The following is a 45,899-nucleotide window of genomic DNA, read 5'->3' as shown; positions in this document are numbered from 1 at the left end:
GCGCGCACTGACCACCTACTGCCATTTCCCCAGCTGGTCAGCCATGATTGAGTTCATGATCCTGGGCCTGACCGAGGGGCCACAGCCCCCGCCTGCCCCTCCCTGAGTCCAAATTGAGAATTGCTGCTCACTGGCCCTTGAGCTTGACGTACTTGCCGTTGCGGATCTCGGTGAAGAAGATCTTGCGTCGGGTGTCGCCGTTGGCGTCGAAGCTGATGGTCTGTTGCAGCCCCTGGTACGGATTGTTGCGCAAGGCGGCCTGCTTGAGGGATTCGCCGCTGCTGCGGTTCTTCAGTGCCTTCAGCACCACCGTCGCGGCATCGTAGGCGGCGACCGTGCTGTAGCCCGGCTGGCGCTGGAAGCGCTTGTAGTAGGCGTCGGCGAACTCCCGGTAGTGCTCGGAGCTGTCATCGCGGTCGTAGTTCTGCAGGATCAGCAGGCCTTCGACGACCTCTCCGCCGAGCTCGGTCAACTGCTCGGTGGCGGCCCATTCGACCGCCGCGATCGGCAGCCTGGGCGCCTGCTTGCGGGCCTGCTGGGCCAGCCGGGCCACGTCCAGCGCCCCGGAGACGAAGATCAGGCTGTCGGGCTTGCTGGTCAGCATCTGGCTCACCACGGCCGCGAAGTCGGCCTGGTCGCCGGACTCGTAGGGAATCTCGGCGGCCAGGCTGCGGCCGGAAGCCTTGACCGCGTTGCGGAACTCTTCGAGCCAGGAGCTGCTGAAGCTGAGGTTGCGGGTGTCGAAGGCCAGCGCGGTGCGCACCTGGCCCAGGCTCCGCATGACCTTGGCGTAGTCGCTGGCGTTGTCCCGGGTGGTGCGGTTGATGCGGAACAGGTTGTCGTCCTTGCCGTAGAAGTCCATCGAGGTGATGGTCGGACTGATCTGCAGGATGCCGGCCTGGCCGGTGATGGGGACAATGACCGAGGCCATGCTGCTGGTGAACGGGCCGATCACGGCCTCGACGCGGGCCTCCACCAGCTCACGGGCCGAGCGCGCGGCGGTTGTCGGGTCCTGGGCGTCATCCTTGGCCAGCAGCTCCACCAGTTGCCCGTTCAGGCCGCCGCTGCGGTTGAACTGTTCGACCGCCAGGGTGACGCCATTGAGGCCGGCCTGGCCGTTGTCGGAGTTCCGGTTGGTCAGGCCACCGATGAATCCAATCTTGACGGCTTCCTTGGGACTGCAGCCGGTCAAGGCTGCGCCAAAAAATAACGCCAATAGAATCAATTTTTTATTCATTTTTTGATTCTATCCACCACGATGACGGCAGCAAGCGCACCCCCAGAGGCGACCCCCGCTCGCCTGCCTTCCTGGCTTGGCCGGCTGCATGGTCTGCTGGCGGGGGGGCGGCGGTCCTGGCGCGATTCGTTGCGCACGCGCATGCTGCTGCTGGGCCTGATGCCGCTGCTGGTGGCATTCCCGATCGTGATCGGGATCCTGGCGGTCGGCGGCGGCGAGCGGACCAACCGCCTGTTGCACGCCACCCTGCGCAGCAACCTGGCCGGCGCACACAACTATCTGGACCAGCTCAAGACCCAGAACAGCAAGCGGATGGAGCAGCTCGTGCGCTCGGAGCCGCTGCAGGAGGCGACCCGCCAGGCGATGGGGCGCCGGCCTGACGAGCAAGCCCTCGACCGGACGCTGAAGGCAGCGGCCGAGGGCAGCGGGCTCGATTACCTGCTGGTGGCCACGGTGGACGGCCAGGTGGTGGGCAGCAGCATGGGGGTGCTGCCCGGCAGTCGTCTGCCCGACTCCTATGTGATCCGCCAGGCACGCATCGGCGTCACGAGCTCCGCCTATGAGCAATACACGGTGGAGCAGTTGCGGGTCCTGTCGCCGCATTTCCCCGATCAGCTGCTCTCGTCGCGCCGCAGCGACGGGGTGGTCGGGCCGATGGCCGAGCACGGGCTGCTCATCAACGCGGCCGCGCATTTCCCGCTGTCGGTCGAGATGCCCGACGCGGTGCTGGTCGGCGGCGTCCTGCTGAACCACAACTATGCGCTCATCGAGCATATGCGCGAGCTGATCTATCCGATCGGCACCCTGCTCGACAACGTCGAGGGCCTGACCGCCATCTACCACGACGGCGTCAGCATCGCGGCGAGCTCGCAGCGCCTGGAGGGCCAGCGCCCGGTTGGCAAGGCTGCCGCGCCCGAAGTCATCGAGACCGTGATGGGGGCTGGTCAGACCTGGCTGGGCCTGCTGCAAGAGGACGGCGAGAGCCATGTCGCGGGCTTCGAGGCATTGATCGATGGCGACGGCAGGCGGGTGGGGATGATGGGCGTTGGCTTCCCCCGCGCGCCTTACCAGCGTGATTCGTTCCTGATGCTGGCAGGCGTTTCCCTGTTGCTGGCGCTGACGATGCTGATCATCTCGGTGCTGTTCCTGCGTTCCGGCCGGGCCTTGACCTGGCGGCTCGAGCGCATCGGCGACACGATGAAGGCGGTGCACCGCGGTGAGCGCGACGCGCGGGTGGTCTTGCCCGGCGGATCGGACGAACTCGCTCAGCTCGGGCAGGACTTCAACGAGCTGCTCGACACCATTGCCGGACAGGATGAGCTGCAGCGCCGCAGCCAGGAAGCGATTGCCAGCGAGGCCGCGCGCCGGCGGGCCTTGTTCCAGCATGCGCGCGACGGCATCGTCATCTGCGACGCGCAGGGCCGGGTGGTGGAGTGCAACTCCAAGGCAGCCGAGATGCTGGGTTACGGTCACGACGAGATGGCGGGCCGCCATCTGCACGAATGGGACGTCCGTCACGGTGAGCAGGAGGTCGGTCGCCTGCTCGCACAGGTGGATGCCGAGGGCAGCTTTTACGAGACGCAGCACCAGCGCCGGGACGGCAGCCGCTATTGCGCCGAGGTCTCGCTGAGCCGGGCGCAATGGGAGGGGCAGACCTTCGTGCTGGTCGTGCAGCGCGACATCTCCGAGCGCAAGGCGGTGGATGCCGAGCTGGAGCGCTACCGCCAGAGCCTGGAAGCGCGCACGGCCGAACTCGCCGCTGCCAACGACGCCAAGAGCGAGTTCCTGGCCAACATGAGCCACGAGCTTCGTACCCCCATGGGCATGGTCATAGGGTTGACCAATCTGCTGCTCGATACCGAGCTCGGTGCCCAGCAGCGCGACTACCTGGCCAAGATACATACCGCCAGCACCGCGCTGCTAGGGGTGCTCAACGACATCCTCGACTACTCCAAGATCGAGGCCCGCTTGCTGCAGCTCGAATCCATACCGCTGCGGGTCGAGGAGATCCTGCGCAAGAGCGCCACCCTGTTCGAGTTCCAGGCCCAGCGCAAGCAGCTGACCTTGCTGTTCGAGCCCGACCCGGAGCTGCCCGAGGTGCTGCAGGGCGACCCCCTGCGCCTGCTGCAGGTGCTCAACAACCTGCTGGGCAACGCGCTGAAGTTCACCCAGCGGGGCTCGATACGGGTGACGGTCGCTTGCCTGGAACAGACGCCCGCCCACGCGCTGTTGCGCTTTGCCGTGACGGATACCGGTGTCGGCATCGAGCCAGACCGCATCGGGGGGCTGTTCATGCCTTTCCAGCAGGCCGATGCCTCGATCACGCGCCAATACGGCGGTACCGGCCTGGGCCTGAGCATCAGCCGGCACCTGGTCGAACTGATGGGCGGCGAGATCGGCGTCAGCAGTCGTGAAGGCGAGGGCAGCAGCTTCTGGTTCACGGTCAGGCTGGGCCAGCTGTGGCATGGTGCCGGGGCCATGCCCGAGGCCATGGGCTTGCCGCCGGCCCATGAGCCGGCCAGCTGGTCCGAGCTGGCCAGCCGGGCGGCGCCGATCCGGGGCGCCCGGGTGCTGGTGGTCGACGACAACCCCACCAACCTGCTGGTGGCCAGCGGCTATCTGGGCAAGATGGGCTTGCAGGTCGAGACCGCGGACAGCGGGCAGCGCGCGATCGAGCTGGCCAGCGGCAGCCGCTTCGATGCGATCCTGATGGACCTGCAGATGCCAGGAATGGATGGGCTGACCGCCTCGCGTGCCATCCGCGCGACCGAGTCTGGCCCTCGGGTGCCGATCATCGCATTGACGGCGGCGGCGCGCATGGTCGATCGACGCGCCACCCAGGCCGCCGGCATGGACGATCACATCACCAAGCCGATCGATCCCGTCCTGTTGGCCGACACGCTGCTGCAATGGATCGCGCCTGCCGCGCCACGCCAGCCGGACGCTGACGGGGCAGGGTGCCCGGTGGCCAGCCAGGCGGCCGGGCCTGCCCGGGCGGTGCTGGACATCGACGCTGCCGTGCAGGCGCTGGCTGGAGACATGGACTTGCTGCGCCAGGTGCTGGCCAGCTTTTCGGAGCAGTTCGGGTCGGCGCGCGCCCAGCTCGAACAGGCCTTGGCGTTGCAGCAGTTCGATGTCGCGGCGCGCCTGGTGCACACCATCAAGGGCCTGGCACCGACCTTGGGAGCCGATCGCCTGCGGCAGCTGGCCATGTCGTTCGAGGCCGCGCTGCAACAGCGTGACGCGGGTTTGCTGGCGGATTTCTGCCAGGCCCTCGACGCGGTGCTGGCGGCGATCGACGTCTGGCTGCGGGCGGCTGATGCGGGCAGGCCGCTCGGCCCTCCCTCAGCGGACGCTGGCGAGCGCTGACCTGATGGCCTCGACCTGTGTCTGCAGTCGCGCCAGGGTCTGCCCGAAGGCGTCCCAGTCGCCGGCGCCGGCTTCGCGCTCCAGCGCGCGGGTCAGCGCGACCGCCTCTTCGGCGCCCACGCTGCCCAGCGCGCCACGCAGGGCGTGGGCCTGCTCCTGGCTCTGGCGGGCATCGGTCGCCTGCCTGGCGGCGTGCAGCCGCGGCAGGCGCAGGCTCAGCTCGATCTGCATCGCCTCGATGAACTCGGTCAGCAGTTCCTCGTCGTGGCCCAGGTTCTCGCGCAGGCGCTCCAGGTCCATGGCCCAGCCCGGCGCCGCCTCGGACAGCGCTGCCTGGGGCGGGGCGGCGGCCGCGGTGGATGCGGCCAGGCGCAGCGCCTCGCGCATGGCGGCGGCCAGGGTTTCAAGGGTGGTGGGCTTGACGGTATGGGTGTCCATGCCCGCGGCCAGGCAGGAGTCGCGATCCTGCGGCGAGGCGCCGGCCGTCAGCGCGACGATCGGCGTGCGAGCCGAGCCGGCGGGCTCCAGTGCGCGGATGCGCGCGGTGGCCTCCAGGCCGTCGAGCACGGGCATCTTCACATCCATCAGGATCAGGTCGAAGCGGCCCTGTTGCCAGCGCTCGACGGCCTGTTGGCCGTCCTCGACCCGCTCCATGGTGCAGCCCAGCATCCCCAGCCACTTGCCGACGATCATGGCACTGATGACCTGATCGTCGGCCAGCAGCACATGCCGCTGGCGCAGGTCCGGGTCGGTGTCGGGCGGGAATTGGGTGGCAGGCGTGCTCATGGGGGGATTTTCTCACTGGCCGCTGATGGTGATGAGCAGGCTGTCGCGGTACTCTCCGGCCAGGACCTGCTGCATCGACCCGATCTCCACTTCGATGTCGTGGCTCTGGCGGCCGGGACGATTGGCCGACAGGCCGGCGATCGGCTGGTTCAGGGCGACCGGTCTGCCGTCCAGCCGCAGCTGATAGGCCACCCGCCCCTGGGCCAGGCTGTTGTGGACCAGCCTGCCGCCGTTCGCGCTGCTCAGTGTGATCGTGTAGCCCGTGTTGGCCTGTACCGCCAGCGCGGCGCTGCGCCGCGCGCCCTGCCTCAGTTCGCCGAAATCCAGTCGGGTCGAGTTGAGGCCGGAAGCCGAATTCGACTGGCCGAACTGCGCGTGCACCACCGAGTGAATCATGGATTTGAATTCGACGTCGCGCCGATCCAGCGTCTGGCCTTGCTCGTCGAGCAGGGTCAGGCGCAGGCTGCCGCGGTAGAGGCCTGGGCTGATCCATTGTCCGGTGCCACGCGTGGCCCACAACACCATCGACGCCTGCCGGTCGAGATCGAGCTGGACCGAGGTCATGTCCTGCGGCGCCACGGGTATCGCTTGCCTGCCCGCGGCATCCTGCGACAGGGTGACGCGCAGGCCTGTCGGGTCGTTGCCCAGCGATAGCAGATTGCTGGTCTGGTCGGCGGTCTCCACTTGCAGCCTGGCTCGACAGCCGGTCTTGGGATTGCGGGACCTGACGGTCAGCTGCCAGCTCTCCGGAGTGGCTTGTGTGGCAGCGGGGTCGTAGCGGCCCAGCACCACCGTCGCGGGTATCTCCAGCATGCAGTCCGCCATGGCGGCGGGCGCATGGAGTGCACCGGCGCAGCACAGCCACCAGCGCGCCGCCAGGTGTTGCAGTGTCTTCAAGGCGAGTCTCCTTCGATTTGCAAGATGCCGATGTCCAGCCGGGCCTGGTCGTCGTCGTTCACCACGAAGCTGGCCAGCACGGTGTTTTCCTCGGGGCGTTGCAGGATGTAACGGCCCGGAGACAGTTGAGGACTGGTGAATTGTCCGCTGCGGTTGGTGAACAGGTCCATCGTCTGGCCCTGGGTGTTTCGCAGCAGCAGGGATTGCAGGGCCAGCGGCTGTCCGTTCTTCCCGATCAATCGGCCCTGGATCCGGGTCAGGGCGTTCGAGCCCACCGGAACGACCAGCACCGAACGGTAGGTCGGCAGCAGCACCGGGCGGTCCATGCCCATGCTGCGGCCCGAGGGCAGGTCTTCGAAATCCAGTTGCAGGGGTCTCGGCACGTAAGCCCCCAGGTTGGTCAGCGGAGGCATGCCGAAGCGGTCGCTCGTGAGCACCGCCCGATCGGCTTGCGGGTCGATCAGCAGCTTCAAGCCTTCGTAGCCCCGGTAGGGCTTGAACTGGGCGGCCGAATCCAGCACCGGCGCCGACCAGTTCCAGCCGCCTTCGCCCGAGCCCACGATCGCGGCGCCCACGGTCGTGTCGAGCACCCTGGTGGTGCCCATGCCGGTCACATGCTCGGACAGGAAGACGCTGCCTTCGGCACGCCCGTGCTGCGCGCGCCATTGCAGCGTACGGTCCTGGCCCGAGCGTGCATCGGCCAGGCCCGCGCCCAGCTGCCAGATGGCCTCGCTGTCGAGCCAGCTGCCTGATCCGCTCGCCAGACCGTCCCATTGCAGTCGGCGGTCCTCGCTCTGGACCGAGGCGCTGTTCTGCCAGAGCATGTCCCGGTCCGCGCCGCTGCTGTCAGCGACGCCGGTGTGGGTCAGCAGGAAGGCGATGTTGCGGTCCTGTTCCTGGTTCAGGCGGCGCCAGCCCAGCGTGAACTCGGCACTCCAGTGACGGTTGATGCGCCGACGCAGCGACAGGGAGCGGTCGCGGCTGTCGTCGCCCGTGCTGTCGTTGTGGCGGCGCAGCATGCCCGCCGAGCCACGCCAGCCGTCGGACCACAGCAGGCTCAGGCGCAGTCCGACATCGTGGCGCGCGGGTCCGGGCAGTTCCGAGCCGATTGGCGCGTAGCCCTCGCTTTGCCGACTGAGCTGGACCAGCGTTGCCACGCTGTAGGTTGCCTGCTGTTGCAGGGCGCTGTTCCAGCGCCATTGCAGGCTGCCGGCCTGGCCGCCGAACTGGCGGTGCTGGCTGCGCGCCAGCCAGCCGGCGAAGTCGCCGAGTCGGGTGGCGACGACGGCGTCCAGCCCCGCCAGCCTGGCCGAGCTGCTGGCGCCGCTGCGTGCCTGCAGGCTGATGCCGGCGCTGAGGCTTTCGCTCCAGCCGCGCCGCCACCAGCCGGTCAACACCCGCTGTCCGCTGTCGTACTGGCGGCCGTTGCCGCCGGATGTCATCGGATAGCCGAGCGCGAGGTCGTATTCGTTCACACCCTGACGCAGCAGGGATGAGCTGAAGAAGTAGTCGAAGCTGCGGTGGCTGACCTGGCCGTTCGGCTCCGTGATCATGAGATCGACCGCATTGGCACCCGCGAAGACCGGCAGATCGTTGAGCCGGTAGACACCGGGAGGCAGGCGCAGCGTGCTCGACGGCAGGCCGTTGACACTGACGTCCACCGTGGCGCCCCTGGGCAGGGCCAGCGTCGCCGTCGGCAGGGATTGCGTCGCCAGTGCGGGATTGAGGCTGAACAGGCGCGCCAGGCCCACTCCCATCAGCGCCTGGGCGCTGCCGCCGCCCTGGCCCATGGCCGTGATATCGCCCAGGCTCAGCCGCAGCGCCTGCGGTGCCCAGTCCCTGCTCAGCCTGAGGCTCTGGAGCGAGGCGGACGAGGGCGAGTGGATGCCGCCCACCGTGGCGCTGCTCTCCATGACCCATTCGTGCCAGCGTCCCGCGCTGTCGACAAACAGGCGCTGAGACTGGCTCTTGTCCTGTCCGCTGTCTTGCAGCGACAGGTTCCAGCGCAGGTTGCTGATCCAGCTCCAGGCTTGCGGCAGTATCTTCAGTCCGGCGTCGGCACCGCTGTCTTGCACGCGCGAACTCAGGCTCAGGGTCTGGACGGGGCGCAAGGCCAGCGGGACCTCGATGTCGAGCGTGACTCGATCCGCTGAATAGCTGGGCTCCAGGCCCAGTTGCGCCAGCTCTTCCAGCGCGATGCGGGGCGGGGCGTCCGGCGCCCGCAGCTGCTCAAGCAATCGGGCTTGCAGCAGCGGTTTCAGCAGCTCGGTCAGGCTCTTGCGCTGCAGCTCGACCTGAGCGCCCTTGATTTCGGCACCGACCAGGCCGAGCTCCTTTCCATCCACCGAGACCGGCAAGGCCAGCCGCTGTACCTTGGGCTGCTGGCGCTGACCGAAGGCGCGCTGGAAGATGGTCGTGCTGTCGGGGGCGGCGCTGCTCTGGGCCGCCACGCCTGCCGGCAGCAGCAGCCAGCTGCAGGCGCACAGCCACATGGCCGTGCGCCGTCGCCGTCGCTGTCGGCGGATCCGAGCCCAGGGACGCAGTCGCATCAATCCAGCACGAGTCGCAATGGCGTCTGGATCGTGGTCAGCTTGGCGGGGGCCTGGAGGCGGAAGACGCGCGTGGTCTGGGCCAGCAGGTTCTCGCCCTCCATGCCGTTGAGCGCCGAGCCGCTCAGGCTCAGCTCGCCGATGCGCAGGGTGGCATCCTTGAGGATCTTGCGGCTGCTGCCCTCGTTGCGGACCGTGACCTCCAGCCAGCGCTGACCATTGGCCTCCCGCAGGTTGGCCTCAGTCACCGTCAGGGACGGCTTGGCGTTGCGCGGCAGCACATAGACCGATGCGACGTACTTCACCAGCAGCCGCATGCGCCCGCCGGTCTGCGGGGCCTGCCCGACGTCCACCGGCAGCTGTTCCGCGATCAGGCGAAAGGCCTTTTCATGCTCGATGGCGGCCTCGCCGACATACTGCGCCCGCACGCTCTGCACCTGGCCGGGTTGCAGCACCACCTGGGTCGGAAAGATGCTGAACTGGTCATCCGCCTCGCCCAGGACATCCTCGCCGTTGCGGGCCATGGCGCGGGACTTGATCGAGATCTCGACCGCGGCGGCTTCGGCATCGTTGTTGACCAGCCGGAAGGTCTGGGTGGCGCCGCGACCGGAAGGACTGAAGTCCATTTCGATCGGGGTGAAGGTCAGCGCGGTGGCCGGGCCGCAGCAAGCCGCCAGGGCCAGGGCTGCCGCCAGCGGGCCGTGATGCGGCTGGCGCGGGGATCTGAACTTGAGGAAACGCATGTCGTGGAACTTTCAGCTGGCTGCGTCGCCGGCCTGCCCTTCCAGGGTCAGCCAGCTTGCCATTTTCCGGTAAATCGTGGAGGGGTTGACCTGCAGCGCCTTGGCGGCCCGGGTGATGTTGCCACCGAACGCGCGCAAGGCCATTTCGATCGCCTGTCGCTCCACCAAGGCCAGCGGCAGGATGCCGGCGGGGCCGGCAGGGGCCGCCTGATCCTTGACCACTGGCAGGGAGGCGGCGGGAAGGGCGATTAGGGCGGGTCCCAGCAGTGGCGGCGCCGGTGGTCGCTCGGCTTGCAACCGGCTGGTCAGCATGCCGGCCTCGACCCGTTCGCCGTCATGCATGGCCACCACCGCGCGGATGGTGTTGATCAGCTCGCGCACATTGCCCGGCCATGGATGCCCCAGCAGCAGGGCCTTGCTTTCCTCGGTGAAGCCCTTGAACTGCCGGTGGTCCTCGCGGGCATAGCGGTTCAGCACGGCATCGGCGATCAGCAGGATGTCCTTGCCGCGCTGGCGCAGCGGCGGCAGCTCCACCGGCACCACGTGCAGGCGGTAGTAGAGATCCTCGCGGAACTGTCCGGCCCTGACCATGGCGTAGAGGTCGCGGTGGGTGGCGCTGATCAGGCGCACATCGACCGTGCGCTGACGGGTCTCGCCCAGACGGCGGACCTCGCCGGTCTGCAAGACGCGCAGCAGCTTGGCTTGCACCTCGAGGTCGAGCTCGGCGACCTCGTCGAGGAACAGGGTGCCCTGGTCGGCCTCGATGAAGGCGCCGTTGCGGTCGGACGTGGCCCCGGTGAACGCGCCCTTGACATGTCCGAACAGTTCGCTCTCGATCAGGCCGGTGGGGATGCTGGCACAGTTGATCGGCACCAGGGCACGCTGGGCCCGGGGACTGCATTGGTGGATGGCCTCGGCCGCCAGCTCCTTGCCGGTGCCTGATTCGCCCTGGACAAAGACCGGCACCCGGCTGCTGGCCACCGTCTCTATGGTCTGGTAGACCACCCGCATGGCCGCGCTGTCACCGACGAAGCCGCAGAACTGGCCGCGCTTGCCGGGGGCCAGCTGGTCGACTTCGGCGTTCAGGGCCGCGGTCCGCAGGGCATTGCGCAGCGTGATGCGCAAGCGGTCGGGGTCGACCGGCTTCTCGATGAAGTCCAGCGCGCCGGCATCGGCCGCTCGCACCGCGGTCTCCTTCGAGTCCTCGGCGCTGATCACGATGACGGCACAGTCGGGCCAGCGTGCCTGCAGCCGCTCCATGACGTCGAAGCCGGTGCCATCGGGGAGCTTGATGTCGACCAGGGCGACATGCCAGGGCCCCTGTTCGATCTTGCCCGCGGCATCGGCGACGGAACGGGCCACCACGGTCTCGATGCCCAGCGGCTTGACGTAGGCCCGGTACTGGATGGCCAGCGGCAACACGTCCTCGACGATCAATGCGCGGTAGCCGGGGAAGGAAGGGCGGGACATGGGAAGCTGGCTCGGGGTAGGCTGACAGGCCGGGCGGCGCCCAGTCAAGATGATTTCACTGCAATCTGCAATGCCTTGAATGGTAGCGGCAGCCGGGTTGATGTACTTCGATCGAGGGTGGCTCGATGAAGTTCCCGGATTCTTGCGTTTTGCAATTTTTATCTTATTTTTTGCAAAATGCAACAGTTGCAAGAGTTCAGTGGGTTCTGTCTGCCGTTGCAAGCGCTTGATTTTCATCAAGCCTTCATGTTTTTCATGGTTGGCACGCGTCTTGCAATCAAGGATGGCATCAGCCAGTCAGGGCATTTCCGGCTGGGCACCACAGACTTCTCAAGGGATAAAGAAAATGAGCACTGCCAAGATGGTTATCGCGTTCGCCGCCACCGCCGCCAGCTTTTCCTCCAGCGCCCAGAGCACCACTGCTCAGCTGGATCTGCGTGGCACCGTGGCCTTGAACTGCACCATCTCGGTCAGCCCGACGGCCAAGGCCACCAGCCTGAACCTCCAGGTCGGCGAGCAGAACCAGACCATCGGCACGGTCACCGAGGACTGCAACTCCGGCACCGGCTACACCGTTTCCCTGACCTCGCAGAACGGCGGCCAGTTGCGCAGCGGCGATGCCAACGCACCGCTGACCAGCTACACCGCCAGCTACGACGACGCGACCGGCTCGATCGCCTCCGGCCTGACCGCCACCCGCAACGGCGCCTTCTTCGGCCGCACGGGCAATCTGCTGATCAACATTCCGGCCAATGCCCAGGCCATCGCCGGCAACTACTCGGACAGCATCAGCCTGGTGATCGCCGCCAAGTAAGATTCAGCCTACCGCATAGCCGCAGGCCATTCGCTCAAGCATCGTGAAATCCGTTCGACTCCTGACGACCTGGGTCGCCCTTGCCTGCGGCGCAGGCCAGGTTTTCGCGGCCTCCTCGCAGGCGAATCCCGCGCAGCCGGCCTACGATCATGCGAATCCGAATGCCGCGTTCCTGAGAGGCAGCACCGCTGGCACGACCGCCAATGCTTCCTCGATCCAACGAGCTACTGGTGGTGCGAGCCTGAATCTGGCGGGCCAGGTGAGCGTGAGCTGCACCGTCACCATCGCTGCGACCGCCAAGACCACCAGCCTGGACCTCAAGGCCGGCGAGCAGAACCAGAGCGTGGGCGTGATCACCGAGACCTGCAACTCCAGCAGCGGCTACACCGTCTCCATCAGCTCGCGGAACGGCGGCCAGTTGCGCAGCGGCGATGCCAGCGCACCACTGACCAGCTACACCGCCAGCTACGACGATGCGACCGGCTCGATCGCCTCCGGCCTCAGCGCCATCCGCAACGGCGCCTTCTTCGGTCGCACGGGCAATCTGCTGATCAACATTCCGGCCAATGCCCAGGCCATCGCCAGCAACTACTCGGACAGCATCAGCCTGGTGATCGCCGCCAAGTGAATCCGCGGCCGCATGCAATTCTGGTGCCGGTCGCGGCCCTGGTGGCTGCTAGAATCTAGAATGAACTAGGCGATACGCATCGCATGCTCCTGGTATTTCAGCGTAAAGTGGCTTCAATATGAACCGTGACCACCTCCCAAGACTGACGCTGCACATGGCAGTGGAAGCGGCCGTGCTGGCAACGTTGGTGGTCGCGACCCTGGCGATGGCTGACGAAAAGGCCTCGGCCAGCCTGGAGCTGCGTGGTTCGGTGCCGATCAACTGCACGGTCGATATCGCACCGACGGCCAAGTCCAGCAGCCTGGACCTGCGCGCTGGCGAGAAGGATGTCGTGGTGGGCATCGTGACCGAGAACTGCAACGCGCGCCATGGCTATACCGTGACGATCAGCACCGGCGGCTCGAACCAGTTGCGCAGCGCTACCGCGGGCGCCGCGGCGGCACCCTACACCTTGCGCTATGACGGGGTGGCGGCCAATGGCAGCGAGCAGCTGGTGGCCACCCGCGATCAAGCCTACTTCGGCCGCCAGGGCAACCTGCTGGTCTCCATTCCCGGCAGCGTGAACGCGACGGCGGGCGACTACTCCGCCAACCTGTCGCTGGTGATCGCGGCCAAGTGAGCCGCCTGATCGGCCGCTGGCCGATGTTTCCGCGCTTACCATAGTGGCCATGCACCACACCGCTCTCGTCCTGTTCTCGGGCGGGCAGGACTCCACCACCTGCCTGGCCCATGCCCTGCAGCGCTACCAGCGCGTCGAAACCATCGGCTTCCAGTACGGCCAGCGCCACGCGGTCGAGATGGACGCCCGCCTCAAGGTGCTGGGCGAACTGCGGCGCCAGTTTCCGGCCTGGGTCGAACGGCTGGGCGAGGACCATGTACTCGACGTCGGCGTGCTGGGCCAGGTCAGCGAGACCTCGCTCACGCGCGAGATGGCGTTCCAGATCGAGGCCAGCGGCCTGCCCAACACCTTCGTGCCGGGACGCAACCTGGTCTTCCTGACGCTGGCGGCGGCGCTGGCCTACCGTCGTGGCCTGCAGGTGATCGTCACCGGGGTCTGCGAAACCGACTTCTCGGGCTACCCCGACTGCCGCGACGACACCATGAAGGCGCTGCAGGTCGCGCTCTCGCTCGGCCTGGACCGCCGCCTGCTGATCGAGACGCCGCTGATGTGGATCGACAAGGCACAGACCTGGGCGCTGGCCGAGCAGCTCGGTGCTGCATCCGGTACCCCCGCTGGCGGCCAGACGCTGGTTGACCTGATCGTCGAGCACAGCCACACCTGTTACCTGGGCGACCGCGAACACCGCCACGACTGGGGCTGGGGCTGCGGCAGCTGCCCGGCCTGCGAGCTGCGCGCGCGCGGCTGGCAGCGCTGGCGGGTCGCCATGGCGGCAGACCCAGGCGCCTGAGGGCCGCTGCTGGCCCGCAGGGCCAATCGTCATGTCTTTGTCACAGGATGTTGCAATAATTCAATGAATATTGAATTATTTGCGTCACTCAAGGGCAAGACATGAAAGTGGGTATCAATGGCATGGGCCGCATCGGCCGTCTGGCGCTGCGCGCCGCCTTCGGCGCGGCCGAGCGTCAGTCCGACGATCCGCGCGCCGGCAACCGGCTTGAGGTCGTACACCTCAACGAGCTCAAGGGGGGCGCTGCCGCCACCGCCCATCTGCTGGCCTTCGACACGGTGCAGGGCCGGTGGCGCGCCGACATCGAGGCCGAGGGTGACGATGGCATCCGCATCGGCGACCAGAAGCTGTCCTTCAGCAGCCACGCCAATCCCGCCGACATTCCCTGGGGCGAGCTCGGGGTCGAGGTCGTGCTCGAATGCACCGGCAAGTTCCTCACGCCCGAGATCATTCGCGGCCACCTCGACCGTGGCGCCAAGCGCGTGATCGTCGCGGCCCCGGTCAAGACCGGCGGCGTGCTCAACATCGTGGTCGGCATCAACGAGGGCCAGTACGACCCGGCGCGCGACCGCATCGTCACCGCGGCTTCCTGCACCACCAACTGCCTGGCGCCGGTGGTCAAGGTGATCCACGAGAACATCGGCATCCGGCACGGCCAGATCACCACCATCCACGATCCGACCAATACCAACCTGGTGGTCGATGCGCCGCACAAGGACCTGCGCCGTGCCCGCAGCGCGATGATGAGCCTGGCTCCGACGACGACCGGCAGCGCCACCGCGATCGCGCTGATCTATCCCGAGCTCAAGGGCAAGCTCAACGGCTACGCGGTGCGCGCGCCGGTGCTCAATGCCTCGCTGACCGACTGCGTGTTCGAGCTCAAGCGCGAGACCAGCGCCGAGGAGGTCAACGCGCTGTTCAAGGCCGCCGCCGAGGGCGAGCTGGCCGGCATCCTGGGCTACGAGGAAAAGCCCTTGGTGAGCGCCGACTACGCGCGCGACACGCGCAGCTCGATCGTCGATGCGCTCTCGACCCTGGTGACCGACGGCACCCTGCTCAAGGTCTACGCCTGGTATGACAACGAGATGGGCTACGCCTGCCGCATGGTCGACCTGGCCTGTCACATGGAACAGGTCGGGATCTAAGTAATGAATGCCGCGCGCAACTACGCCATCGTCACCGCCGCTTACTGGGGCTTCACGCTGACCGACGGCGCCCTGCGGATGCTGGTGCTGCTGCACTTCTACCGCCTGGGCTATTCCTCGGTCACGCTGGCCTTCCTGTTCCTGCTCTATGAGGCGGCCGGCATCCTGGCCAACCTGATCGGCGGCTGGCTCGCGACGCGCTACGGCATCACCCGCATGCTGACGGTAGGCCTGGTGACGCAGATCGCGGGCTTCACGCTGTTGTCGCTGCTCGATCCGGGCTGGACCGCCGCCATGTCGGTGGCCTGGGTGGTGGCGTCGCAGGGCATCTGCGGCGTGGCCAAGGACCTGACCAAGACCTCTGCCAAGTCGGCGATCAAGGTCACGCAGGCGCAGGCCAAGGAGCAGGGCGCCGGCCAGCTGTTCAAGTGGGTGGCCTGGTTCACCGGCAGCAAGAACGCGATGAAGGGCATCGGCTTCTTCCTCGGCGGCCTGCTGCTGCAGACGCTGGGTTTTCAAGCTTCGCTGTGGGCGATGGCGGGGCTGCTCGCGCTGGTGCTGCTGGGTGTCACGACCTCGCTGCCGACGCTGATGGGCAAGAGCAAGGCGTCCAAGTCGGCCAAGGAGCTGTTCGCCAAGAACGCCGGCATCAATGCGCTGGCCGCCGCGCGGGTGGTACTGTTCGGCGCGCGCGATGTCTGGTTCGTGGTCGGCCTGCCGGTCTTCCTCTATTCGGTCGGCTGGAACTTCACCGGCGTCGGTACCTTCCTGGCGGCCTGGACCATAGGCTATGGCCTGGTGCAGGCTGCCGCGCCCGGCATCGTCAAGCGCAGCGCCGACGGCCTGAGCCGCGAGGTGCCGGCGGCGCGACTGTGGTCGGCCTTGCTGGCGCTGATGACGGTCGGGCTGGCCGCCGCCGTCGCGCTCGACCTGCCGAACCTCGAATGGGTCGTGGTCGGTGGCCTGGGCCTGTTCGGCTTCGCCTTCGCGGTCAATTCCTCGGTGCACTCCTACCTGATCCTGGCCTATGCCGGCTCCGAGAAGGCGGCCGAGGATGTCGGCTTCTACTACGCCGCCAACGCGCTGGGCCGCTTCATCGGCACGCTGCTGTCGGGCTTGCTCTACCAGTGGGGTGGGCTGCTGTATGCGCTGATCGGTTCGGCCGTGATGCTGGTCGTCTGCTGGCTGGTGACGCTCGGGTTGCCGACGACACGCGTCCAAGCGCCAGGAGTGGCAGCATGAACGACGCCGAAGTGGTCAAGGCGCTGGGTGCCCTGGCGCAGGAATCGCGCCTGCGCCTGTTCCGGCTGCTGGTGGTGGCCGGGCGCGAGGGCGCGACCCCGACCCGCATGGGCAAGGCGTTGGGCATCGCGCCGACCTTGATCTCCTTCCACATGAAGGAGCTGGTCAACGCCGGCCTGGTGAGCCAGGCGCGCGACGGCCGCCACATCATCTACCGCGCCCAGATCGATGCCATGAATGACTTGCTGGGTTTCCTGACCGCCAATTGCTGCGGCGGCGAACCTTGCCTGAATACCTCCCTCCCGCTGCAATGCAGCACCTATTGAAAGCTTGAGCATGTCCTCCCGTACCTTCAATGTCCTGTTTCTCTGCACCGGCAATTCGGCGCGCAGCATCATGGCCGAATCCATCCTGCGCCTGCAGGGCATGGGCCGCTTCGAGGTCTACAGCGCCGGCAGCCGGCCGGCTGGCGAGGTCCATCCCTATGCGATCGAGCTGCTGCAGCGCAACCACTATCCCGTGGAGAACCTGCGCAGCAAGAGCTGGAACGAGTTCGCCGCTGCCGATGCCCCCCGGATGGACTTCGTGCTGACCGTCTGCGACAACGCCAAGGCCGAGGCCTGCCCGGTCTGGCCGGGTCAGCCGATCTCGTCGCACTGGGGCATTCCCGATCCGGTGACCGTGCAAGGCGACGAGGCCAGCCAGAGCAAGGCTTTTGCTGATGCTTTCCTGGTGCTGAATCGCCGCATTTCGCTGTTCAACAACCTGTCCTTCGACAAGCTCAGCGGGCTGTCGCTGAATACCGAGCTGAACCGTATCGGTCAGGCCTGAGCCGCGACCCGTCGGGACCGCAAGGCCTGGGCTGTACCCTCAGCCCAGGTTTTTTGCTTTATCCCGTGCCAGAACTTCCATTTAACCTTGAGCCTGCCGTGAGCGAAATCACCAAAAAACTTTCCTTCCTGGACCGGTATCTGACCCTCTGGATCTTCGCCGCCATGGCGTTGGGCGTGGGTCTGGGTTACTTCGTGCCGGGCATCGAGGAATTCATCAACGGCTTCCAGTCAGGGACGACCAACATTCCGATCGCGCTCGGTTTGATCTTGATGATGTACCCCCCGTTCGCCAAGGTGCGCTATGAGGAACTGCCGGATGTCTTCCGCGACATCAAGGTGCTGGGGCTGTCCCTGTTCCTAAGCTGGGTGGTTGGGCCGTTGCTGATGTTTGCGCTGGCCGTCACTTTCATGCCCGACAACCCCGACTACATGGTGGGCCTGATCCTGATCGGCATCGCGCCCTGCGTCGCGATGGTGATCGTGTGGAATGATCTGGCCAAGGGTTCGACCGAGTACGCTGCCAGCCTGGTCGCTTTCAATTCGATTTTCCAGGTGCTGTTCTACAGCGTCTACGCCTGGTTCTTCGTCACGGTGCTGCCGCCGCATTTCGGCCTGTCGGGCTCTGAGATCAATATCTCGATCGGGCAGATCGCCAGCACCGTGCTGATCTATCTGGGCCTGCCCTGCATCGCCGGTTTCCTGACGCGTTTTGTCATGCTCAAGTTCGTCTCGAAGCAGTGGTACCACGAGCGTTTCGTCCCCAGGATAGCCCCCATCACCCTGGTCGCGCTGCTGTTCACCATCGTGGTGATGTTCAGCCTCAAGGGCAAGCTGATCGTCACGATTCCGATGGATGTGGTCAGGATCGCCATTCCGCTGCTGATCTACTTCGTGGTCATGTTCCTGCTGACTTTCTATGTCGCCAAGGGCGTTGGCATCCGCTACGACAAATGCGCGACCTGTTCGTTCACGGCCGCCAGCAACAACTTCGAGTTGGCCATCGCGGTGGCGATCGCGGTCTACGGCATCGACTCCGGAGCGGCATTCACCGCCGTCATCGGGCCGCTGGTGGAGGTGCCGATCATGATCGCGTTGGTCAACCTGTCGCTGTGGTTCAAGCGCCGGCATTTCTCCTCGGCGATGCAGTCCTGAGCAAGTAAGGAAAATCCCAATGTCCAGCATCACCATTTACCACAACCCCAGCTGCGGCACCTCGCGCAACACGCTAGCCATGATCCGCAACAGCGGCGTCGAGCCGAATGTGATCGAGTACCTCCAGACCCCGCCAAGCCGCGACGAGCTCAAGGTGCTGCTGCTGCGCATGGACATGACCGCGCGCGACCTGCTGCGCAAGAAGGGCACGCCTTATGAGGCGCTGGACCTTGGCAATCCGAAATGGACCGACGAGCAGTTGCTCGACTTCATCGGCCAGCACCCGATCCTGATCCAGCGCCCGATCGTGGTGACGCCGCTGGGTGTCAAGCTGTGCCGGCCGTCCGAGGCCGTGCTCGACATCCTGCCGAATCCGCAGCAGGGGCCGTTCACCAAGGAGGACGGCGAGGTCGTCATCGACGCGGAGGGCCGCCGGGTCCTGCCGGCTGCGCATCCCCTGGCGGATCTGCCGCAGCTGGCCGCCGAGCATTTCCGCGTGCCCGACCCGCAGCAGCTGCGCCCGCCGACATCGTCCACCCATGCGCCGCGTTTCCTGCTGCTCTACGGTTCGCTGCGCGAGCGCTCCTTCAGCCGGCTGCTGGTCGAGGAAGCCGCCCGCCTGCTGCAGGCCATGGGCGCCGAGACCCGGATCTTCAACCCGAGCGGGCTGCCCTTGCCCGACGACGCCCCCGAGACGCATCCCAAGGTCAGGGAGTTGCGCGAGCTGACCCAGTGGTGCGAGGGCATGGTCTGGTGCTCGCCCGAGCGTCATGGCGCCATGACCGGCATCATGAAGGCGCAGATCGACTGGATTCCCCTGAGCGTGGGCGCGATCCGGCCCACCCAGGGCAAGACGCTGGCGGTCATGCAGGTCTGCGGTGGCAGCCAGTCCTTCAACGCCGTCAACCAGATGCGGGTGCTGGGGCGCTGGATGCGCATGCTCACTATTCCCAACCAGTCCTCGGTCGCCAAGGCCTTCCTGGAGTTCGACCAGAACGACCGCATGAAGCCGTCGAGCTACCATGACCGGATCGTCGACGTGCTGGAGGAGCTGGTCAAGTTCACCCTGCTGACGCGCGATGTGGCACCCTATCTGGTCGACCGCTACAGCGAGCGCAAGGAAAGCGCCGAGATGCTGATGCAGCGCGTCAACCAGTCGGCCCTCTGAGGTCGGGCCGTTCACGAACCAGGGGGAACTTGATGTCACAGCCACCGATAGCGCCGGATGCCGAGCTGGCGCCTGCCGCTTGGAGCCAGCAGCCCAAGCCGCTGGCGGACCGGCTGGGCGTCGAGCCCGGGCGCGGGCTGGGCGAGGCCGAGGTCCGGCAGCGGCGCGAGCGCTTCGGCCCCAACGAGTTGCGGGTCGAGGCTGCGGTACCGGCCTGGCGCCATCTGCTGTCGCAGTTCCACGATCCCCTGGTCTATCTGCTGCTGGCGGCGGTCGGCATCACGCTGCTGCTCTGGGGGGTGGAGGGCGCGCGCGGCTGGCCGATCGACGCGCTGGTGATCCTGGTCATCGTGCTGCTCAACGCGCTGCTCGGCTTCCTGCAGGAAGTCCGCTCGCAGCGCGCCGCCGCCGCCCTGGCCTGGCTGACCGCCGTCACCTCGGCCGTGCTGCGCGACGGCATGCCGCTGCGGGTGCCGAGCGCCGAACTGGTGCCCGGCGATTTGCTGCGGCTGTCCGAGGGCGACCGCATCGGCGCCGACGCGCGGCTGCTGCAGGCCAACGCGCTGCGGGTGCAGGAGGCTTCGCTGACCGGCGAGAGCGAGGCCGTGCTCAAGGATGTTGCCCAGCTGCCGCAGGACACGCCCCTGGCCGAACGCGCCAACATGGTGTTCAAGGGCACGGCGGTGGTCCAGGGCACCGGCCTGGCGCTGGTCACCGCCACCGGCATGGCGACCGAGATGGGCCGCATCGCCCATCTGCTCGCCACCACGCCCGACGAGGCGACCCCGCTGCAGAAGGAGGTGCGCCAGATCGGCATCATGCTCGGGCGCGCCGTGCTGCTGATCGCCGTGGTGGTGGTGGGCACGGTGCTGCTGATGACCGAGATCCGCAGCCTGGCCGATGTCGAGGCCGTGCTGCTGCTGGGGGTGTCGCTGGCGGTGGCGGCCGTGCCCGAGGGCCTGCCCGCCATCCTGTCGCTGGTGCTCGCGATCGGGGTCCAGCGCATGGCGAGCCGGTCGGCCATCGTCAAGAAGCTGTCATCGGTCGAGACCCTGGGCTCGGCCTCGGTGATCTGCACCGACAAGACCGGCACCCTGACCCGCTCCGAGATGGCGATCGAGCGCGTCATGACGGCTTCCGGCTGCAGCTGTCCCGAGGGCGTGGGCTACGATCCGGTGGGCGATATCCGGCACCAGGGCCGGCTGATCGAGCCGGGTCCCCTGCACAGCGAACTGGTGCTGATGCTCAGCGGCGGCAGCCTGGCCGGCAATGCCGACCTGCGCCAGCAGGCCGATGGCAGCTGGGTGATCCAGGGCGACCCGACCGAAGCCGCCTTCCTGGTCGCCGAGCGCAAGCTGGGCGTGCATGAGCAGCGCCGCGAGCGCTTCGAGCGCATCGCCGAGATTCCGTTCACCTCCGAGCGCAAGCGGATGGCGGTGCTCGCGCTCGACCACGAGCACGAGCACGAGGACCAGCGCGTGATCATCGTCAAGGGCGCGCCCGATGTGCTGCTGCGGCTTTGCAGCGCCGCGCGGGTCGGCATGGATGTCGTGCCGATGAGCGAGGCCATCCGCGCCCGTGCCCTGGCCGACGTGGACGAGCTGTCGGATGCGGCGTTGCGCACCCTGTCGGTGGCCTACCGGCCGCTGGCACCGGGCGAAGACGAACAGGCCGGCGAGGCGCTGGAGCGGGAGCTGATCTTCGTCGGCACGGTCGGCATCATCGATCCGCCGCGCGCCGAAGCGGCCGCCGCGATCCAGGAGGCGCAGCGCGCCGGCATCCGCATCATCATGATCACGGGCGACCACCCGCGCACGGCCGCGCGCATCGCGTCCGATCTCGGCATCATCGAGGCCGGTGGCACCGCGCTCACCGGCGCCCAGCTCGACGCGCTCGACGAGGCCGGGCTGGCCGAGGCGGTGCGATCGACCTCGGTCTATGCCCGGGTCGATCCCTCGCACAAGCTGCGCATCGTCGATGCGCTGCAGGCGCAGGGCCATGTGGTCGCCATGACCGGCGACGGCGTCAATGACGCGCCGGCGCTCAAGTCGGCCGACATCGGCGTGGCGATGGGCATCACCGGCACCGAGGTCACCAAGGAGGCCGGCAAGATGATCCTGGCCGACGACAACTTCGCCACCATCGTCGCGGCGGTGCGCGAGGGGCGCTGCATCCTCGACAACATCCGCAAGTTCCTGCGCTACCTGCTGTCGTCGAACATGGGCGAGGTGCTGACGGTGTTCCTGGGCGTGCTCGGTGCCAGAGCGCTCGGGCTGATCGACGCCAGCGGCGCCGTCGTGCTGCCGCTGCTGGCGACGCAGATCCTGTGGATCAACCTGGTCACCGATTCCGGTCCGGCGCTGGCGATGGGGGTCGACCCGCATGGCGCCGACGTGATGGCGCGCCGGCCGCGCCGCCCGGACGAGCGCATCATCGACGCGCGCATGTGGTCGGGGGTGCTGCAGACAGGTCTGGTGATGGCGCTCGCCACCCTGCTCACGCTCGACCTGCTGCTGCCCGGCGGCTGGCTGGCCGGCGACCAGAGCCTGGAGCGCGCGCGCACGGCGGCCTTCACGGTGCTGGTGTTCGCGCAGCTGTTCAACACCTTAAATGCCCGCTCCGAGTCGGTCAGCGCGTTCCGGGGTCTGTTCGACAACCACCTGCTCTGGGCCGCCGTGGCGCTGGGCGCCGGCTTGCAGCTGGCGGTGGTGGAATGGCATTGGCTGAACCTGGCGTTCGGCACCGTGCCGTTGACGCTCGCGCAATGGGGCTTGTGCGTCGCCATGGGCAGCTCCGTGCTGTGGTTCAGCGAGCTGCGCAAGCTCTGGCTGCGGCGCCGGGATGCCGGGCGCGGCCGCTGAAACTGTCCGGATTGAGTCGATCCTGTCTAGAATGAAAACCTGACCCGGGGAGGGCCAAGATGGATCTCGTGCTGAAATTGCTCAATGGCGGCGCTGGCAGTCTGGCTGCCTATCTGGCCGCGCATGTGCTGCTGTGTCTGCTGCCTGCCTTCTTCATTGCCGGCGCGATGGCGGCGCTGATCCCCAAGGCCAGCATCACGCGCTGGCTCGGGCGCAGCACGCCGGCCCATGTCTCGTATCCGGCGGCCGCGGCCGCGGGCTCGCTGCTGGCGGTCTGCTCCTGCACCATCGTGCCGCTGTTTGCCGGCATCTACCGCAAGGGCGCCGGCATCGGGCCCGCCATCACCTTCCTGTTCTTCGCGCCGGCCGGCAACATCATGGCGCTGGCCTACACCGGCAGCATCCTGGGGCCGGAGTTCGCCGCCGCCCGGGTCCTGTTCTGCCTGCTGTTCGGCATCGGCATCGGGCTGCTGATGGCGCTGCTGTTCTGGCGGGATGACGCCCGCCACGACGCCCAGACCGACACCCTGTTCGCCGAGCAGGCCAGCATCGGCCCGGCGGCGACTCGGCTGCTGCTGTCGCTGGTCGCGGTGCTGATCGCCGGCACGCTCAAGCTCTGGCCGCTGACCGAGACCTTCGCCACCCTCAGCCTGCCGCTGTCCTGGGCTTCGGCCTGGCAGGCGACGCTGTTCGGCTGGGTGCCGTTCGACGCCGCCAAGGGCGAGGAGGGCGTGAGCTTCCAGGGCTCGGTGCTGATCGCGCTGTTGCTGCTGATCGCCGCCACCGCCTGGAAGGGCATGGAGAACATCATCGAGGGCCCGAACCGCTGGACCTGGGTCACGCTGGGACTGAGCGCGACCACGCTGCTGGTCGCCGCGCTGCGCCTGACGCCCGTGGCCGGCGGGCTGGAGCTCGGACTGACCGGCCGCCTGTTCGCGGTGGCGGCCTCGCTCTGGGCCTGCTGGCATTTCGCGCGGCAACTCGGCGCTGATGACCGCCAGGCCTGGCTGTGGGAGTCCTGGCGCTTCGTCAAGCAGATCTTCCTGCTGCTGGTGGTCGGCGTCTTCATCGTCGGCATGGTGCGTCAACTCATCAAGCCGGAATGGATCGAGTCGCTGGCTGGCAGCAATACCTTGCTGGCCAACGCGGTGGCGGTGTTCTTCGGCGTCTTCATGTATTTTCCGACCCTGGTCGAGGTGCCGGTGGCGCGCATGTTCCTCGACCTCGGCATGCACCCCGGCCCGCTGCTGGCCTACCTGATGGCCGACCCCGAGCTCAGCCTGCAGAGCATGCTGATGGTCGCGGCCGTGATCGGACGCCAGAAGACCGCCGCCTACGTCAGCCTGGTGGCCGTGTTCAGCCTCTGCGCCGGCCTGCTGTACGGCGCCTGGGTCGATGGCCTGGGCTGGCTGCCGCTGAGCCTGGCGCTGGGCCTGTTCATTGCCGTCCTGGGCGCCGGCCTGGCCTGGCTCAGGCAGCGTCAGCGCCGGTCCACTCCCGTTTAAAGCACCTTACCCATCGAAGGAAAGTACCATGCTGACTGTCAAGATTCTCGGTTCCGGCTGCGCCAACTGCAAGAAGCTCGAAGCCATCGCGCGCGACGCCGCCACCCAGGCCGGTGTCGCGGCCAATTTCGTCAAGGTCACCGACATGCAGGCGATCATGGCCTATGACCTGCTCTCGACGCCGGGTCTGGTGATCAACGACAAGCTGGTCAGCAGCGGTCGCATTCCGACCGTGGCCGAGGTCCAGGGCTGGCTGGCCAGCGCCTGAGCCTGAGCCCATAGCGCCGGGCTCAGTTGCGCTGGACTGGCGCCGAGAGTTGTCGCAGCCGCTCGACCCCGACCGGCTCCACGGCGCACAGGGGCACCACGGCATGGCGGCTGGCATGCCGGGCGATCACGCTGTCGATTTCGCGCAGCTCGTTGAGCGCCCGTTGACGCAGCAGCGCGGATTGCGCAGCGCTGGCCGCCAGGCTGTTGTTGATCACCCAGGCCCAGGGCTCGATGCCGGCTCGGCGCAGGTCGGCCTGCAGGTTGGCGGCTTCCAGTACCGGCGTGGTCTCGGCCAGCGTGACGAGCAGCACCTTGGTCTGCTGCGGGTCCTGCAGCTGCATCATCGGTGTCTTGAAGTGGACGCCGGTGTCGCCCATCTGGCGCGCGATATCGCGGTGATAGGCGCCGGTGGCATCAAGCAGCAGCAGGGTGTGTCCGGTCGGTGCGGTATCCATCACGACGAACTTGCGGCCCGCCTCGCGGATGATGCGCGAGAAGGCCTGGAACACCGCGATCTCCTCGGTGCAGGGGGAGCGCAGGTCCTCCTCCAGCATGGCACGGCCGGCGGCGTCGAGCTTGGCGCCCTTGGTTGCCAGAACCTGCTGGCGGTAGCGTTCGGTGACGGTATGCGGGTCGATCCGGCTCACCGTCAGCTGCGGCAGCGAGCCCTCCAGCGTTTCGGCCAGATGCCCGGCCGGGTCCGAGGTGGTCAGGTGCACTGGCAGGCCACGGCTGGCCAGTTCGACCGCTACCGCTGTCGCCAAGGTAGTCTTGCCCACGCCGCCCTTGCCCATCAGCATCACCAGGCCATGTCCGTCGGCGGCGATCTGGTCGACCAGTGTGGCCAGCGTGGCCAGAGCTGGCAGCGCCGCCATGCCTGACGGGATCGGCTCGACGGCGGTCGCTGCTGGTGTTGCCGGGCGGAACAGCTGCTGCAAGGCTTCCAGCCCGACCAGGTTGAACGGCTTGAGGGCAATCCGGTCCTGCGGCAAGGCCTGCAATCCGGCTGGCATCCCGGCCAGCGCCCGGGTCTCGCGGGCGACGATTGCGCCGGCCAGCGCGTCCTGTGCGGCCTCGCCGGCTGGCAGCACGCCGTTGACCACCAGGTGCTGCTGCGACAAGCCGATGGCCGCCAGCTCTTCATGGGTGCGTGCCGCTTCGCGCAAGGTCGCGGCTTGCGCCCTGGCGATCAGGATCAGCCGGGTGCGCTGCGGATCGGCCAGCGCCTGCACGGCAGCATGGTACTGCTCGCGCTGCTTTTCCAGGCCGGCCAGCGGGCCGAGGCAGGAGGCGTCGCCCTTGCCCGCTTCGAGGAAATCGCTCCAGGCGCCCGGCAGCTGCAGCAGTCGGATCGTGTGGCCGGTGGGGGCGGTATCGAAGATGATATGGTCGAACTCGCGCGTGCGCGCCGAGCCGACCAGCAGCTCGGTGAACTCGTCGAAGGCGGCGATCTCGGTCGTGCAGGCGCCCGAGAGCTGTTCCTCGATGCCCTTGAGCACCTGATCGGGCAATACGCCGCGCACCGGAGTCACGATGCGATCGCGGTAACGCTGGGCCGCTGCCTGGGGGTCGATTTCGAGTGCGGACAGGTTCGGCACGCTGGCAATCGGCAGGATCTGGTTGCCAATGCTGACGCCAAACACCTGGCCGACGTTCGAGGCCGGGTCGGTGCTGACCAGCAGCACCCGCTTGCCAGTGCTGGCCAGTTCGACGGCAGTCGCGCAGGCGATCGAGGTCTTGCCCACGCCTCCCTTGCCGGTGAAGAACAGAAAGCGCGGCGGATGCTGGAGGAATTGCATGCCGAATTTTCCGTCTTCTGCTTTAGCCAGTAAAGCGAGTTTTCAGGTGGCGCTTTCCGGTCCGCGCAAGGCGTGGCTCAGCTGGTCGACCAGTTCGGCCCAGTCCGAATCCTGTTGCAGGGCTTCCAGCAGGAACGTGGCCTGGGAAGGCGTCCAGAAGTTGGCATCCGGCAGCGCTATCTCTGGCGCCAGCGGGGTGTGACGGGTCAGGAAGGCCTGGATGCTGGCTGGGTCGCTGGGGAGCCCCAGCTGTGCAAACAGGTCGTGGAATCGGTTGATGGCGGCTTCCATGGCGATCTCCTTGAAGTCAGGTGGTTGTGGTTCAGTAGCAGCAGCCGCCGCTGCCGCAGCAGCTCGACGCCGTGCCGCTGCCGGCAGCGGCCTGGCTGGCAGGTTCCGGTTCCAGCAGTCGGATGCCGGCCTTGAGTCCGGCGCGTACCAGTAAATCCTCGGGGATCACCTCGTAGGACTGGCCTTCGAGCTCCAGCGTGCGGCAGTCCTGGTCGCCACATTCATCGCAGCAGCGGCTGGCGCCGGTCTGGCCCTCCAGCCAGGCTTCGAGCGGCTGCCCGCTGATCCAGATCCGGTTGGACTCCGAGGGCTGCTCCAGAAAGGCCTGCTGGTCGAGCTCGCGGCATTCGAGCACCGGCTGCACGCCCAATGGTTCGAGCACGGCCCTGAGCCGTTCGACCGCGCGCCGGACTGTCTCGCCGGTGCCCTGGCAGCGGGGACAGGTGTTGCCCTGGTCGTTGATCAGGCGTTGCCAGATGATGGGCAGGGTTTTCATGAGTCATCTCCTTGGATGCGAGGAGGAGGCTGCCTCCCTCGTGATTGACGAACGATAGCAGCCCGCGCGCTTGTCTGCCAGTCCCTGCTCAGCCTGTCAGCCTGTCAGCCGGCCCGAGGCCTCGACCGTCCATTGCCGTTGATGGAACGCGGCCACCGAGGGTCGGTGCGCGATCGACACCAGCGCGCCGCCATGCTGCCGGATCAAGCCGAGCAGTTTCTCGTAGACCTGCTGCTCGGCGGCGGCGTCGAGTGCGCTGGTGGCCTCGTCGGCGAACAGCCAGCGCGGTTGCTTCAGCAAGGCGCGTGCGATGGCGAGGCGCTGCTGCTCGCCGCCCGAGAGCTTCTGGCCCCAGGCATCCTCGGCGTCGAGCTTGTCGGCCAGTTGCGGCAGCAGCGCGTCGCACAGCGCCTGCTGCAGCTCGGCGTCGCTGTAGCGGTCAGCTTGAGCTGGGTAGGCCAGCGCGTCGCGCAGCTTGCCGTTGGGGAAATAGGGCCGCTGCGGCAGGAACATCGCGTCCTGCTCGAAGCCGGCCGGCAGCTCGACATGGCCGCGCGCATAGGGCCAGATCCCGGCCAGGGTGCGAAACAGCGAGGACTTGCCGCTGCCCGACGGACCCTGCAGCAGCACGCTGTCGCCCGGGCGCAGCGAAAGGCCCTGGCCCTGCAGCAGCACGCTGCCGTCCGGCAGCGACAGGGTCAGGTCCTTCAGGCGCAGTGTGTCGCCACTGCCGGCCGTCAGTGTGTCGTGGCTGTTGGCGGCCTTCAGGCTGTCCTCGAAGCCGGTCAGACGGTCGGTGGTGGCGCGCCAGCGCGCCAGCGCGTCGTAGTTGTCGACGAACCAGGACAGCGCATCCTGCACCCGGCCGAAGGCCGAGGCGATCTGCATCAGCTCGCCGAGCTGGATCGCACCGCTGAAGAAGCGCGGCGCCGCCACCACGAATGGAAACACCACCGCGGCTTGGCCGAAGCCGACCGTGAACCAGGTCAGGCGCTTCTGCGTCTTGATCAGCGCCAGGGTGTTCTGCAGCACGGCGCTGAAATGGCCGCCGAGCTGGCGTTGCTCGACCGGCTCGCCGCGATCGAGCGCGATCGCCTCGCTGTACTCGCGCACCCGCACCAGGTGATGGCGGAAATCGGCCTCGCGCTTTTGCTGCGCGAAGTTCAGGCTGATCAGCGGACGGCCGATGTAATGCGTCAACACGCTGCCGACCAGTGCGTAGGCGATCGCCATCCAGACCATGAAGCCGGGGATGTTCCAGTCGCTGCCGTTGAAGGCAAAGCCGAAGCTGCCCGACAGGCCCCACAGGATGCCGACGAAGCTCGCGAGCGTGACGCAGGCGTTGAGCAGGCCCATGCTCAGGCCCACGGCCGATGCGGTGAACATGCCGAGGTCTTCCTGGATGCGCTGGTCCGGGTTGTCGGGCAGGCTGGCGTCCTCGCGCGTGAAGCGCATCAGTTCGAGCCGGTAGAAGGCCTTGTGGCCGAGCCAGCGCGCCATCACATGCGCCGTCATCCAGGCGCGCCAGCGGATTTCGAGCAGCTGGGTCAGGTAGAAGCGGTAGACCGCGATCAGGATGTAGCCGAAGGCCAGCCCGGTGAAGCGAGCGAGCTGCTGCCAGAACACCTCGGCGTTCTTGTTCTGCAGCGCGTCGTAGAAGACCCGGTTCCACTCGTTGAGCAGCACCAGCATGTAGACCGCGCCGAGGTTCAGCGCCACGATGGCCGCGAGCAGGCCGCGCGCGCGCCATTTCTCGTCGGAGCCGAAGTAGGGGGCGGACAGCGCCCAGGCGCGGGAGGCGAAATGGCGGAACTGGTTCAGCTTGGTCAGCAGGCTCATGGAGGCATTCAGGGGTTGGCGACGCCGGACGCCACATGGCCGGATGGCACATGCAGCGCGGCCGATTCGATATGGCCGGTCTGGTCATCGAAGAAGAAGTCGGGCTCGAACTCGCGCAGGAACTCGCCCTTGGGCAGGCCGCCGAGGAACATGGCCTCGTCGATCGCGATGTCCCAGTCCATCAGGGTGCGGATGGCGCGCTCGTGCGCCGGCGCGCTGCGCGCCGTGACCAGCGCGGTGCGCAGGTGCATGCCGGCGCTGGCCGCGCTTTGCAGTTTTTGCAGCGCTTCCAGCAGCGGCTTGAACGGGCCGCCCGGCAGCGGCTGATCGGCACGGTCTTGCTCGTGCTGCTGGAAGGCGCCCAGGCCCCGGGCCTGGTAGACGCGCTCGGCCTCGTCCGAGAACAGCACCGCGTCGCCGTCGAAGGCGATGCGGACCTCGTGCGGGTGCGCGTCGCTGGCGTGCACCGATTGCGGGTAGACCTGTGCCGCCGGCACGCCGGCGGCGAGCGCGGCGCGCACGTCGCTCAGGTGGGTCGACAGGAACAGGTTGGCGCGCAGCGGACGCAGGTAGCGCCAGGGCGACTGGCCGCGCGTGAAGACGCCGCGCTCGATGCCCAGGCCGTAATGCTGGGCCGAGCGGAACACGCGCAGCCCCGAGACCGGGTCGTTGCGCGACAGGATCACGACCTCGACGCGCGGCTCGCCGGGCGAATTGAAGCTCAGCAGCTTGCGCACCAGCGAGAACGCGACGCCCGGCGGCGCCGGTTGTTCCAGTCGCGCGAGCTGCAGCTGCATGTAGGCGCGGTCGTCGCCCTGCTCGAAAACCTGGTTCTCCTGTTCGAAGTCGAACAGCGCGCGCGAGGAGATCGCGACGACGAGCTGGCCTTCCAAGGTGGCGGGCATGTGGACTCCTGTGGTGGCGGCCCGGCTAGCTTAACCGCGACCGGCCTCACTTCACCAGCTGGTTGAGCTGGATGATGGGCAACAGCACCGCGAGCACGATCAGCATCACCACCAGGCCCATCACGACGATCAGCAGCGGCTCCAATAGCGTGGCCAGGCGCAGCGCGCGGCGCTGGACCTCGGCGCTGAGCTGGGTCGCGGCGCGTTCGAGCATGGCCGGCAACTGGCCGGTCTGCTCGCCCAGGCGCGCGAACATCGAGATCAGCCCCGGAAAACGCTTCTTCGACGCCAGCGCACCGGCCAGCGGCGCCCCCTCGCGCACCAGCACCAGCGCGTCGAGCGCGTCGGCGCGCAGCGCGCGGTTGTGCAGCGTCTCGGCCGCGGTCTGCAGCGCGCGCAGGATCGGCACGCCGGCGCCGGCCAGCATCGCGAGCGTGGCGGCGAAGCGCGCCGCGTTGTAGCCGCGCGCGATGCGGCCCACCAGCGGCAGCTTGAGCCAGGCCGCATCCATGCGCTCGCGCAGGGGCTCGTTGCGGCGCGCCTGCGCCAGTGCGACTCCGCCGCCGGCCAGCAGCAGCGCCGCCAGCCAGCCCCATTGCCGCACCATCTGGCTGAGCCAGAGCATGATCACGGTCAGCACGGGCAGCGCGCGCTTGCTGCCAGCGAAGACATTGGCGACCTGGGGCACGACGTAGCTCATCAGGAAGACCACGATCACGATCGCGAACAGCGTCACGATGGCGGGGTAGAGCGCGGCCGAGATCAGCTTGTTGCGCAGCGCCTCGCGCTCCTCCAGGTCATCGGCCAGCCGTTCCAGCACGGTGCCGAGCTGGCCGCCCTGTTCGCCGGCGGCGATCACCGCGCGGTAGCTGGCGTCGAACTCGCGCGGATGCTGGCCCAGCGCGCGCGCGAAGCTGGAGCCGGCGTTGACCTCGGCGCGCAGGCTGGCGACCAGGCGCTGCTGCTCGGGCTGGTCGGCTTCGTCGGCCAGGGCGGCGAGACCGCGTTCGAGCTGCAGACCCGAACTCACCAGGCCGGCGAGCTGGCGTGTCCAGACCGCCAGCGCGACGGCGTTGAAGGTGCGCGCGCGCCAGAGCTGGCGGTTCCAGCCGCTGGCGGGCGCTTCCTCGCTGCCCATCGCCGGCAGTACTTCGAGCGGGATCAGGCCGCGCTGGCGCAGCAGGGTGCGGGCCGCGCGCGCGGTGTCGGCTTCCATCAGGCCCTGCTGCTGGCGGCCGTCGGCATCCAGCGCTTCGTAGCGGTAGGCGGGCATGGGGTTGCGGTATCAGGCCGGCTGGGCTTGACTGGCCGGGAAGGCCGTCGCCAGTGCCTGGGCGGCGATATCGAGTGAACGCAGCCGCAGCTCCGGGTCGAACACGTCGCTGACCAGCATCAGCTCGTCGGCGCCGGTCAGTTCGACCAGCCGGGTCAGGCCCGCGCGCACGGTCTCGGGGCCGCCGACCACGCCGGCCGCCAGGAAGTCGAGCACGGCGGCGCGGTGCTGCGCCGGCAGGTTTTCCAGGAAATGGGGCACCGGCGGTGGCAGCGCACGGCGCTGGTTGGTCAGGATGCCGAGCACACGCTGGTAATGGCTGCTGGCAAGGAATTCGGCTTCCTCGTCGGTCGGCGCGGCGACCAGCGGCACGCCGATGATGACGTAGGGCTGCTGCAGCTGGGCCGAGGGCCGGAAATGGCGCCGGTACAGGTCGAGCGCCTGCAGCAGCATGCGCGGCGCGAAATGCGAGGCGAAGGCGTAGGGCAGGCCGCGTTCGGCCGCCAGCCGGGCCGAATACAGGCTGGAGCCCAGCAGCCAGATCGGCACCTGGGTGCCGGCGCCCGGCAGCGCGATCAGGCGCTGGCCGGGCTGGGCCGGCGCCAGCAGGCGCTGCAGTTCGGCGACGTCGGCCGGGAAGTCGTCCTCGGTTTCGACCCGCTCGCGCCGCAGGGCGCGCATGGTCAGGCTGTTGGTGCCGGGCGCGCGGCCCAGTCCGAGGTCGATCCGGCCCGGGTAGAGCTCGGCCAGCGTGCCGAAGGCCTCGGCCACCACCAGCGGCGCGTGATTCGGCAGCATGATGCCGCCCGAGCCGACCCGGATGCGTTCGGTCGTGCCCGCGACATGGCCGACCAGCACGGCGGTGGCCGAGCTCGCGACGCCCGGCATGTTGTGGTGCTCGGCCAGCCAGTAGCGCGCAAAGCCCAGGCTTTCGGCGTGCCGGGCCGTGCGGCGCGCGATGGCCAGCGCGTCGGCGACGCTGCCGCCCTCGCGCACGGTGACCAGGTCGAGCATGGAGAGGCGGGGGGAGTGCGAGTCGGTGGTGGACATGCGGGCATTGTAGGGACAGCATCTGTCACTCGAATGCTTTGCAAGAACGAATGGATCAAAGTCTGCTGATCGCGAACGGGGCCGTCCCCGGTCTGGATTGGCGGGCTCAGGGGGGACTATGTCAGATGTGGATCAACCCGTGGCGCCAGCAGAGCTGGCTGCCGACGCCTGTCAGGCCGTCGATGCGATCCTGCGCTCGGCGCGCGGTTTCGAGCGGCTCGACGACTGGCGCGACCGCCTGCTCGACGGGCTGGCGGCTGCGCCAGCGCTGCCGTCGCGGCGGCGCGCGGCCCTGCTGCTGCGCCTCGGGCTCATCGCCCTGTTGCGTGATGGCGATTGCGCGACGGCCAGACTGACCTTCGGCGAGGCGATCACGCTCGTCGAGGACGAACGCCCCGGCAACTTGCTGCTGGCGCTGCGCGCGCTGGCCGGGGTGGTGGATTCCCTGGCGGGCCGTCTGGTGCGCGCCGACGTGCAGCTCTCGGATGCCGCATTCTGCTGCCTGGGCTCTGGCGGCAGCGCCCTCGCGCGTGGCTGGCTCGATGGCGCGCTGGCCCTGAACCGTCTGTTCAGGGGCGATGCGGCGGGGGCGCTGGAGATTCTTGCTGACTCCGAAGCCGCGCTGCCGCCGCAGGGACCAGCAGGTCTGCTGCCGCCGCTGCTGTGCCTGTACGCCGCCGCGCTGCAAGGATGCCGGGACCAGGTCACGGCGCTCTCGGGCCGCATCGCGCGTACGGCCATCCCCGAGCGCCTGACCCTGCTGCAGGCCGGCCGGCATTTCGTGCTCGGGGTCGCGGCCCTGAGGGGTGGCGAAGCCTTGCGCGCCCTGGTGCATGCCGAGGAATCTGCCAGCGCCGGCGCACGCGCGGGGGCTCGGCTCGCGGTGCAGCTGGCGGCCCTGCTGCAGGTCCAGGCCATGGCCGATCTGCAGCGGGTCGACGAGGCCAGGGCACGGCTGCTGCACAGCTGTCCCGATTGGACAGCGCTCGGTCTGGACCAGCTGGCGCTGGCTGGCCGGCTCGAACTGGCCCAGCTGGTGGCGGGATCGGGCGAGCTCGACCGGGCGCGCCAGGCGCTCGCTGAAGCCCGTGCCTTGCTGCCGCTCGGCGAGACCCTCAGGCCGCTGCACCGCGGCGCCGACTGGCTGCCCGGGCTGGAATTGAAGCTGGACGGCCATAGCCCGTCAACGTCGGGCGCTCCGCCGCATGTGCGCATCCACACCCAGGGCGAGTTCATCGTCGAGATCAAGGGCCGGCGCCTCTACGACCGCGACTGGAAGGGCCAGCGCACCAGGTCGCTGCTGCTGGCCTTGATCGGCGAAGGCGGCTACAAGGTGCCGGTCGAGCGCCTGTCCGACCTGCTCTGGCCCGATTCGGACGGCGATCAGGCGCTGCAGAACCTGAAGGTCGCGCTGCACCGCCTGCGGCGCCTGGGTTGCGCCCAGGACGAGGCGCAGGTGAACTGGGTTCACGTCAAGCACGGACGGGTCAGCCTCTCGCGCAGCCTGTGCTGGGTCGATGCCCATGAGTCTGTAACCGATTTGGAACCGCCGCGCTGAAATGCTGACGGGTGGGAGCCAGGCGTTTGCGCCTGGCAGGTTGGACTGCGTTGTCTGTCAGCGCAGGCCTGGTTTTACAGGGAGATCGACAAATGACGACGGAAAGCCTCAAGACCATACAGAACGCGATTGCCAAGGAGGGCCTGGACTGGCAGGCCGCCGCCACCAGCGTGTCGCAGCTGAGCGCCGAACAGCAGCAGGAGATGCTGGGCCTGCGCATCGACAAGGCCGAACTGGAAGCGACCGAGAAGGCCATCAAGGCCGCCACCGCATTGCGCGCGCTGCAGGCCGAGGCCGGCTTTCCGCTCGCGATCGACTGGCGCAACAACGGCGGCAACTGGGTCACCTCGATCAAGGACCAGGGCGGCTGCGGCTCCTGCGTCGCGCATGGCACGCTGGCCACCATCGAGGCGCGCGCCAATATCGTCTGCCAGAACCCCAATCTCGACCTCGACCTGTCGGAGTCCCACCTGTTCTATTGCGGCTGCGGCAACTGCTGCGGCAATGGCTGGAACTTCGCCCCCGCGCTCGACTTCTGCAAGAACACCGGGGTCGCCAGGGAGGCCGATTTCCCCTACGTCGACAGCAACCAGCCCTGCAAGCCGGGTGTCGCGCCGATCTTCAAGATCGACGGCTGGACCCAGGTGCTCGCGCTGGCCGACCGCAAGAACCTGCTGGCCGCGCGCGGTCCGATGGTCGCCGGCATGGCGGTCTACCAGGACTTCTTCAGCTATGCGGGCGGTGTCTACAAGCATGTCAGTGGCAGCCTGGCGGGCTACCACGCGATCTCGGTGGTCGGCTACAACGAGACTGGCAAATACTGGATCTGCAAGAACAGCTGGGGCACCGGCTGGGGCGAGCTCGGGCCCGATGGCTCGCGCGGCTGGTTCCGCATCGCCTATGGCGACAGCGGCCTCGATACCCAGTTCGCCTTCTACGATGTGCAGCTCAACCAATGTCCGGTGCCGGTGGAGGACCCCTGCCTCAAGCACCGGATCTACCTGACCAGCGTGCTGCGCGCCGCGCAGACCAACCGGACCCTGCGGGCCTGCCTGCTGTTCCATGTCTGTCGCGTCGGCCGCGCACCGCTGTGCTCGCGCGCCGTCATGGCCGTGGTCAGCCGCGTCCAGGCGGCCCTCAAGGTCTGCCCGCAGTTCAGGCTGGCGTTCTGCCGTGCCCTGCAGTCCATCTGAGGCGGCATGGCCCGCCCCGCCCCGAAACACCAGGAGGACAACATGAGTGGACGTGGATGTAGATGCGAATGTGGGTCGCAGCAGGTGGCCCAACAGCCGTTCGAGGCCGAGCCGGCCGGGGCTGAGCTCGACCACTGGTTCGGCCTGGCCGAAGCGCCGGCGGGCCAGTCGGGGGTCGAACTGTTCGAGGCGCTGACCGGCGCCGGCGCCGAGCCGTCCGCGGGCGCCGAGGCCGACGAGCTGGCCGAGGTCGCGCTCGAGGATGAACAGGCGGCGCAGCAGGAGCTCGACGAGGTGCTGGCCGAGGCGGATGACGAGGGTGGCGAGGCGGTCGAGCCTGGTCTGGACGAGCTGCTCGCGCTGCTCAAGAACCGGCCGGGTCTCAAGATCACGCTGTCGTACTGAGCCTGGCGCGCGGGGCCGGCACCGTCATCGGCAACGGTCCCGCGGCAGCGGCTGTATCTTCCCTGGATTGCATCAGCAAGGACGCAGATATGCCGAAGTCATACCAGCGGGAGCAGCCGCAGATCAGCGTCAGCAAGGGCGAGGCCTTCGTGATCGAGCTCGCCGCCAATCCGACCACCGGCTACGAGTGGCAGCCTGATTTCGATCCGGCCGTGCTCAAGCTGGCCGGGCGCGAGCTCGTCCGGCCGGGGTCGGCCGTGGGCGAAGGCGGCGTCGAGCATTTCCGTTTCGAGTCGTTGGCGGCGGGGGCGACGCGACTCTCGTTCGCCTACCGGCGCGGCTGGGAGCCCGCGGTCAAGGACCAGGCGGTGTTCGAAGTCACGGCGGATTGAACAATCCATCCGCCGGCCCTGAATCAGCTCAGTCGAGCTTGAGCTTGCGGCTGCTGACCACCTGCTGGTAGAGCTCGAACTCGGTCTTGATCTGCGCGGCGAACTGCTCGGGCGTGTTGGCGATGATCAGCGAGCCGGTGCTCTCGATGCGCTTGCGCACCGCCGGGTCTTCCAACGACTTGCGCACGCCGGCATTGACCTTGTCGACCACCTCCTTCGGCAGGCCCTTGGGGCCGATGAGGCCGAAGAAGGCCATGCGGTTGACCGGCTCCAGACCCACTTCCTTGAAGGTCGGCACATTGGGCAGCTGCTCCAGGCGCCTGGGCGCCGCGACCGCGATCGGAACCAGCTTGCCGGCCTGGATGAAGGGCAGCGCCGAGGGCAGGTTGTCGAAGATCATCTCGACCTGGCCGGCCACCGCGTCGTTGAGCGCCGGCCCCGAGCCGCGATAGGGGATATGGGTGATGAAGGTCTTGGTCTGTTCCTTGAACAGCTCCATCTGCAGGTGCAGGATGGTGCCGGTGCCCGACGAGGCGTGCGAGTATTTGCCCGGCGCCTTGCGGACCGCCTCGATGAAGGCCTTGTAGTCCTTGGCCGGGAAGCTCGGGTGCACCGCCAGCACGTTGGGCGTGGCGGCGATGTTGATGATGGGCGTGAAGTCCGCCACCGGGTTGTACGGGATCTTGGGATTGATCGCCGGGTTGGCGGCCATGCTCGAAACCGTCGCCAGGCCCAGGTTGTAGCCGTCTGGCGCCGCGCGCGCGGTCTCGGCCGCGCCGATGCTGCCGCCGCCACCGGCCTTGTTCTCGACGATGACGTTCTGGCCCAGCGCCTTGCCGAGCGGCTCGGCGATGATGCGCGCGACCACGTCGGTGGTGCCGCCGGGCGCGAACGGCACCTGCAGCTTGATCACCTTGCTCGGGTAGCTCTGGGCCAGGGCCAGGGTGCTGGCGCCCAGGGCGCAGGCGAAGGTCAATACTTGACGACGTTTCATCTCAAAACCTCTTGAACGGATGCCGGCAGGCCGACCGGATTTCTCAGGTCGGAAGTCAGACAAAAAGCATACCAGCCCCGGACGGGCTTGGGGTGGATGAAGCGTGCATCAGGCCTTGATCGCGGTCAGTCCCGCGTCACGCGCAGCAGTTCCTCGCGGCTGGTGACACCATCCCGCACCAGGCGCTCGCCGTCGTCGCGCATCAGCGTCATGCCGCCCGCCAGCGCATGGGCGCGGATCTCGGCCTCGGGCGCGCGGCGGTGGATCTGGGCGCGGATCGCGTCGTCGGCCACCAGCAGCTCGAAGATGCCGGTGCGGCCCTGGTAGCCGCTCTGGCCGCAGACGACGCAGCCAGCGCCGTGGCAGGCCGGGCAGCGCTTGCGCACCAGGCGCTGCGCGAGTACCCCGAGCAGCGAGGATGCCAGCAGGAAGGGCTCGATCCCCATGTCGGTCAGGCGGGTCACCGCGCTGGCCGCGTCGTTGGTGTGCAGCGTGGCCAGCACCAGGTGGCCGGTCAGCGAGGCCTGGATCGCGATCTGCGCGGTCTCGAAGTCGCGGATCTCTCCGATCATGATCACGTCCGGATCCTGGCGCAGGATAGCGCGCAGCGCCTTGGCGAAGGACAGCTCGATGCGGGCATTGACCTGGGTCTGGCCCACGCCGGGCAGCTCGTACTCGATCGGGTCCTCGACCGTCATGATGTTGAGGTGGGCCGCGTCCAGTCGCTGCAGCGCCGCGTAGAGCGTGGTGGTCTTGCCGGAGCCGGTCGGTCCGGTGACCAGGATGATGCCGTGCGGTTGTGCGATCAGGTGCTCCAGGCGCGCCAGCGTCTCGCCCTGCATGCCGACCGCTTCCAGGCTGAGCTTGGACTCGGACTTGTCGAGCAGGCGCAGCACCGCGCGCTCGCCATGCGCGCTCGGCAGGGTCGAGACCCGCACGTCGATCGCGCGCGTGCCCAATCGCAGGCTGATGCGGCCGTCCTGCGGCAGCCGTTTCTCGGCGATGTCGAGATCGGCCATGATCTTCAGGCGCGAGATCAGCGCCGCGTGCAGCGCGCGATTCGGCTGCACGATCTCGCGCAGCGTGCCGTCGACGCGAAAGCGCACGCAGCTGCTGCGCTCGTAGGGCTCGATGTGGATGTCGCTGGCGCCGTCGCGCGCGGCCTGGGTCAGCAGCGCGTTGAGCATGCGGATGATGGGCGCGTCGCCAGCGGTTTCGAGCAGATCCTCGATCGCGGGCAGCTCCTGCATCATGCGGCCGAGGTCGGCGTCGGACTCGACTTCGCTGACCACCGCCGCCGCGCTGGCATCGCCCTGGTTGGCGTAGGCGGCGCTGATGCGCTGCACCAGCAAGGCTTCGTCCTCGGTCTGCAGACGGCTGGGGCCGTGGCGGCGCAGCACCTCGCCCAGCGCGCTGGCCAGCGCGGTCTGGTTGTCGGCGCTCGGCAGCGGCGCCCACAGGGTCGCGCCGCTGCTGTCCTGTTGCAGCAGCAGGCGGTGTTCGCGCGCCCAGGCATAGGGCAGGGGGTAGGTCGTCATGCGCGGCCCCGGCTCATCGGGTGACCGGGGCATTGGCCGCGTTCGGCACCACCGTCCCGAGCGGCTGGCGTGGCTGGCTCAGGTCGAGCGGCGCCAGCTGCGCGGACTCGCTGATGCCGAGCACGCTGTTGGGCTGGGGCTGCTGCTGGGCCTGGCTGCCACGCATCAGCTCGTAGCGGTCCAGGGCGAGCGACTCGCTCTGACGGGCGTCGCGCAGCACGACCGGGCGCAGGAAGACCATCAGGTTGGTCTTCTTGCGACTGCGCGCCTCGCTCTTGAACAGGTTGCCGAACACCGGCAGATCGCCCAGGCCGGGCACCTTGTCCTGCTTGCCCGAGTAGTCGTCCTGCAGCAGGCCGCCGAGCACGACGATGCTGCCGTCCTCGACCAGCACGCTGGATTCGATCGAGCGCTTGTTGGTGATCAGGCCGGCGGTCGAGGTGTCGGAGATGCTGCTGACCTCCTGGAACACGGTCATCTTGACGGTGCCGTTCTCGCTGACCTGGGGCCGCACGCGCAGCGTCAGGCCGACGTCCTTGCGCTCGATGGTCTGGAACGGGTTGACCGAGCCGTTGGCGCTGTTGTTGTTGGTGTACTGGCCGGTCACGAAGGGCACGTTCTGGCCGATCACGATCTTGGCTTCCTCGTTGTCCAGCGTCAGCAGGTTCGGTGTCGAGAGCACGTTGCCGTCGCCGCTGCTTTGCAGGAAGTTGGCCAGCGCGCCGAGGTAATGGCGGCCGTTGAAGCTCGGCGCCAGCGCCAGGTTGAGGCCGCCGCCGAGCGAGTTGACCGCGGTGCCGAGCGAGGTGCCGCCAGCGGCCAGCCCCGCCGTCACGCCCAGGATGTTGGCGCCCGCCGTGCCGGAGTTGGTGCCAATCAGTCCCAGCGAGCCGTTCTTGCCGAGCACGCCCTGCCACTGGACGCCGAATTCGGCCGCCTTGTCGGCGTTGACCTCGGCGATCAGGCTTTCGACATAGACCTGGGCGCGGCGCATGTCGAGCTGGTCGATCACGGCGCGCAGCTGGCGGACCTGCGGCTCGGGCGCGGTGATGATCAGCGCGTTGGTGGCCGGGTCGGCCTGGATCTGGCCGCCGACCGAGGGCTGCGCCGGCCCGGACAGCGGGGCGCTGGCGCCCGTCATGCCGGTGTTGGCGCTGGCGACCGGGCGCGCGGCGGCTGTCATGGTGGCGCCGCCCGTTGTCGCGCTGCCTGCCGTCCCTTGGGCCACGCTGTCGGCGGCCAGCGCCGCGCGCAGCGTGGTGGCGAGCTGGGTCGCGTCGGCGTTCTTGAGGTAGACCACGTGGATGTTGCCCTGGGTGCCGACCGCGTTCGGGCGATCGAGCTTGTCGACCAGCGCGCGCACCAGCGCGACCCGGGCCGGGTTGGCGGCGCGCAGCACCAGCGCGTTGCTGCGCGGCTCGGGCAGCAGCACGGTCTTGAAGCTGCTGTCGAGGCCCTGGCCTGCGGCACCCGGTATACCCATGCTGCCATCGATCAGCTTCTGCACCAGTGGCGCGAGATCGTTGGCCAGCGCGTGCTTGAGCGGGATCACCTCGACGTCGCTGGCGGTCGCGGTGTCGAGCGCGCTGATGATGCGCCCGATCCGGCGCAGGTTGTCGGCGTAGTCCGTGATCACCAGCGCGTTGCTGCCCGGCGTCACGTTGATGGTGTTGTTCGGGCTGATCAGCGGGCGCAGCACCGCGACCAGGCTGTTGGCGCTCTCGTGGTTGAGGCGAAAGATCTGGGTCACGATCTGGCCACCGGAGGCCACGCTGTTGGCGGTCACCACCGTGGGCGACTGCAGCTTGGCCTCGGCCTCGGGCATGATCTTGTACAGGCCCTGCGATTCGACCAGCGCGAAGCCCTGCAGCCGCAGCGCGGCGGTGAACTGCTCGAAGGCCGCCGCCGGACTGACCGGCCGGTCGGTTGACAGGTTCAAGGTGCCCTTGACGCGTGGGTCGACCACCAGGTTGCGGCCGGTCAGCGTGGCCATGGTGCGCGCCACGGCCTCGACCTCGGCGTTGGCGAAGTTGAGCGTGACCGGCTCGCCGGCCCGTGGCGCCGGCCCGCTGGCCTGGCTCCAGGCGGCTGGCGCGGTGCTCAATGCCAGGCCCAGCGCGATGGCCTGGGCCAGGGCGCCGCGTTTGGCGGTGGAAAGAACTTGCTTCATCGGTGTCATCCCAGGCTGATGTGGGCGCGCGCGCCGTCGCGCCGCCCCAGTATGTTCAGGAGGTTGGACAGCGCGTCCACGCTGTCCGGTGCGGCCTCGGCCGTGCCGCGAAAACGCAGGCGGCCGCCGGTCCATTGGCCTTGGCCGCTGAGCTTGAGCGCGCCGCGCAGGGTATCGAGCTGCAGCCGGGGGCTGCCGCCGGCATCAGGCGTGAAGCGCAACTGGTAGCTGCCCAGCGGCTTGAGCGTCGACAGGCTGGAGCCCAGCTCCAGTGCCTGCAGCTCGAACGGGCCGCTCAGGCGCGCCCGGCCTCGTGCCCATTCGACGCCGCTGCCCTCGGTCTGCAACTTCAGGCTGCCTTGCAGCTGGATCGTGTTCCAGGGCGAGCCCAGGCCCGCGAGCCAGCTGGCCGGCCAGACGCTGGTGTGCCGGGCCAGTTCCAGCCGGGCGCCACCGGCCGACCAGGCCAGCCGCAGGTCCAGGCCCTGCGGCGCGCAGCAGGGCGCCGTCAGCCTGAGTCTGAGCGCCGGCCCGCCGGCCCAGGTCGGCGCCAGTCGCCAGCCCAGTCCCTCGGGCAGGGCGGCGGCGGCCGAACTGCCCGTGCCGCCCGTGAGCACCAGGTCGGCCCGGCCTTGCCAGACCGTGCCGCGCGCGTTGAGCAGCCGGACCCGGTCCCCGCTGGCCTCGCGCACCAGCAGCGCCAGTGCGCGTGCCGGCGCGAAGGTGATCGCGCCCGCCGTGAGACCCAGCGTGGCGGCCAGCAGGAACAGGCCGCTGCCGCGCCGCGTGGTGGGCGGCGCGGGTCGAAGCGCAGCCTTCATGTGCCGGCCCCGGTCGCATCGCCCAGCACCAGCTGGCCTTGCCAGCGCACCGCGCCGGCCGCGCCACTGCGTTCGAGCTGGACCCGGGTCGGACGCAGGCGCGCATTGACGCGCGCTTCCTGCAGCCATTGCGCCAGCGCCGCCGGCGTGGCGTCGCGCAGCGTGACCGTGACCTGCTCGCCCGAGGGCTGGAGCTGGGCCTGCTCCTTGAGCTGGCGCCGGGTCGAGGACTCAAGCGCGCGCAGCCGTTCGGGCCAGGCTGCCGTCTGGACGTTTTCGGATTGCCGCAGCGACCTGGCCTCGGCGGCCATGGCGCGCATGGCGTGCAGTTGCGGACCCAGCCTGGCCTGGCGCTCGGGCGCTGCCTGCAGCACGCGCCAGGCTGGCGCGATCGCCACGCTCCAGATCAGCAGCAGGGCCAGTAGCCAGCTCGTGGCTTGCAGTGCCAGTCGCTCGCGCGGCGTGCGTCCAGTCAGGAAGGCCTGCCAGCGGGCATTGAGCGGGGTGTTCATCGTTTTTCCCAATCCAGGCGCCAGTCGTTGCCCGAGGTCTCGACGCGCCAGCCGCGCGCCTGCAGGGTGGATTGCAGCGCCTGCTGGCTTTCTGCGCCCAATGTCACGCCGACCAGCTTGGCCTGGCCGGGGCTGAATTCGATCCTCTGCCAGGCCGCCGGTTGATCGACCGAACCCAGGGCGGCCAGCAGGCTCTCCAGATCGCCGCCGCCGAGCTCGCCCTGCTGCTGGCGCAGGCGATCGAGCTTGGCCTGCATCTGGCGTGGCGCGTCCAGTATCAGCCTGACCTGGGGGAAGGTTTGCGTCAGCAGCTCGCGCAGCTCGGTTTGCTGGGCCTGCTCGGCACGGCGTTCTTGCCAGGCCAGCAGGTTGAGCCCCAGCAGCTGCAGGCCCAGCAGCGCACCCAGGCTCCAGCGCACCGGACGCCAGGCGGGGTCGCGCGTCAGCGTGCGCCAGGCACGCGGCAGCCATTGGCCACGGCGCTGGCTGGCCGACAGCCTGAGGTCGAACTGGGCCAGGTTCCAGCCCTGGCGCAGCGATTGCAGCCAGCGCTCGGGTGCCGAGGCCATGGTCCATTGGAGCTCCGGCCAGGCCTGTTCGGCCAGCGCGAGATGCGCGGCGTCTGCGCTGGCCGACAACGGGCGTGGTTCGCCACTGGGCGGGCTGGTGGCCAGCCACCGCCTCAGAGTGTTCGGGATGGCCTGTGCGGTCGCGTCACTGTCCGATGGTGGCGAGGCGGGCAGTGGCAGCACCAGCACCCCGGCTGGGCCGGTGGCGATGCACCAGGTCTGCCCGGCATCGTCCTGCAGCCAGAGCTGCTCGGTGGGCTGGGGGCTGACCGCCGGCACGATGCGCCCGACCGGACGTTGCGCCTGTTCCAGCGCCTGCAGCTGTGCGTGCAGCCAGGTCTTGCGGCAGGCGGCGACCCAGCAACTGCCGGCTGATCCGGTCCTGGCGCCGGGCTCAAGCGCGAAATGCAGTTGCGCCGGGTCGTCGAGCAGATGCTCCTCCAGCAGGCCATCGAGCGCGGCGCGCAGCCGGGCCGGGCCGATCCTGGGCAGCTGGACGCGGTGCCAGGACAGTTGTTCCACCGGGACCACCAGCACGCATTCCGCGTCCGGTGGCAGCTCGGCGGCAGGCGACAGGCCCAGCCGGGCCGGCTTGAGCCCGTCGGTCGACTGGGCCCAGCGCCAGGCGGTCCCGGGCGTGGAGCCGGCCGAGGCGTTTTCAACAGGAGTCAGCAGCAGCACATCGGATTCCGGGGGTGATATGAAAGGAGCGGAGCGCAGGACAAGGCCAGGATCGGTTCATTTTAGGGTGGCTGGGTGACGCTGCAGGCCACCATGCATGCGCCACACCACCCTGACCTTGATGCCGTCGCGCATGACCAGCGCGTTCTGCTCCAGCGTCGCCTCGTCCAGCCGCAGCAGGCCGAGCACGCGGAAGTAGCGGCTCGTGACGGCATGGCGCTGGGGTTTGAGCTGGGCGCCGACCTCGGGCACCAGGTCGCTGACATCGGTGATGGCGCTGAAATGGCGCCGCTCGCGCTGGGCCACCACGGCCTGCGCCTGCGCCAGGTCCAGCCCGGGCAGGCTCGCGTGCAACGCCAGCGCGCTGGCGGTGTTGAGGTTGAGCGGAGTCGGCTCGGGCAGCCAGCTCGCGTACGGACTCAGCCGGTCCAGCGTCGCTTTCGACAGGCCGAGCCAGGCCAGCTGCTCGTAGCGCTGGGGCCGCAGCGGCCCTTCACGGCTGGCACCGCTGCTGGTGCCAGGGGTGTAGGCGGCCAGCAGGCCCTGCAGCAGCTGTTGCAGTTCGGCCGAGGGCAGACCCAGCGCCGCGAACAGGCGCTCGAAGGATTGGCGCTCGACCGGCGCGAGCTGGACCTGATCGCCGGCTGACTCGATCAGGTTGCGCAGGTTGAGCTTGCCCTGCTCGTCGATGATGCGACCCGACAGCCGGGCGTCGAACGCATCCGCCATGGTCGGATCGGCCTGTCCCGCTGACAGGAAGCTCGACAGCCGGGTTTCCTGCAGCGGCAGCGCCCAGGGCTCGGCCAGATGATCCACCTGGCTGGCGCGCGCGTCCTCGCGCAGGATCAGTCTTGCCCAGTCGAGCGCGCCGGTCAGCAGCCAGAGCGACTGCGCGCGCTGGCGCGCGGTCTGCTCAAGCTGCAGGCTGCGCCATTGCTGCCAGTAGGCCGCCGCGCTCACGCTGGCGACCAGTGCCACGGTCAGCATGGCCAGCAGCAGCGCGGCGCCGCGCTGACGGTTGCGGGACAGGCCGTGCCTCATTGGCCTTCTCCGCCCAGGGTCGGGCGGACCCAGTCGCGCACCAGCTGGCCGGTCGGATTGCCCGTCGCGGGCAGGGTCAGCAGCAGGCGCACGCCGTCGGGCAGGGCGACGCTGGATGCGGATTCCTGCGCCTCGTCCGTACCTTCGGCCGACAAGGGGTTGCTCCAGGCGCCGCCACGGTGATAGAAGATCCGCCAGTCCGCTACCGGGGTCAGCAGTACCTGCTGCTGGCGGTCCTGTGTGCTCGGGTTGCGGCCCCATTGCTCGGCCTGCCGCCAGGCCTGCTCAAGCGCTTCGGTCCGCCGCAGCGGCGCGGAAGCCCAGCGCGCCCAGCGCGGTGCGCCCGAGACCGGGTCGGCCTGCAGGCCCCAGGCGATCACGCGCAGCCCGCCGCCCAGGCCCTGGTCCGGGTCGCTGCGCGTGAGCCGCAGCACGCGGCCGTCGTAGTCCAGCGGCGGTACCTGCTCGGTGTCCAGCAAGGCGTCGAGGTCGGCGTCCCATTGCGCCAGCGCGGTCTGCCAGTCGCGCCAGCGGTCGGCATGCTCCTGCGTGACCTGCTGCGCGCGCGTCATGCCGTCGAGCGTGCGCCAGCTCAGCAGCGCCAGCACCGACAGCAGCGCCAGCGCGACCAGCAACTCGATCAGCGTCAGGCCGCGCCCATGCCGGGGGCGTGAGCGGGCCGGCATCAGTAGCGTCCCGACAGGGTGGACAGCTGCAGCAGCTGCCCGCCGCCGGCGGCCGGGTCGGGGTTGTCGACCAGGGCATCGACGCGGCGGAAGCTGGGATTGGGCGTCGGGTTCACCCGCAGCCTGACCGTCAGGGTCTGGCCGGCCTGCTCGCAGTTCGTCGTCGATTCGCCCACGGGCGGCAGCTGGCGCCGCAGGCGCAGTCGGGTCAGTTCGTTCTCGGCGCAGAGCTGTGCCAGCCACTGCCGTGGCTGGCGTTCCGCCATGCGGGTCAGCGCGCCCGTGGCCTGCAGGCCGGCGCTGAGCGCGACGGCCACGATGGCCAGCGCGACCAGGACCTCGATCAGCGTGAAGCCTTGCTGGCGGCTGGGGGGGGGGCGCATCGCGGTCAGGGCGATCCGGGCGCATCGGCCTGGATGCGGAAGGGACCGAAGCCATCGGTGACCAGGCGCAATGCGCGACCGTTCAGGCTCAGCCTCAGGGTCTGCGCGGGGATCAGCGGCTCGGGGCCGAGCCGCAGCGTGGCGGCATCGGCCGGCTGCTCGATGCGCGCCTGCAGTCCCTCGGTCAGCCAGTCGCGCGGGGCCAGCGTGTCCTCGCCGGTGGCGGGACGGTCGGCACCGATGAACTCGAAGCCGCGCGCGGTCGCTCGCCACTCCAGCGTCGCCGCGCTGGCGCGGGCATGGGCCCGCGCCGATTCGAGCAGCGCGGCCAGCCGTTGCGCATCGCGTTCGAGCGGCTTGGCATCGGGTAGCGACAGGCTCACGCCAGCCATGGCCAAGCCGATGATGGCCAGCACGACCAGCAGCTCAAGCAGCGTGAAGCCGCGCTGGCGTGTCGGCATGAGGCGAACCTTACTGCCAGCTGCCGATGTCGGCATCGCGGCCCTCGCCGCCGGGCTGGCCGTCGGCGCCCAGCGACAGCACGTCGACCGCGCCGTGCAGGCCCGGATTCAGGTACTGGTAGGGGTTGCCCCAGGGGTCCGCTGGCAGCTTGTCGACATAGGGGCGCCAGTTGCCGGGTACCGGTGCCTGGGTCGGCTTGACGGCCAAGGCCTGCAGGCCCTGCTCGCCGCTCGGGAAACGCTGGTTGTCGAGCTTGTAGAGCTTGAGTGACTGCATCAGGTTGTTGACGTCGGTCCGGGCGGCCGTCACGCGTGAATCGTCGGCGCGATCCAGCACGTTGGGCACGATCAGCGCGGCCAGCACGCCGATGATGACCAGTACCACCATCAGCTCGATCAGGGTGAAGCCGTGCGCGCGGGTCTTGTGCTGCTGGCGACAGGGTGTTGAGAGGGTGTCAAGGCTGGGCAAATCAGGTCTCCCTGGGCGGTCGCGCGCGGCGCGCCTGCCCGTCAAATCGAGGTCATAACGAGGCCCTATGATAAGGGTCCATCAAGACAACCGAGTTCAGCCCGCCATGACCAAGAGCGCGGCAAGCCTCCCCCTTCAGGAGGAGGTCAAGAGAGCCAGCCCGCGCAGCCAGGGCGATCGCGCTATGTTGAGTCTGGCGAGATTTGACCGAACAGGATCTGCTGGCGGTAGTCGAGGCTGGTGCCGGCGCGCATCTTGCGCCGGCGTATGCTCACGTTGCTGCTGTCGTTGTCGC

42 protein-coding genes and 1 pseudogene are annotated in these 45,899 nt (G+C 68.5%); 19 read left to right on the top strand and 24 right to left on the bottom strand.

What is annotated here, in order from left to right; translation table 11 throughout:
- Positions 1–127 precede the first annotated feature (127 nt).
- Complete coding sequence (locus PHR85_RS12405) at positions 128–1,192, bottom strand: ABC transporter substrate-binding protein (protein WP_300054713.1); 1,065 nt, start codon at positions 1,190–1,192, stop codon at positions 128–130.
- A gap of 174 nt (positions 1,193–1,366) precedes the next feature.
- Between PHR85_RS12405 and PHR85_RS12400 the strand changes: the two genes are divergently transcribed.
- The gene (locus PHR85_RS12400; protein ID WP_300054712.1) at positions 1,367–4,606 is read left to right on the top strand and encodes an ATP-binding protein; all 3,240 of its coding nucleotides are present in this window, start codon (positions 1,367–1,369) and stop codon (positions 4,604–4,606) included.
- Here the strand turns inward: PHR85_RS12400 and PHR85_RS12395 are convergent.
- From PHR85_RS12395 to PHR85_RS12375, 5 genes are read right to left on the bottom strand one after another with little or no spacing between them, the layout of a single operon-like run.
- Positions 4,583–5,392 carry a response regulator gene (locus tag PHR85_RS12395; RefSeq protein WP_300054711.1) on the bottom strand — a complete coding sequence of 270 codons (810 nt, stop codon included), beginning with the start codon at positions 5,390–5,392 and terminating at the stop codon, positions 4,583–4,585. The genes PHR85_RS12400 and PHR85_RS12395 overlap by 24 nt on opposite strands.
- Before the next feature lie 12 nt (positions 5,393–5,404).
- Positions 5,405–6,289, bottom strand: a complete 885-nt coding sequence (locus PHR85_RS12390; protein ID WP_300054709.1) for a hypothetical protein — start codon at positions 6,287–6,289, stop codon at positions 5,405–5,407.
- Positions 6,286–8,781 (bottom strand): hypothetical protein, encoded by a 2,496-nt coding sequence (locus tag PHR85_RS12385; RefSeq protein ID WP_300054707.1) that lies wholly within the window; start codon positions 8,779–8,781, stop codon positions 6,286–6,288. The genes PHR85_RS12390 and PHR85_RS12385 overlap by 4 nt, the downstream gene beginning before the upstream one ends.
- A 56-nt stretch (positions 8,782–8,837) precedes the next feature.
- The gene (locus tag PHR85_RS12380; protein ID WP_300054706.1) at positions 8,838–9,581 is read right to left on the bottom strand and encodes a fimbria/pilus periplasmic chaperone; all 744 of its coding nucleotides are present in this window, start codon (positions 9,579–9,581) and stop codon (positions 8,838–8,840) included.
- Between the two features lie 12 nt (positions 9,582–9,593).
- Entirely contained in the window at positions 9,594–11,051 is a 1,458-nt protein-coding gene (locus tag PHR85_RS12375; RefSeq protein WP_300054704.1) for a sigma-54 dependent transcriptional regulator, read from the bottom strand.
- A gap of 346 nt (positions 11,052–11,397) precedes the next feature.
- Here PHR85_RS12375 and PHR85_RS12370 point away from each other — a divergent pair, with 346 nt between their 5' ends.
- From PHR85_RS12370 to PHR85_RS12305, 14 genes and pseudogenes are all read left to right on the top strand, one after another.
- The gene (locus PHR85_RS12370) at positions 11,398–11,865 is read left to right on the top strand and encodes a hypothetical protein (protein WP_300054702.1); all 468 of its coding nucleotides are present in this window, start codon (positions 11,398–11,400) and stop codon (positions 11,863–11,865) included.
- 43 nt (positions 11,866–11,908) lie between these two features.
- Positions 11,909–12,493 carry a hypothetical protein gene (locus PHR85_RS12365; protein ID WP_300054700.1) on the top strand — a complete coding sequence of 195 codons (585 nt, stop codon included), beginning with the start codon at positions 11,909–11,911 and terminating at the stop codon, positions 12,491–12,493.
- 118 nt (positions 12,494–12,611) lie between these two features.
- Positions 12,612–13,112, top strand: a complete 501-nt coding sequence (locus PHR85_RS12360; RefSeq protein WP_300054699.1) for a hypothetical protein — start codon at positions 12,612–12,614, stop codon at positions 13,110–13,112.
- 49 nt (positions 13,113–13,161) lie between these two features.
- Entirely contained in the window at positions 13,162–13,902 is a 741-nt protein-coding gene (gene queC, locus PHR85_RS12355) for a 7-cyano-7-deazaguanine synthase QueC (protein WP_300054697.1), read from the top strand.
- 101 nt (positions 13,903–14,003) lie between these two features.
- Entirely contained in the window at positions 14,004–15,047 is a 1,044-nt protein-coding gene (locus PHR85_RS12350; RefSeq protein WP_300054695.1) for an ArsJ-associated glyceraldehyde-3-phosphate dehydrogenase, read from the top strand.
- Between the two features lie 3 nt (positions 15,048–15,050).
- On the top strand, positions 15,051–16,289 hold the full coding sequence (gene arsJ, locus PHR85_RS12345) for an organoarsenical effux MFS transporter ArsJ (protein ID WP_300054693.1): 1,239 nt from the start codon (positions 15,051–15,053) through the stop codon (positions 16,287–16,289).
- Positions 16,286–16,615, top strand: a complete 330-nt coding sequence (locus PHR85_RS12340) for a helix-turn-helix transcriptional regulator (RefSeq protein WP_300054691.1) — start codon at positions 16,286–16,288, stop codon at positions 16,613–16,615. Before arsJ ends, PHR85_RS12340 begins: the two co-directional genes overlap by 4 nt.
- Before the next feature lie 10 nt (positions 16,616–16,625).
- Complete coding sequence (locus PHR85_RS12335) at positions 16,626–17,120, top strand: arsenate reductase ArsC (protein ID WP_300054690.1); 495 nt, start codon at positions 16,626–16,628, stop codon at positions 17,118–17,120.
- A gap of 98 nt (positions 17,121–17,218) precedes the next feature.
- Entirely contained in the window at positions 17,219–18,274 is a 1,056-nt protein-coding gene (gene arsB / locus PHR85_RS12330; protein ID WP_300054689.1) for an ACR3 family arsenite efflux transporter, read from the top strand.
- 19 nt (positions 18,275–18,293) lie between these two features.
- Positions 18,294–18,629 (top strand): annotated as a pseudogene (gene arsC / locus PHR85_RS12325) (arsenate reductase (glutaredoxin)); the annotation flags it as partial.
- Between the two features lie 102 nt (positions 18,630–18,731).
- Entirely contained in the window at positions 18,732–19,442 is a 711-nt protein-coding gene (gene arsH, locus PHR85_RS12320; RefSeq protein ID WP_300054715.1) for an arsenical resistance protein ArsH, read from the top strand.
- A 32-nt stretch (positions 19,443–19,474) separates the two neighbouring features.
- Positions 19,475–22,303, top strand: coding sequence for a cation-translocating P-type ATPase (locus PHR85_RS12315; RefSeq protein WP_300054687.1), 2,829 nt, complete (start codon positions 19,475–19,477; stop codon positions 22,301–22,303).
- Between the two features lie 59 nt (positions 22,304–22,362).
- On the top strand, positions 22,363–23,808 hold the full coding sequence (locus tag PHR85_RS12310) for a permease (RefSeq protein ID WP_300054685.1): 1,446 nt from the start codon (positions 22,363–22,365) through the stop codon (positions 23,806–23,808).
- A gap of 28 nt (positions 23,809–23,836) precedes the next feature.
- A complete protein-coding gene (locus PHR85_RS12305; RefSeq protein WP_300054683.1) occupies positions 23,837–24,076 on the top strand; it encodes a thioredoxin family protein in 240 nt (79 codons plus the stop codon).
- Between the two features lie 22 nt (positions 24,077–24,098).
- Here PHR85_RS12305 and arsA read toward each other — a convergent pair whose 3' ends face one another.
- The 7 genes from arsA to PHR85_RS12270 form a co-directional block, all read right to left on the bottom strand.
- Positions 24,099–25,877 (bottom strand): arsenical pump-driving ATPase, encoded by a 1,779-nt coding sequence (gene arsA / locus PHR85_RS12300; protein ID WP_300054681.1) that lies wholly within the window; start codon positions 25,875–25,877, stop codon positions 24,099–24,101.
- 42 nt (positions 25,878–25,919) lie between these two features.
- On the bottom strand, positions 25,920–26,168 hold the full coding sequence (locus tag PHR85_RS12295; RefSeq protein ID WP_300054680.1) for a DUF2789 domain-containing protein: 249 nt from the start codon (positions 26,166–26,168) through the stop codon (positions 25,920–25,922).
- A 31-nt stretch (positions 26,169–26,199) separates the two neighbouring features.
- On the bottom strand, positions 26,200–26,664 hold the full coding sequence (locus PHR85_RS12290; protein ID WP_300054678.1) for a DUF2703 domain-containing protein: 465 nt from the start codon (positions 26,662–26,664) through the stop codon (positions 26,200–26,202).
- Between the two features lie 96 nt (positions 26,665–26,760).
- The gene (locus PHR85_RS12285) at positions 26,761–28,503 is read right to left on the bottom strand and encodes an ABC transporter ATP-binding protein/permease (protein WP_300054676.1); all 1,743 of its coding nucleotides are present in this window, start codon (positions 28,501–28,503) and stop codon (positions 26,761–26,763) included.
- A gap of 8 nt (positions 28,504–28,511) precedes the next feature.
- Positions 28,512–29,408 carry a 5'-nucleotidase gene (locus PHR85_RS12280; RefSeq protein WP_300054675.1) on the bottom strand — a complete coding sequence of 299 codons (897 nt, stop codon included), beginning with the start codon at positions 29,406–29,408 and terminating at the stop codon, positions 28,512–28,514.
- A 46-nt stretch (positions 29,409–29,454) separates the two neighbouring features.
- Positions 29,455–30,681 carry a type II secretion system inner membrane protein GspF gene (gene gspF, locus PHR85_RS12275; RefSeq protein WP_300054674.1) on the bottom strand — a complete coding sequence of 409 codons (1,227 nt, stop codon included), beginning with the start codon at positions 30,679–30,681 and terminating at the stop codon, positions 29,455–29,457.
- A gap of 12 nt (positions 30,682–30,693) precedes the next feature.
- Positions 30,694–31,731, bottom strand: a complete 1,038-nt coding sequence (locus PHR85_RS12270; protein WP_300054672.1) for an LLM class flavin-dependent oxidoreductase — start codon at positions 31,729–31,731, stop codon at positions 30,694–30,696.
- A 139-nt stretch (positions 31,732–31,870) separates the two neighbouring features.
- Here PHR85_RS12270 and PHR85_RS12265 point away from each other — a divergent pair, with 139 nt between their 5' ends.
- The 4 genes from PHR85_RS12265 (at position 31,871) to PHR85_RS12250 (ending at position 35,279) form a co-directional block, all read left to right on the top strand.
- Entirely contained in the window at positions 31,871–33,289 is a 1,419-nt protein-coding gene (locus PHR85_RS12265; RefSeq protein WP_300054670.1) for a hypothetical protein, read from the top strand.
- 92 nt (positions 33,290–33,381) lie between these two features.
- On the top strand, positions 33,382–34,482 hold the full coding sequence (locus PHR85_RS12260) for a C1 family peptidase (RefSeq protein WP_300054669.1): 1,101 nt from the start codon (positions 33,382–33,384) through the stop codon (positions 34,480–34,482).
- 84 nt (positions 34,483–34,566) lie between these two features.
- Entirely contained in the window at positions 34,567–34,887 is a 321-nt protein-coding gene (locus tag PHR85_RS12255) for a hypothetical protein (RefSeq protein WP_300054667.1), read from the top strand.
- Positions 34,888–34,976: 89 nt separating this feature from the next.
- Positions 34,977–35,279, top strand: coding sequence for a protease inhibitor I42 family protein (locus PHR85_RS12250; protein WP_300054666.1), 303 nt, complete (start codon positions 34,977–34,979; stop codon positions 35,277–35,279).
- Between the two features lie 28 nt (positions 35,280–35,307).
- On the opposite strand, the gene PHR85_RS12245 is transcribed toward PHR85_RS12250, so the two are convergent.
- The 11 genes from PHR85_RS12245 to gspG form a co-directional block, all read right to left on the bottom strand.
- Positions 35,308–36,273 carry a tripartite tricarboxylate transporter substrate binding protein BugE gene (locus tag PHR85_RS12245; protein ID WP_300054665.1) on the bottom strand — a complete coding sequence of 322 codons (966 nt, stop codon included), beginning with the start codon at positions 36,271–36,273 and terminating at the stop codon, positions 35,308–35,310.
- A 125-nt stretch (positions 36,274–36,398) separates the two neighbouring features.
- Positions 36,399–37,811 carry a GspE/PulE family protein gene (locus PHR85_RS12240; RefSeq protein ID WP_300054663.1) on the bottom strand — a complete coding sequence of 471 codons (1,413 nt, stop codon included), beginning with the start codon at positions 37,809–37,811 and terminating at the stop codon, positions 36,399–36,401.
- A gap of 13 nt (positions 37,812–37,824) precedes the next feature.
- Positions 37,825–39,981, bottom strand: coding sequence for a type II secretion system secretin GspD (gspD, locus tag PHR85_RS12235; RefSeq protein WP_300054661.1), 2,157 nt, complete (start codon positions 39,979–39,981; stop codon positions 37,825–37,827).
- Between the two features lie 5 nt (positions 39,982–39,986).
- Entirely contained in the window at positions 39,987–40,802 is an 816-nt protein-coding gene (gene gspN, locus PHR85_RS12230; RefSeq protein ID WP_300054659.1) for a type II secretion system protein N, read from the bottom strand.
- Entirely contained in the window at positions 40,799–41,314 is a 516-nt protein-coding gene (gene gspM, locus PHR85_RS12225) for a type II secretion system protein GspM (protein ID WP_300054657.1), read from the bottom strand. The genes gspN and gspM overlap by 4 nt, the downstream gene beginning before the upstream one ends.
- A complete protein-coding gene (gene gspL / locus PHR85_RS12220; protein WP_300054655.1) occupies positions 41,311–42,564 on the bottom strand; it encodes a type II secretion system protein GspL in 1,254 nt (417 codons plus the stop codon). The genes gspM and gspL overlap by 4 nt, the downstream gene beginning before the upstream one ends.
- A 57-nt stretch (positions 42,565–42,621) precedes the next feature.
- Positions 42,622–43,605 carry a type II secretion system minor pseudopilin GspK gene (gene gspK, locus PHR85_RS12215; RefSeq protein WP_300054653.1) on the bottom strand — a complete coding sequence of 328 codons (984 nt, stop codon included), beginning with the start codon at positions 43,603–43,605 and terminating at the stop codon, positions 42,622–42,624.
- Entirely contained in the window at positions 43,602–44,291 is a 690-nt protein-coding gene (locus PHR85_RS12210) for a type II secretion system protein J (protein ID WP_300054652.1), read from the bottom strand. Before PHR85_RS12210 ends, gspK begins: the two co-directional genes overlap by 4 nt.
- On the bottom strand, positions 44,291–44,674 hold the full coding sequence (gspI, locus tag PHR85_RS12205) for a type II secretion system minor pseudopilin GspI (RefSeq protein ID WP_300054651.1): 384 nt from the start codon (positions 44,672–44,674) through the stop codon (positions 44,291–44,293). Before gspI ends, PHR85_RS12210 begins: the two co-directional genes overlap by 1 nt.
- A 5-nt stretch (positions 44,675–44,679) precedes the next feature.
- A complete protein-coding gene (locus PHR85_RS12200) occupies positions 44,680–45,135 on the bottom strand; it encodes a GspH/FimT family pseudopilin (RefSeq protein ID WP_300054649.1) in 456 nt (151 codons plus the stop codon).
- Positions 45,136–45,145: 10 nt separating this feature from the next.
- The gene (gene gspG, locus PHR85_RS12195; RefSeq protein ID WP_300054647.1) at positions 45,146–45,604 is read right to left on the bottom strand and encodes a type II secretion system major pseudopilin GspG; all 459 of its coding nucleotides are present in this window, start codon (positions 45,602–45,604) and stop codon (positions 45,146–45,148) included.
- Positions 45,605–45,899 lie beyond the last annotated feature (295 nt).

This window comes from Malikia sp. (assembly GCF_028687635.1).
In the GTDB taxonomy this organism is placed as follows: domain Bacteria; phylum Pseudomonadota; class Gammaproteobacteria; order Burkholderiales; family Burkholderiaceae_C; genus Malikia.
This window is presented reverse-complemented; position numbering and strand designations above follow the sequence as displayed.

What these genes read in the sequence shown, in the direction of transcription:
- PHR85_RS12375 (WP_300054704.1), bottom strand. Translation starts at nt 11,051, where the DNA reads ATGTCCCGCCCTTCCTTCCCCGGCTACCGCGCATTGATCGTCGAGGAC.
- PHR85_RS12305 (WP_300054683.1), top strand. Translation starts at nt 23,837, where the DNA reads ATGCTGACTGTCAAGATTCTCGGTTCCGGCTGCGCCAACTGCAAGAAG.
- PHR85_RS12245 (WP_300054665.1), bottom strand. Translation starts at nt 36,273, where the DNA reads ATGAAACGTCGTCAAGTATTGACCTTCGCCTGCGCCCTGGGCGCCAGC.
- PHR85_RS12380 (WP_300054706.1), bottom strand. Translation starts at nt 9,581, where the DNA reads ATGCGTTTCCTCAAGTTCAGATCCCCGCGCCAGCCGCATCACGGCCCG.
- PHR85_RS12285 (WP_300054676.1), bottom strand. Translation starts at nt 28,503, where the DNA reads ATGAGCCTGCTGACCAAGCTGAACCAGTTCCGCCATTTCGCCTCCCGC.
- PHR85_RS12335 (WP_300054690.1), top strand. Translation starts at nt 16,626, where the DNA reads ATGTCCTCCCGTACCTTCAATGTCCTGTTTCTCTGCACCGGCAATTCG.
- PHR85_RS12295 (WP_300054680.1), bottom strand. Translation starts at nt 26,168, where the DNA reads ATGGAAGCCGCCATCAACCGATTCCACGACCTGTTTGCACAGCTGGGG.
- PHR85_RS12290 (WP_300054678.1), bottom strand. Translation starts at nt 26,664, where the DNA reads ATGAAAACCCTGCCCATCATCTGGCAACGCCTGATCAACGACCAGGGC.
- PHR85_RS12250 (WP_300054666.1), top strand. Translation starts at nt 34,977, where the DNA reads ATGCCGAAGTCATACCAGCGGGAGCAGCCGCAGATCAGCGTCAGCAAG.
- gspK (WP_300054653.1), bottom strand. Translation starts at nt 43,605, where the DNA reads ATGAGGCACGGCCTGTCCCGCAACCGTCAGCGCGGCGCCGCGCTGCTG.
- PHR85_RS12210 (WP_300054652.1), bottom strand. Translation starts at nt 44,291, where the DNA reads ATGCCGGCCCGCTCACGCCCCCGGCATGGGCGCGGCCTGACGCTGATC.
- PHR85_RS12360 (WP_300054699.1), top strand. Translation starts at nt 12,612, where the DNA reads ATGAACCGTGACCACCTCCCAAGACTGACGCTGCACATGGCAGTGGAA.
- PHR85_RS12395 (WP_300054711.1), bottom strand. Translation starts at nt 5,392, where the DNA reads ATGAGCACGCCTGCCACCCAATTCCCGCCCGACACCGACCCGGACCTG.
- arsJ (WP_300054693.1), top strand. Translation starts at nt 15,051, where the DNA reads ATGAATGCCGCGCGCAACTACGCCATCGTCACCGCCGCTTACTGGGGC.
- PHR85_RS12310 (WP_300054685.1), top strand. Translation starts at nt 22,363, where the DNA reads ATGGATCTCGTGCTGAAATTGCTCAATGGCGGCGCTGGCAGTCTGGCT.
- queC (WP_300054697.1), top strand. Translation starts at nt 13,162, where the DNA reads ATGCACCACACCGCTCTCGTCCTGTTCTCGGGCGGGCAGGACTCCACC.
- arsA (WP_300054681.1), bottom strand. Translation starts at nt 25,877, where the DNA reads ATGCAATTCCTCCAGCATCCGCCGCGCTTTCTGTTCTTCACCGGCAAG.
- gspF (WP_300054674.1), bottom strand. Translation starts at nt 30,681, where the DNA reads ATGCCCGCCTACCGCTACGAAGCGCTGGATGCCGACGGCCGCCAGCAG.
- PHR85_RS12280 (WP_300054675.1), bottom strand. Translation starts at nt 29,408, where the DNA reads ATGCCCGCCACCTTGGAAGGCCAGCTCGTCGTCGCGATCTCCTCGCGC.
- gspN (WP_300054659.1), bottom strand. Translation starts at nt 40,802, where the DNA reads ATGAAGGCTGCGCTTCGACCCGCGCCGCCCACCACGCGGCGCGGCAGC.
- PHR85_RS12260 (WP_300054669.1), top strand. Translation starts at nt 33,382, where the DNA reads ATGACGACGGAAAGCCTCAAGACCATACAGAACGCGATTGCCAAGGAG.
- PHR85_RS12370 (WP_300054702.1), top strand. Translation starts at nt 11,398, where the DNA reads ATGAGCACTGCCAAGATGGTTATCGCGTTCGCCGCCACCGCCGCCAGC.
- PHR85_RS12385 (WP_300054707.1), bottom strand. Translation starts at nt 8,781, where the DNA reads ATGTGGCTGTGCGCCTGCAGCTGGCTGCTGCTGCCGGCAGGCGTGGCG.
- gspM (WP_300054657.1), bottom strand. Translation starts at nt 41,314, where the DNA reads ATGAACACCCCGCTCAATGCCCGCTGGCAGGCCTTCCTGACTGGACGC.
- PHR85_RS12240 (WP_300054663.1), bottom strand. Translation starts at nt 37,811, where the DNA reads ATGACGACCTACCCCCTGCCCTATGCCTGGGCGCGCGAACACCGCCTG.
- gspI (WP_300054651.1), bottom strand. Translation starts at nt 44,674, where the DNA reads ATGCGCCCCCCCCCCAGCCGCCAGCAAGGCTTCACGCTGATCGAGGTC.
- PHR85_RS12200 (WP_300054649.1), bottom strand. Translation starts at nt 45,135, where the DNA reads ATGCCGACACGCCAGCGCGGCTTCACGCTGCTTGAGCTGCTGGTCGTG.
- PHR85_RS12315 (WP_300054687.1), top strand. Translation starts at nt 19,475, where the DNA reads ATGTCACAGCCACCGATAGCGCCGGATGCCGAGCTGGCGCCTGCCGCT.
- PHR85_RS12350 (WP_300054695.1), top strand. Translation starts at nt 14,004, where the DNA reads ATGAAAGTGGGTATCAATGGCATGGGCCGCATCGGCCGTCTGGCGCTG.
- PHR85_RS12340 (WP_300054691.1), top strand. Translation starts at nt 16,286, where the DNA reads ATGAACGACGCCGAAGTGGTCAAGGCGCTGGGTGCCCTGGCGCAGGAA.
- PHR85_RS12270 (WP_300054672.1), bottom strand. Translation starts at nt 31,731, where the DNA reads ATGTCCACCACCGACTCGCACTCCCCCCGCCTCTCCATGCTCGACCTG.
- gspD (WP_300054661.1), bottom strand. Translation starts at nt 39,981, where the DNA reads ATGAAGCAAGTTCTTTCCACCGCCAAACGCGGCGCCCTGGCCCAGGCC.